This is a genomic window from Halalkalibacter oceani (genome assembly GCF_040544555.1).
Taxonomy (GTDB): domain Bacteria; phylum Bacillota; class Bacilli; order Bacillales; family Bacillaceae_D; genus Halalkalibacter; species Halalkalibacter oceani.
Map to the genome: position 1 here is coordinate 1 of NZ_JBEPKD010000028.1, position 53755 is coordinate 53755.

General features: G+C 48.1%; 51 protein-coding genes, 1 tRNA gene and 2 rRNA genes. 2 read left to right on the top strand and 52 right to left on the bottom strand.

The window, feature by feature from the left end; all coding sequences use genetic code 11:
- Positions 1 to 139 precede the first annotated feature (139 nt).
- The 40 genes from cysK to ABMB67_RS20255 form a co-directional block, all read right to left on the bottom strand.
- Complete coding sequence (gene cysK / locus ABMB67_RS20060) at positions 140 to 1066, bottom strand: cysteine synthase A (RefSeq protein ID WP_251225299.1); 927 nt, start codon at positions 1064 to 1066, stop codon at positions 140 to 142.
- A gap of 100 nt (positions 1067 to 1166) precedes the next feature.
- Positions 1167 to 2045, bottom strand: a complete 879-nt coding sequence (gene hslO / locus ABMB67_RS20065) for an Hsp33 family molecular chaperone HslO (protein WP_354573137.1) — start codon at positions 2043 to 2045, stop codon at positions 1167 to 1169.
- A gap of 28 nt (positions 2046 to 2073) precedes the next feature.
- Positions 2074 to 2838: a type III pantothenate kinase gene (locus ABMB67_RS20070; protein WP_251225297.1), complete on the bottom strand. Its 765-nt coding sequence runs from the start codon at positions 2836 to 2838 to the stop codon at positions 2074 to 2076.
- Positions 2839 to 3081: 243 nt separating this feature from the next.
- Positions 3082 to 5091, bottom strand: a complete 2010-nt coding sequence (ftsH, locus tag ABMB67_RS20075) for an ATP-dependent zinc metalloprotease FtsH (protein ID WP_354573138.1) — start codon at positions 5089 to 5091, stop codon at positions 3082 to 3084.
- 69 nt (positions 5092 to 5160) lie between these two features.
- Entirely contained in the window at positions 5161 to 5700 is a 540-nt protein-coding gene (gene hpt, locus ABMB67_RS20080; RefSeq protein ID WP_251195312.1) for a hypoxanthine phosphoribosyltransferase, read from the bottom strand.
- Positions 5701 to 5725: 25 nt separating this feature from the next.
- Positions 5726 to 7147: a tRNA lysidine(34) synthetase TilS gene (tilS, locus tag ABMB67_RS20085; RefSeq protein ID WP_354573139.1), complete on the bottom strand. Its 1422-nt coding sequence runs from the start codon at positions 7145 to 7147 to the stop codon at positions 5726 to 5728.
- Positions 7128 to 7577 carry a threonine/serine exporter family protein gene (locus ABMB67_RS20090; RefSeq protein WP_251224506.1) on the bottom strand — a complete coding sequence of 150 codons (450 nt, stop codon included), beginning with the start codon at positions 7575 to 7577 and terminating at the stop codon, positions 7128 to 7130. Before ABMB67_RS20090 ends, tilS begins: the two co-directional genes overlap by 20 nt.
- 21 nt (positions 7578 to 7598) lie before the next feature.
- Positions 7599 to 8351 (bottom strand): threonine/serine exporter family protein, encoded by a 753-nt coding sequence (locus tag ABMB67_RS20095; protein WP_251224505.1) that lies wholly within the window; start codon positions 8349 to 8351, stop codon positions 7599 to 7601.
- Between the two features lie 31 nt (positions 8352 to 8382).
- The gene (gene prkT, locus ABMB67_RS20100) at positions 8383 to 9357 is read right to left on the bottom strand and encodes a serine/threonine protein kinase PrkT (RefSeq protein ID WP_354573155.1); all 975 of its coding nucleotides are present in this window, start codon (positions 9355 to 9357) and stop codon (positions 8383 to 8385) included.
- Positions 9323 to 10063, bottom strand: a complete 741-nt coding sequence (locus tag ABMB67_RS20105; protein WP_251224504.1) for a VWA domain-containing protein — start codon at positions 10061 to 10063, stop codon at positions 9323 to 9325. The genes prkT and ABMB67_RS20105 overlap by 35 nt, the downstream gene beginning before the upstream one ends.
- An 88-nt stretch (positions 10064 to 10151) precedes the next feature.
- Positions 10152 to 12635: a stage II sporulation protein E gene (gene spoIIE / locus ABMB67_RS20110; protein WP_390188874.1), complete on the bottom strand. Its 2484-nt coding sequence runs from the start codon at positions 12633 to 12635 to the stop codon at positions 10152 to 10154.
- A gap of 336 nt (positions 12636 to 12971) precedes the next feature.
- Positions 12972 to 13048, bottom strand: a tRNA-Met gene (locus ABMB67_RS20115).
- Between the two features lie 141 nt (positions 13049 to 13189).
- Positions 13190 to 13666, bottom strand: coding sequence for a S1 domain-containing RNA-binding protein (locus tag ABMB67_RS20120; protein ID WP_251195275.1), 477 nt, complete (start codon positions 13664 to 13666; stop codon positions 13190 to 13192).
- Positions 13667 to 13739: 73 nt separating this feature from the next.
- Positions 13740 to 14120, bottom strand: coding sequence for an FtsB family cell division protein (locus ABMB67_RS20125; RefSeq protein ID WP_251224503.1), 381 nt, complete (start codon positions 14118 to 14120; stop codon positions 13740 to 13742).
- Between the two features lie 11 nt (positions 14121 to 14131).
- Positions 14132 to 14713: a spore cortex biosynthesis protein YabQ gene (yabQ, locus tag ABMB67_RS20130; protein ID WP_354573140.1), complete on the bottom strand. Its 582-nt coding sequence runs from the start codon at positions 14711 to 14713 to the stop codon at positions 14132 to 14134.
- Complete coding sequence (gene yabP, locus ABMB67_RS20135; RefSeq protein ID WP_251224501.1) at positions 14710 to 15021, bottom strand: sporulation protein YabP; 312 nt, start codon at positions 15019 to 15021, stop codon at positions 14710 to 14712. Before yabP ends, yabQ begins: the two co-directional genes overlap by 4 nt.
- 68 nt (positions 15022 to 15089) lie before the next feature.
- Complete coding sequence (locus ABMB67_RS20140; protein ID WP_251224500.1) at positions 15090 to 15353, bottom strand: RNA-binding S4 domain-containing protein; 264 nt, start codon at positions 15351 to 15353, stop codon at positions 15090 to 15092.
- Positions 15340 to 16824 carry a bifunctional methyltransferase/pyrophosphohydrolase YabN gene (gene yabN, locus ABMB67_RS20145; RefSeq protein WP_251224499.1) on the bottom strand — a complete coding sequence of 495 codons (1485 nt, stop codon included), beginning with the start codon at positions 16822 to 16824 and terminating at the stop codon, positions 15340 to 15342. Before yabN ends, ABMB67_RS20140 begins: the two co-directional genes overlap by 14 nt.
- 1 nt (position 16825) lies before the next feature.
- The gene (locus ABMB67_RS20150) at positions 16826 to 18409 is read right to left on the bottom strand and encodes a putative polysaccharide biosynthesis protein (protein WP_354573141.1); all 1584 of its coding nucleotides are present in this window, start codon (positions 18407 to 18409) and stop codon (positions 16826 to 16828) included.
- A 335-nt stretch (positions 18410 to 18744) separates the two neighbouring features.
- On the bottom strand, positions 18745 to 19284 hold the full coding sequence (gene spoVT, locus ABMB67_RS20155) for a stage V sporulation protein T (protein WP_251224497.1): 540 nt from the start codon (positions 19282 to 19284) through the stop codon (positions 18745 to 18747).
- 315 nt (positions 19285 to 19599) lie between these two features.
- On the bottom strand, positions 19600 to 23124 hold the full coding sequence (mfd, locus tag ABMB67_RS20160; protein WP_251224496.1) for a transcription-repair coupling factor: 3525 nt from the start codon (positions 23122 to 23124) through the stop codon (positions 19600 to 19602).
- Positions 23125 to 23361: 237 nt separating this feature from the next.
- Positions 23362 to 23589, bottom strand: coding sequence for an anti-sigma-F factor Fin (fin, locus tag ABMB67_RS20165; protein ID WP_251195315.1), 228 nt, complete (start codon positions 23587 to 23589; stop codon positions 23362 to 23364).
- 71 nt (positions 23590 to 23660) lie between these two features.
- A complete protein-coding gene (gene pth, locus ABMB67_RS20170) occupies positions 23661 to 24218 on the bottom strand; it encodes an aminoacyl-tRNA hydrolase (protein WP_251224495.1) in 558 nt (185 codons plus the stop codon).
- Positions 24219 to 24389: 171 nt separating this feature from the next.
- Positions 24390 to 25025 (bottom strand): 50S ribosomal protein L25/general stress protein Ctc, encoded by a 636-nt coding sequence (locus ABMB67_RS20175; protein ID WP_251224494.1) that lies wholly within the window; start codon positions 25023 to 25025, stop codon positions 24390 to 24392.
- Positions 25026 to 25164: 139 nt separating this feature from the next.
- Positions 25165 to 26115, bottom strand: coding sequence for a ribose-phosphate diphosphokinase (locus tag ABMB67_RS20180; protein ID WP_251224493.1), 951 nt, complete (start codon positions 26113 to 26115; stop codon positions 25165 to 25167).
- 43 nt (positions 26116 to 26158) lie between these two features.
- Positions 26159 to 27520, bottom strand: coding sequence for a bifunctional UDP-N-acetylglucosamine diphosphorylase/glucosamine-1-phosphate N-acetyltransferase GlmU (gene glmU, locus ABMB67_RS20185; RefSeq protein WP_251224492.1), 1362 nt, complete (start codon positions 27518 to 27520; stop codon positions 26159 to 26161).
- Positions 27521 to 27774: 254 nt separating this feature from the next.
- Positions 27775 to 28068: a septation regulator SpoVG gene (gene spoVG / locus ABMB67_RS20190; protein WP_251224491.1), complete on the bottom strand. Its 294-nt coding sequence runs from the start codon at positions 28066 to 28068 to the stop codon at positions 27775 to 27777.
- A 175-nt stretch (positions 28069 to 28243) separates the two neighbouring features.
- Positions 28244 to 28621 (bottom strand): RidA family protein, encoded by a 378-nt coding sequence (locus tag ABMB67_RS20195; RefSeq protein ID WP_251224490.1) that lies wholly within the window; start codon positions 28619 to 28621, stop codon positions 28244 to 28246.
- Between the two features lies 1 nt (position 28622).
- Entirely contained in the window at positions 28623 to 29474 is an 852-nt protein-coding gene (gene purR / locus ABMB67_RS20200; RefSeq protein ID WP_251224489.1) for a pur operon repressor, read from the bottom strand.
- 54 nt (positions 29475 to 29528) lie between these two features.
- Complete coding sequence (gene ispE, locus ABMB67_RS20205; protein WP_354573142.1) at positions 29529 to 30395, bottom strand: 4-(cytidine 5'-diphospho)-2-C-methyl-D-erythritol kinase; 867 nt, start codon at positions 30393 to 30395, stop codon at positions 29529 to 29531.
- A gap of 169 nt (positions 30396 to 30564) precedes the next feature.
- A complete protein-coding gene (locus tag ABMB67_RS20210) occupies positions 30565 to 30747 on the bottom strand; it encodes a small, acid-soluble spore protein, alpha/beta type (RefSeq protein ID WP_354573143.1) in 183 nt (60 codons plus the stop codon).
- A gap of 123 nt (positions 30748 to 30870) precedes the next feature.
- Positions 30871 to 31137 carry a biofilm formation stimulator Veg gene (gene veg / locus ABMB67_RS20215; RefSeq protein ID WP_251195293.1) on the bottom strand — a complete coding sequence of 89 codons (267 nt, stop codon included), beginning with the start codon at positions 31135 to 31137 and terminating at the stop codon, positions 30871 to 30873.
- A 249-nt stretch (positions 31138 to 31386) separates the two neighbouring features.
- The gene (yabG, locus tag ABMB67_RS20220; protein ID WP_251224487.1) at positions 31387 to 32247 is read right to left on the bottom strand and encodes a sporulation peptidase YabG; all 861 of its coding nucleotides are present in this window, start codon (positions 32245 to 32247) and stop codon (positions 31387 to 31389) included.
- Between the two features lie 50 nt (positions 32248 to 32297).
- Entirely contained in the window at positions 32298 to 33179 is an 882-nt protein-coding gene (gene rsmA, locus ABMB67_RS20225) for a 16S rRNA (adenine(1518)-N(6)/adenine(1519)-N(6))-dimethyltransferase RsmA (RefSeq protein WP_354573144.1), read from the bottom strand.
- A complete protein-coding gene (gene rnmV / locus ABMB67_RS20230) occupies positions 33176 to 33739 on the bottom strand; it encodes a ribonuclease M5 (protein WP_251224485.1) in 564 nt (187 codons plus the stop codon). The genes rsmA and rnmV overlap by 4 nt, the downstream gene beginning before the upstream one ends.
- A 215-nt stretch (positions 33740 to 33954) precedes the next feature.
- Positions 33955 to 35175 carry a resuscitation-promoting factor gene (locus tag ABMB67_RS20235; protein ID WP_251224484.1) on the bottom strand — a complete coding sequence of 407 codons (1221 nt, stop codon included), beginning with the start codon at positions 35173 to 35175 and terminating at the stop codon, positions 33955 to 33957.
- Positions 35176 to 35404: 229 nt separating this feature from the next.
- Positions 35405 to 36172 carry a TatD family hydrolase gene (locus ABMB67_RS20240; protein ID WP_251224483.1) on the bottom strand — a complete coding sequence of 256 codons (768 nt, stop codon included), beginning with the start codon at positions 36170 to 36172 and terminating at the stop codon, positions 35405 to 35407.
- Positions 36173 to 36372: 200 nt separating this feature from the next.
- Positions 36373 to 38436: a methionine--tRNA ligase gene (metG, locus tag ABMB67_RS20245; RefSeq protein WP_354573145.1), complete on the bottom strand. Its 2064-nt coding sequence runs from the start codon at positions 38434 to 38436 to the stop codon at positions 36373 to 36375.
- Positions 38437 to 38728: 292 nt separating this feature from the next.
- Positions 38729 to 40561: an ATP-binding protein gene (locus ABMB67_RS20250; RefSeq protein WP_354573146.1), complete on the bottom strand. Its 1833-nt coding sequence runs from the start codon at positions 40559 to 40561 to the stop codon at positions 38729 to 38731.
- A 24-nt stretch (positions 40562 to 40585) separates the two neighbouring features.
- Positions 40586 to 41554, bottom strand: coding sequence for a DNA double-strand break repair nuclease NurA (locus ABMB67_RS20255; RefSeq protein ID WP_354573147.1), 969 nt, complete (start codon positions 41552 to 41554; stop codon positions 40586 to 40588).
- A 185-nt stretch (positions 41555 to 41739) separates the two neighbouring features.
- Here ABMB67_RS20255 and abrB point away from each other — a divergent pair, with 185 nt between their 5' ends.
- Entirely contained in the window at positions 41740 to 42030 is a 291-nt protein-coding gene (gene abrB / locus ABMB67_RS20260) for a transition state genes transcriptional regulator AbrB (RefSeq protein ID WP_251224479.1), read from the top strand.
- 77 nt (positions 42031 to 42107) lie between these two features.
- Here the strand turns inward: abrB and rsmI are convergent, their stop codons facing one another.
- The 9 genes from rsmI to ABMB67_RS20305 form a co-directional block, all read right to left on the bottom strand.
- Positions 42108 to 42974: a 16S rRNA (cytidine(1402)-2'-O)-methyltransferase gene (rsmI, locus tag ABMB67_RS20265; protein WP_354573148.1), complete on the bottom strand. Its 867-nt coding sequence runs from the start codon at positions 42972 to 42974 to the stop codon at positions 42108 to 42110.
- A complete protein-coding gene (locus tag ABMB67_RS20270; RefSeq protein ID WP_354573149.1) occupies positions 42958 to 43746 on the bottom strand; it encodes a tRNA1(Val) (adenine(37)-N6)-methyltransferase in 789 nt (262 codons plus the stop codon). The genes rsmI and ABMB67_RS20270 overlap by 17 nt, the downstream gene beginning before the upstream one ends.
- 144 nt (positions 43747 to 43890) lie before the next feature.
- Positions 43891 to 44244 (bottom strand): DNA replication initiation control protein YabA, encoded by a 354-nt coding sequence (gene yabA / locus ABMB67_RS20275; protein WP_251224476.1) that lies wholly within the window; start codon positions 44242 to 44244, stop codon positions 43891 to 43893.
- Between the two features lie 15 nt (positions 44245 to 44259).
- Complete coding sequence (locus tag ABMB67_RS20280) at positions 44260 to 45087, bottom strand: PSP1 domain-containing protein (RefSeq protein ID WP_251224475.1); 828 nt, start codon at positions 45085 to 45087, stop codon at positions 44260 to 44262.
- A 4-nt stretch (positions 45088 to 45091) separates the two neighbouring features.
- Positions 45092 to 46081, bottom strand: a complete 990-nt coding sequence (gene holB / locus ABMB67_RS20285) for a DNA polymerase III subunit delta' (protein ID WP_354573150.1) — start codon at positions 46079 to 46081, stop codon at positions 45092 to 45094.
- A gap of 13 nt (positions 46082 to 46094) precedes the next feature.
- Complete coding sequence (gene darA, locus ABMB67_RS20290; RefSeq protein ID WP_251195306.1) at positions 46095 to 46424, bottom strand: cyclic di-AMP receptor DarA; 330 nt, start codon at positions 46422 to 46424, stop codon at positions 46095 to 46097.
- 28 nt (positions 46425 to 46452) lie between these two features.
- A complete protein-coding gene (gene tmk, locus ABMB67_RS20295) occupies positions 46453 to 47097 on the bottom strand; it encodes a dTMP kinase (protein WP_354573151.1) in 645 nt (214 codons plus the stop codon).
- Positions 47094 to 48539, bottom strand: coding sequence for an aminotransferase class I/II-fold pyridoxal phosphate-dependent enzyme (locus ABMB67_RS20300; protein WP_354573152.1), 1446 nt, complete (start codon positions 48537 to 48539; stop codon positions 47094 to 47096). The genes tmk and ABMB67_RS20300 overlap by 4 nt, the downstream gene beginning before the upstream one ends.
- A 76-nt stretch (positions 48540 to 48615) precedes the next feature.
- Positions 48616 to 48819, bottom strand: a complete 204-nt coding sequence (locus ABMB67_RS20305; protein ID WP_251224471.1) for a sigma factor G inhibitor Gin — start codon at positions 48817 to 48819, stop codon at positions 48616 to 48618.
- A gap of 164 nt (positions 48820 to 48983) precedes the next feature.
- Between ABMB67_RS20305 and ABMB67_RS20310 the strand changes: the two genes are divergently transcribed.
- Positions 48984 to 51032 carry a molybdopterin oxidoreductase family protein gene (locus tag ABMB67_RS20310; protein WP_354573153.1) on the top strand — a complete coding sequence of 683 codons (2049 nt, stop codon included), beginning with the start codon at positions 48984 to 48986 and terminating at the stop codon, positions 51030 to 51032.
- Positions 51033 to 51122: 90 nt separating this feature from the next.
- Here the strand turns inward: ABMB67_RS20310 and ABMB67_RS20315 are convergent, their stop codons facing one another.
- The 3 genes from ABMB67_RS20315 to ABMB67_RS20325 all read right to left on the bottom strand — a co-directional run.
- Complete coding sequence (locus tag ABMB67_RS20315; RefSeq protein WP_354573154.1) at positions 51123 to 52802, bottom strand: methyl-accepting chemotaxis protein; 1680 nt, start codon at positions 52800 to 52802, stop codon at positions 51123 to 51125.
- A gap of 521 nt (positions 52803 to 53323) precedes the next feature.
- A 5S ribosomal RNA gene (gene rrf, locus ABMB67_RS20320) occupies positions 53324 to 53439 on the bottom strand.
- A gap of 227 nt (positions 53440 to 53666) precedes the next feature.
- Positions 53667 to 53755: ribosomal RNA gene (locus ABMB67_RS20325) — 23S ribosomal RNA — on the bottom strand; the annotation flags it as partial.

Sequence of the window (53755 nt, forward strand, 5' to 3'; positions counted from 1 at the left end):
GACACCCTTGCTCTTGGCTAATGGTTGGCAACTGCCAGCCCCCATAGCGGACTTTCACCGCCTAGCTACGCGCCATGCGTGGCGCACTAAAAAAACCAGCCAGGCCGCCGCAAAGGCGTCCTGACTGGCAACAAGCAATTTACTGTTCTTCAAATTGATAAAGCGGAGTACTGAGGTAACGTTCACCGTTAGATGGAATAATGGCGACAACCTTCTTTCCGGCTCCGAGCTTTTCAGCGACTTGCAGGGCAGCGTAAATCGCGGCGCCTGAAGAAATCCCTCCGAGAATTCCTTCTTCACGGGCAGCGCGGCGTGCATATTCAAACGCCTGCTCCGTTGTCACTTGAATCACTTCATCATAAATTTCCGTTTTCAGGATTTTCGGCACAAAGCCCGCACCGATTCCCTGGATTTTATGCGGCCCAGGATTTCCACCGGATAAAATCGGAGAATCTGCCGGTTCAACAGCGGCAATATGGAGGTTCGGGAAATGCTCCTTTAAGAAGCCGCCCGCTCCCGTAATGGTTCCACCTGTACCGATTCCGGAAATAAAGCCGTCCAACTGGCCTTCAGCCTGCTCAAGCAGCTCCTTCCCTGTTGTCAGGCGGTGAACTTCAGGGTTTGCTTCATTCTCAAACTGCTGTGGCATGAAATAGCCATTCTCTTTCGCAAGCTCCGTCGCTTTGCGAATCGCCCCGCCCATTCCTTCAGGACCAGGGGTGAGAACAAGCTCAGCTCCATACGCCCGTAACAGGTTGCGACGCTCCATACTCATCGTTTCAGGCATCACGAGCTTCGCCTTATATCCTTTAGCGGCAGCGACCATCGCTAAACCGATCCCTGTATTTCCACTCGTTGGCTCGACAATCGTGTCCCCGGCCTTAAGCGTGCCGTCCTTTTCCGCCGCTTCGATCATGGCGAGGGCGATCCGGTCCTTTACACTGCTTCCCGGGTTCATAAATTCGAGCTTCAAATAAATATCGGCATGTTTGTCTGAGACTAAGCGATTTAATTTGACTAATGGCGTTTGACCTATTAATTCAGTAATAGATTGTGCAACTTTCATCGTGACGCCTCCTCAATACCAAGTATTTTTATTGGTTTTATTAAGATTATAGTAGCAGACGTTTTCTGATAAGTCAATTAAGTTATTTGTTTTTTTCCAACTATTTTGACTGCTCGTATAACGCTTCCAATTCTTCCTTGGAAATGTTGTATGTCTCGTTACAAAAATGACAGCGCGTCTCCGCTCCGCCATCTTCCTCAATCATCGCGCGGATTTCTTTTTTCCCTAAACTGATGATCGCATTCTCGACTCTTTCTTTCGAGCAGCGGCAGGCAAAGGTGATCGGCAATTTATCAAGCAGCTTCACATTATCGTCGCCGAGCAGGGCCTGAAGAATTTCTTCTGGCGGCATCCCTGCTTCTACAAGTTTGGAGATCGGCGGAATCGAGGAAAGACGCTTTTCAATTTGATCGACAATCGCATCATCCGCCCCTGGCATCAGCTGAATAATAAACCCCCCGGCCGCAAGAATGGAATTATCGGGATTGACTAGCACCCCTACGCCGACGGACGACGGCGTCTGTTCAGAGGAAGCGAAATAATAAGTGAAATCATCACCAATTTCCCCTGACACGAGCGGCACGCTTCCAGTAAAGTTCTCTTTTAAGCCCAGGTCTTTCACGACGGACAGATAGCCATCCGTCCCAACTGCTCTCGCGACATCCAGCTTTCCATGCTGATTGAGGTCGAAGTGGGTTTGCGGATTGCTTACATAGCCCCGCGTTTCGCCAGCTGTGTTGGCATCAACAATAATCGCCCCAATCGGCCCCTTTCCCTCAACTTTGATCGTCAGCTTCGAATCACCTTTAAGCATCATCGCCATCATCGTTCCTGCCATCATTGTACGTCCTAAAGCAGCCGAGGCAGTTGGCCATGTTCCCTGGCGACGTACCGCTTCATTGACCATGTTTGTCGCCACCAGCGAATATGCTCTTACTTTGCCATCGAATGCTGTTGCTTTAATTAAATAATCTTCCATATGATTGTCTATCCTTCCTTCTTCTTAATTAACTATTTCTTTCATAAATCATCTGCAGTCCTTTTAGCGTCAAAAAAGGCTCGACGACATCAATTGAAGTTGCTTCTGAGGCGATCAGTGTCGCCAGCCCTCCCGTCGCAATGACAGTAGGCTCCTGTTTTGCCTGGGCCTTCATCCGGTTGACGATGCCATCAACCTGACCGACATAGCCATAATAAATTCCCGCCTGCATCGCATGAACCGTATTGGTGCCGAGAACTTTGGCGGGCTTCGTTATTTCGATTCTCGGCAGCTTCGACGCGCGGGTGTACAGCGCCTCGGCTGAAATCGATATTCCCGGGGCAATAGCTCCCCCCATATAGTTCCGGTTCTCATCGATATAGCAATAAGTGGTCGCCGTGCCGAAATCCACAATGACAAGCGGGCTGCCATATAAATGGATCGCGGCGACGGCATTGACAATCCGGTCAGCTCCGACATCTTTCGGATTATCATACTTGATATTCAACCCTGTTTTGATGCCAGGTCCAATCACCATCGGCTTAAGCTGAAAATACTTCTTGCACATTTGCTCAAGCGTATACATTAACGGCGGGACGACTGAGGAAATAATAATTCCCTTGATGGAGTCAATCGAAACCTCTTCATGATCAAATAACGCCTTGATTGACATCGCCCATTCGTCCTCTGTTTTCTGGCGGCTTGTCGCCATTCGCCAATGATAACGAAGAGACCGTCCTTCGTACACGCCGAGTACAATATTTGTATTCCCTACATCAATCACTAATATCATGATCCATCACCGCCAGCCTTCTTATTACCACATCTTGGGCAAATTCCCCTCAATTATAAAACATTACCGTCATTTTTGCGAAATGTGGAGTCGCTACATCTTTTAACCCCCCAGAGAGGAGGAGACCACTGAAAAACTTCCTTTTTCGTCACGCGAAGAAAAGCGGCATCCCTTCTGTGTCCGTTCACAAAAAAGCGGGAAGCGAACCAAGTCGTCGCTTCCCACCCGCATAACGGTTGCTTTTTAATTATCTTCTCTTTTTGGTGGCACTTCTTCATCAGGAGACGTTTCGACTGCATCTTCAGCGGTTGGCTCAGACTCATCCTCGCTCTTGCGCATCTCGTCATCCTTTTTTGAATGGATATTCACCTTCACATCACTATCTTCAGAAGGCTTTTTGTTCGTGTGATGATTCTCAGGCAGCTTGCCTTCGTTGATGAGTGATTTAATTTGCTCGGCATCAAGCGTCTCCAGCTCAAGCAATGTTTCAGCAACAAGATCGAGGCTCGCTTTGTTCTCGACAAGGATTTCCCGGCAGCGTTCATAACACTCTTTAATAATACGCTGTGTTTCCATGTCAATTTCATGAGCAATCGCATCACTGTAATTCTGTTCATTCTGGATATCCCGGCCTAAAAATACCTGTCCGCCAGAATTGGAACCGAATTGCATTGGACCAATCTTCTCACTCATCCCGTACTCAGTTACCATTTTCCGGGCAATCGCGGTCGCGCGCTGGAAGTCGTTATGCGCGCCGGTACTAACCTCGCCAAACTGAACTTCCTCGGCCACCCGGCCTCCAAGCAACCCGACAATCTTATCAAGCAGCTCCGGCTTTGTCATGAAATAGCGGTCTTCCTTCGGCAGCATAACAGCATAGCCGCCCGCCATTCCCCGCGGAACGATCGTTACCTTATGAACCATATCGGCATTTTCAAGCTTCACACCGACAACGGTATGACCCGCTTCATGCCACGCGACGATATTCTTTTCCTTTTTCGAGATGACACGGCTCTTTTTCGCCGGCCCGGCAATGACCCGGTCAATCGCTTCTTCGACATGGATCATGCTGATTTTCGTCTGATCGTTTCGGGCAGCAATTAAAGCCGCTTCATTCAGAAGGTTTTCAAGATCGGCACCAGAAAAGCCCGGTGTCCGAGCAGCAATCGCATTCAAATTAACATCATCATTCAACGGCTTATTGCGGGCGTGAACTTTAAGCACCGCTTCACGGCCGACAACATCAGGACGGTTGACCATAATTTGACGGTCAAAACGGCCTGGACGCAACAAGGCAGGATCAAGGATATCAGCACGGTTCGTCGCGGCAATAATGATGATTCCTTCATTGGCGCTGAAACCGTCCATTTCAACAAGCAGCTGGTTCAACGTCTGCTCACGCTCATCGTGTCCCCCGCCGAGACCAGCACCACGCTGACGTCCAACAGCGTCGATCTCATCGATAAAGATAATACATGGCGCATTCTTTTTCGCATTCTCGAACAAATCACGGACACGGGATGCCCCGACCCCGACAAACATCTCAACAAAGTCAGAACCACTGATCGAGAAGAACGGTACACCCGCTTCCCCTGCAACAGCACGCGCCAGCAACGTTTTCCCCGTTCCTGGAGGCCCCACGAGCAGGACACCTTTTGGAATCCGTGCGCCGATGGCCGAGAATTTGCGCGGATCTTTTAGAAATTCAACAACTTCGATAAGCTCCTGTTTCTCTTCATCGGCACCGGCCACATCCTTGAACTTCGCTTTTTTCTTATCATCACTAACGATTTTCGCCTTACTCTTACCGAAGTTCATGACGCGGCTGCCGCCACCTTGAGCCTGGCTTAGTAAGAAGAAAAAGAGAATGAAAATAATGATAAACGGAATGATCCCTGTAAAAAAGGTCACCCAACCGCTCGTTTCATCCGCCGGCTGGAAATCTAATTCAAACGTACCGCCCGTAGCTGACTGGGCATTCATCAGCAGCTCGGCCGTTTGCTCGCTTTGCAAAGCATACGTCTCAAAGAACTCTCCTTCACCATGATCCGTAAATTGACCACGTACAAGGTATACCTGACGAACAGGCTTCACTTCAAGGTCACGCACCTCACCCTGTTCGAGTCTCTCTGTGAATGTTGTAAACGTAACCTTTTCTGTATCTGTCTGATCAGAACTAAATACATTTACGATCCCGACGATAACGAGAAAGATAAGTAAATAAAAAATGGTGTTACGAAATATACGATTCATCCTTGACCTCCTCCCACAAGCAATATAGCTTTGTTTATCGTATCACAAATGATCTTTTGTCCACAAACGTTAACTCTCATAGATCTCAGGCTTCAGGATACCGATGTAGGGAAGATTACGATAACGCTCGGCATAATCAAGCCCGTATCCCACAACAAATTCATCAGGTACGATAAACCCAGCCATATCTGGCACTAAATCGACCTTACGTCCTTCCGGCTTGTCTAAGAGGGTCACAACCTTTACTGTTTTCGCTTTGCGATAATGAAACAGTTGAACAAGATAGCTTAACGTCAAGCCACTGTCGATAATGTCCTCTAAAATCAGCACGTCGCGTCCTTCCACGGAAGTATCGAGGTCCTTTATTATTTTGACCTCTCCTGATGAAACCATACTTTTTCCGTAGCTTGACACATCCATAAAATCCATTTCAAGATGAGTGTCAATTCGTTTCGTCAAGTCGCTCATAAAAGGCATCGCGCCTTTAAGAACGCCGACAACAAGGGGAAAACGCCCGCTGTATTCTTCTGTAATTTGCCTTCCCAGCTCGCGGCATTTTTCCTGAATTTGTTCTTCTGTAATTAATATTTCTTGAATTTCGTCCCTAATCAATGGCCAACAAACCTCCTGTTATTCAATCGGAACTACTGGTGAAGTCCGCTTTCTTTTTTCCTTGACGGCAGCAAGCAACTACGAGTCTGCAGGAGCTGTCATCCTCTGCCTGTGCCACTCTTGTACGATGCAGATAAGGAACCCAAAGGACTTCCCCGTTTCCATCCACAAGGATTGGCCAGTTCTCACGTTCTTGCTTGGGAATCTTACGGTCAATAAATAAGCGCCCCACTTTTTTTGTACCTTCCATACCTCTGCAGGCAATCCGGTCGCTCGGCTGTCGCTTCCTGATCAAAAGCGGCTCAGCAAGAGCTTTCTTATCCAGGACAATCTCATTTTCTGCTTCAGTGAAAGCGGCATCCTCTGTTATGTATGCCTCAAGCACCCAGTCTGCAAATTCAATGCGGCCCGGAACAGAGAGAATATGCTCCTGCTCTTCCAACGTATTCTCCTGAGCACCTGAAAAATGACAAAAATCGTACTCACGGCGAACGATAAATGAGCGGGATAAATGATAGTCCCAGGATGGGTTATCCTGATTCATCAACTCGAGGACCTGCTCAATATGTATCGAGGTAATCGATGGAGAATTTTTCCCGTAAAGATAATTTAATATTAGATGAATCAACCTTCTTTGTAAAGGGAGTGCTACGCTCAGAAGGGCCGCACAGGAAATTGTAACGTTTCGTTCACTTTTTTCAATAATAATAGACGATAAACTTTCCTCCGCTTGCTGTTGCAGCCACTGTTGATCATCATTCATCCATTCCTGCCATCTCTGCATATGCGTATGAACCTGCTGATTTTCCCGTTTCAAAACAGGCAGCACGTCCTGCCTGATCCGGTTCCGCGTGTAGGTCCGGGCACGATTGCTCGAATCATAGCGCGCGCTTAAACCGTGCTGTTTACAATAATGCTCAATCATTTCCTTTGTTATTCCTAAAAAAGGACGAATCACCACTCCGTCTCCAAGCTTTCGCACAGCCGGAATGCCATAAGCGCGTATAGGCAGACCGCCTCTGATCATTTGCATCAGCATCGTTTCCGTCTGGTCATCTCCGTGGTGGCCTGTCGCCAGCTTACTGTTTGGCATTTCAGAAAGCAGCTCGCTAAACCATTCGTAGCGCAGCTTGCGGGCCGCCACCTGCGTTCCGTCTCCGCTGGCCATTGCATACTTCTTTACGTCAACCCGCTTGCTGTACAGCGGAATCCGGCGTTTCTGACAGAACTGTCGAATATACGCCTCATCCTCATCAGCCTCTACGTCGCGCAGCTGGTGATGAACGTGACATGCGCGGACGTCGATCGAATAGCGCGTCCGCTCCTTCCATAAAAAGTCAAGCAGAGCGATAGAATCCGGTCCTCCGGATACCGCGACAATAATTGTGTCGCCCGCTTCAATCAACCGATGCTTTCGAATGAACTTATGAACGTCGTGCTTCATAACGTTGGCCGATCCCTCCTTTTCCAAGTGAGAAAACGGAAAGAGCAAACACGAGCCCAGCGGCGATCGCTCCTGCCTGAAGCATCGTTTCAATTCCTATTTGCAGCCCGTTTAAATAATCTCCGTCAACGAAGGCCAGCATCGTAAAGTACGCCTTACTTCCAGGTACGAGCGGAATGATTCCGGGAATACTGAACGTCGTGACCGGCACGCGGTACAGCTTCGCCATCAAATGCGAGCACGTCGCACTTGCCAGCGATGCCACGGCGGTGGCGAATATGACGGTAATGCCGAAGGCCGGTAAAGTCGAGTACAACAACCACGCTATTGCGCCGATCACCCCGCCAACCCACAGTACCCGCTTCGGAACATTGAAAATCACGCCAAAAGCGACGGTCGCAATAAAACAAAAAAGCAATTCAACCCACATTCGCATCTCCCCTTACTAGGCTTACAAAAACAACGCGATCGCCAAAGCAATTCCTGTCGCAATCGAGAGCGCCGTAATAACCGCCTCCGCTCCCCTGCTCACTCCGGCAATAAGATCCCCCGACATCAAATCACGAACCGCATTTGTTAACGGAATACCCGGAACAAGAGGCATCAGTGTTCCGATAATAACCTGGTCAAGATTTTCGCCCAGCCCGAACCAGACAAGTCCAATCGCCAGCATTCCACTTAAAAAAGCTGACATAAATTCCGCGAAAAACTTTACCTTTGTATATTCCTGCAACGTGACAATACTCCAGCTTGCGGCAAAGCCTGCAATAAAAGCCGGAAGCGTATCGGAGACATCTCCGCCAAATAAATAGGAAAAAGCCCCGCCTGCCACACCGGAAGATAGATGCAAGAGCAGGCCGGGATAATGGCTCGGTGCACGCGCAATTTCATTCAACTGGCGCAGCGCCTCATCAGCGTCGATCTGTCCGTTGACAAGCTCCCTTGAAACCTGGTTAACAAGCGTAACTTTATTCAAGTCCTGGTTGCGATCATCGACGCGGATCATCTGCATAAAATCCCCGCGACCTTTTTCTTCAAATGAAAGAAAAATTCCCGTCGTAGTTACGAAGCTGTGCACATTATCAAAGTGAGCCGACTTCGCCATCCGTTCAAGGGTTTCTTCGACGCGATAGGTTTCCGCTCCGTAGGTAAGCATGATTTCGCCCGCTAACATGCAAATATCCATCATTCGATCTGCATTCATGCTAACGCCTCCACTCCTTCTCGCCCGATCCCTACATCATTTGTCCAAATAAGTATAGGATATATGCCAGTAGAAGAAAAGAGGTTAACAAGAAGATTTCAACAAAGTAGGAAGGTTTTCTGTCCTTCCTTTTTGCCGCCTTCCGCTTCGCAGGCTTATTTTTCTTCACCTTCGCGCCCCGCTGGGTCTGCGCGGCATTTTTAGAAAGAGCTTCAAGCAGACCCGCTCTCATCGCCGAGGCATCCTCGTACTTCCCTTGCAGGGCGCGCATCAGTACATCACGGTACCGGTTTAACGACGGATGACTTTCGATCCGCTCCTTTAACAACGCAAGCGATTTTTCACCCCGTTTTTCAAAACGGTTCGGATACGCGCAGTTAATCATAATCATCGCCACCGCAAAAAGGTCGTAGCCCGGTTCCGCTTTCCGCGAGCCAAGACCCCAGTAACCACGATCAAAAAACTCAGTATATTCCTTGATTGAGCGACCGAGCAATGTCGTCCCTCCGACATCAAGCCAGCGAATTCTCGGTGGTGGACCGACGACGAGAATATTGTCAGGCTTTAAATCGCCAAATACCCAGCCGGCGGCATGCAGCCGTTCCAAATCACCAAGCAGCTGGACCATCAACAGCCCAAGCCATTCGGCACCGCGGTTTTGCATATAATGAATCAGACCCGGTCCTTTTAAGTATTCCATGACATAGAACGGATATGTGCCATTGGTCGTCACGAGGTCATCAACATCAAGCAAAGAAGGTCCAAGGACTTGCCCTTGGACCTTTGAAAAATGTTTTAGCACATTCACTTCGGACGTGATTGACATATTATTAATGCCAACTTTCAGGGCAACAAGTCCGCTGGCTGATTCCGCTAAGTAAACCGTTCCGTTCGCCCCCGCCCCAAGCGTCCTGACGATATGATAGGGATTCCGGTGCCATTTCCCGACGATTTTTGTACCGGCTACTAGCTTACATTCCTGACTCGTTGAGTAGCTGTTCTTCATCACCAGCAATCAAACTCCTTCTTGAGCCTGACGTTGAAAACTTCGAGAGTGCTTCTCGCAAAGCCGGCCCAGTCGGTGTCACACCACCAGAAGACAATTTTTGGAAAATTCCGGTCAGTGCCGTCAATTGAGGTGTCCAATCAAGCAGCTTGTCGACATCCTTTCGTTTCCCGGGAAAGGAATAGAGAGAGAAGCGGTTTGATCCCATCCGCGATGTGAGGCTGATTGATAAATCAACCAATGACTCCTGCACCATCGGCAGTTTATTGTTCATACTGGCACTCGTATCTACGAGGATTAACACTTCAAGACTCATCGTTTCACCGAGCTCATCCACAACTTCCATCACTTGGCCGCGTTTTTCCGGAGGAAGGTCCTCCATTTCCTGATCGGCCCCGAGAATCTGTTGCAGCTCTTTGTTGACGACACCGTGAATCGTCTGTGTCATCGCCTTTCGCGTTACCATTTGCACCGTTTTCGCCAGCTGTTTCGCGTAGACAATTTGGCTCACCCCTCCGCCCGAGAGCGCGATTGCTTCGATTTCCTCAATTCCCTGCTCATTTAAGTGATTTTCATCGACGATGCCAATGACATTTACCGTAATGCCCTGCTCTTTTGCCAAGGCAGCAATTGCCACTGGATCTTCCCCTTGATTTGAATGACCGTCAGTAAGTAACAAAATTTGCTTCAGCGTTCCTTTACTCATGATTTTCCCCCCAAGTCATTTGAATGTTATCATCATTCACTAGCTTGCGAGGTTTTATACATCTATCGAGTAAGGAGTTGCTTCTTGTTTAAGAGAAAGAAGCAGCCCTCTGCGCTTTTTTCCGCGTGAAGGAAGGCGCTTTGTACAACGGGATGGCCGCCCACTTCGGCGTATTCCGCTTCACCTTGGCGACGATCACCGTCATGTCATCATTGATCGACCCTTGCTCGGAGCGGATGATCTTCTCCAGCAGCAGGTCGGCCACCTCCTGCGGATCATCCGTTTTCAGCTCGTTAATCACCCGCTTCATCCACATTTCCTTATTCTCAACATGCTTCGGCGCATCATAAATTCCATCGCTCATCATGATCAGCAGATCGCCCGCCTTTAGCTGCTCACTGACGACATCGACATCAAACTCCTGAAGCATCCCGATCGGCAAATTATTCGCTTCCACTTTCGTGACGTTGCTCCCTCTTTTAATAAAGCTTGGAATTGATCCAATTTTCAAAAATTTTGTTGTGGCATCCTGTAAGTCAATCATCGCCAAATCGAGAGTTGAAAAGATTTCGTCCGTCGAGCGCAATGACAGCACAGAATTGACCGACTTGATTGCAATCGTTTCTTCAATACCTGACTGCAAAATCTTTTGCAGCAGCTGTAGCGTTTCATTGCTTTCAAGATGGGCTCGCTCGCCATTCCCCATTCCATCGCTGATCGCGATCGCGTACTTCCCCGACCCGAGCTCAATTGTCGAATAGCAATCACCGGATACCCATGCTCCTCCCTTGGCGACATGAGCGACTCCCGTCTCGACGACAAACTGTTTTATCGAGTTGAACGAAACGTGGCTGTATCCATTTGGATAAAAATCCGGTTCCTCCTGTTTGACGACAACGGTTTCATTTACAATGTCGGACAGCAGCGGGGCGATCACTTTTTCACTTTGACCATGACCGTTATCAGCGGAAATACTCATTTCAATTTCAATATTCCCTTTCTCGAGACTATAGATATCAATATGGCCGATTTCCAGCCCTACACTGCGCAAGGCGTCCAGCATCTGTTCTTCCTGATAATGATGGGCCTGTTTTTCCTTCTGTATTTCCTTCGCGAAGTCACCCATTACGCGTGAAACCCCTAATAGTTGGTCGGCAACAAGCTTGCGGCTTTCCAGCACCTGCCGCTTCAGCTTCTGATTCACCTGATAATACTCATGTTCACTCGCAATCGTCTGAATGACCTTTTCCGGTTTAATGCACAGCTTTTTCCATTCTGAAAGCAGCATTTGATTTTTGATTTCTCCATGCTCCTCTGTTTCTGTCATAATCTTTTGCATCGAATCATATGTTTTAGAAAAGTTCTGCACCCAGCAACGTTCTTTTTTAAAGCAGGTCTGGCATGTTTTTTCTGTAACATTGCTCAGGAAATAATCGGTCTCTCTTTCGTCCTCTTCTTCATTCGCTGTTTGAGGAAACGCTTGAAAGCTGCTGGATAGCGTCTGAAATAAAGTAGAGAACTGTTCAACTCGACCCGCTGTCAGATCACGTATTTTTCTTACATATTGCTGCTGCTCCTTCGAGTGCTCCACGGTTCCGGGAATAAAGCGGGCCAGCCGCGTAATCAAATCTTTAGGCGTTAAGAAGAAGATCAGGATCGCCGCCATTGATTCCATTAATGTGACGGATACTTCAGCAGAACCTTCACTATAGAGCCCGATCAACAGCGTCCCGACTAGAAGGCCGAGAGCTACCCCGGTTCGCTTTCCTTCTTTTAATAAACCGCCTAGCAGCCCGGCAAAGGCGAGCAGACTCATTTGATATAAACTGGCGACACTCGCCAGACTGAGGATCAGCCCGGTCACGACTCCGACCGTTGAACCGATCGCCGCTCCGCCAACGAATGCAAATAGAAGAACGAGATAGCGCGCCAAAATATGTTCAATCGTCATATCATACATCATCCAGCCAATTGTTCCGGTCATAACGGAAGCAAGCAAAATAATTAAGCAGACAATTTCTTCATTTTTTAACGGCTGCTGAATTTTCTTCGCTGTAATCAGCGGCACACTCTGCATAAAAATCATCGTTAAAATAAAGCTTAGTCCGGCTTCGACTGTCGCCATCATCAGCGCGTAATTCGTCACCAGCCCTTCCGTGACATAGACGAGCCCCAGCCTCGTCATCATGCTGGCGATAAAGACGGTATAGGGGAGAAAGCTCGTCCGCTTCGTGATAAATTTCGTCACGACCTTTTGAACGAGAACAAAGGTGATAATCGCGGCAAGGACAAAAACAATTTGTCCATGATAGCTCAAGAGCGCGCCAGCCACAAGAGAGAGCGCTGCGATTCCGGCCCGTTCACGCTTGAGCAGGTAGACGGCAGCTAAATAAGGAAGAACAAACGGTGTTAACTCGGATAAAATCATCGCTCGTCCTAACAAAAAACCAATGATCGCTACCAACAGTCCATATTGATAAAAAATGGTATTTGCCATCGCTGAAGCTTTTTTCCCAACGTTTCCGATCATCGACCAGTCCGTCCATTTTGCTTTTGCTACCTTCCACATCATTTCATCCACCACCCTAATCAAATTGTTGTCCTCATTATAAACAGAGGATGCTTTCATTTTTTGTCAAAACAGCCAACGTAAACTAAAAAAACGTTCGACTTGTTTCGTCCTAAATAGGTAGCGATAGCTATAGTATTCAAAAAAAGCCGGCGCCTCCTCACTCTTTATGGGAGATAATCGGAGTCTGTAGGGAATGCTGAGGAACAAAAAAGGATTGATTTTCTTAGAACCCGCACTTTCCCCCTTGCGAATTACTTTTAAAGCTGCGCCTCTTTCTTTCCTAGAACGCAAAAAAACAGCTGATCATAGCGATCACCTGTTTATCATGAATATGTATGGTAGCGGCGGAGGGAATCGAACCCCCGACCTCACGGGTATGAACCGTACGCTCTAGCCAGCTGAGCTACACCGCCATTTCACTTATTTGCGACAAGTATTAATATACTTGTTTTGCCTTCATAAGTCAAGCACTACTTTTACATTTTCTTATCCGATTAAAAAAGCCGCCTCACTCTCGTAAGACAGCTCCATTCTATTCCAAAGATAGCAGCAAATTATCCTCGACGGGCTCCTCGACCTCCACGCTTCGCTTCTGTTTGACGCTTCAATGTTGAAATACGTTCTTCGCTGTCCTTTAAAAACCGGCTCATCTTGTCTTCAAAGGAAATACTGGCACGAGCTTGATTTGGTCTCGGGCTTCGTCCCCCACCTTGAGGACGAGAGTTGTAAGGGCGACTCGGTCTGGCTGGACGCTCAGCACCTTCTGGTCTCGGAGGACGAGCAGGTCGTTCAGGACGGTCTTGGGCTTTGCGAATCGAAAGGCCGATTTTCCCATCCGCTTCCACGTTAACGACTTTTACCAAAACCTCGTCTCCAACTTTCAAGAATTCATTAATATCCTTGACATAATTGTCAGCTACTTCACTGATGTGTACAAGGCCAGTAACCCCACTCGGCAGCTCTACAAATGCACCAAAATGAGTGATTCCCGTAACCTTCCCCTGTAACTTGCTGCCTACTTCGATTGACATGTAAAAATAGATCCTCCTTAAGAAATCTTAAAAATGTTCACTAATATATTATACCCGAATGCAAAAAAGAGTGTCAATCTGACGAGTGTTCCGGTAATTTAAATAATGTTTCGCCCGGCTTGGACAGGTAATAATCACGTCGCGCAACCTCAGCAATATAATCCATGTTGTTGTAATTCTCAATTTCCTGTTCGAGTCGCTGCTCCTCGGCCTGAAGCTGCCGAAGCTGCTCTTCCAGCGCCACTTTTTCTTGTCTTTTCTCCTCAAGCGAACCTGTTTGGGCATAAATCGTCGCCACACCAACGCATCCAAGGATAACGGCAAGAATGGCCAGTGCACTTAATCGTCTGATTAAGCCTCTGCGCTTTTTCGACTGGAATTGGATCTCCTGTTCACGCTGCTCGGTATATGCTTTATCCAATGTTCGGACCCTTGTTGCTCGATTTGCGGACATATTATCACCCCTTACTCTTTCTTCTTCCTCATCGACTTGATAAATTCCTTTATTTTAGCAAATATCGGCTCGGATTTCTTTACATACGTTAACAGACCTGTCCATTTTAACAGCAAGAGGGCCAGCCCTCTAAGCGGCACGAGAACAAGACGAAGCAAAAACAAGATAACCGCGGTACAGCCTGTCACTATCATCATACATAAGGAATAGAGCAGTTTCAATATGAAGGTGACCGGTTTCATGACAAGATAGCGAAAAAGCGTGACAATCCCTTTATAAATCGAAACCGTCAGCATAATGCACCGCTCCAGTAAACCTCGGTAAAATGGACGGAGCATCGCCTGGTAGGCCGCATAACCGCAAATAAGGGCTAAAAAGACGTAAAAACGGATTTCTCCATGATTCGTTTGCAGCAGAACATAAAACACGACAAGCGCCTGCATCAGCCAAAACATCACATCATTACAAGCGACAAACCAATGATAGGAGCTCCTGCGTTTTGAAAACCGGTGATACGTATCAATTGCCGCGCCAATGTAGCTGCCCATCGCAATCATGGACAGCATCGTATAAAGTTGGACGCTCAGGCTCACTTGAATAACTTCCCGAAGAAGCCTTTCGATTTATCCTGATGGCCTTGATCAAGATAAACGAGGTCAAAGATCTTCCCTTCAATGGAGACATTCCCAAGCTCCACGTTCAGGTTTTTCATATGCAGGTTTTGACCGCGTACCGACAAGAAGCCCATCACCGTTTCGAGCAGGAACTCTTCATTATCGAAGCTTTCCACCTGCTTCACTCCTGTTATATCAAGCTGTCTCCGCCCTTTTAATGTAATATCGTGGTCATTATTTTGCCGCTCTCGCCCCATCGGTGTACCGAATTCATACGAATGATCCATCCCATGACCCTCCTCTTTTTATACTCTCACCGCATTATATGAAAGGAGGAGGGAAAATAGAACAAGCCCTAGTCAGCGGCGTTCGACGTTTCACTGACAATCGTATACATCGTGCCGGCTTCTTCCTTGCGCACGATATCACGGATCGCTTCGACCTTGACGGTAACCGTCTTCTGGCCGAATTTAATGACAAGCTCATCACCCGCTTTCACCGTCGAGCCCGCTTTCGCCACCTGGCCATTAATTTGAATTCTGCCTTTGTCACATACTTCCTTCGCCAACGTTCTTCGTTTAATCAAACGTGAAACCTTCAAAAATTTATCTAAACGCATCGTGTTCATTCTCCTCTCGTTCCAGTTGCTTCGCTTGCTCCCATCGTTCGTCAAGCTCGTCCAAAGACAGCTCGGTCAGCGCCTTGCCTTCCGCACCGACCGACTCTTCAATGTAACGGAAGCGTCGCTTAAACTTGCGATTTGTTTGCAGCAAAGCCTCTTCTGGATCAATTTTATAATATCTTGCTAAATTGGCAAGCACGAACAGAATATCTCCAAATTCCTTTGTCATCTCCTCCTCGGCTCCCGCTTTCAATTCGACCATAAACTCACTGATTTCCTCCTGCAGCTTCATCCAGATCGGCGCCGCCTCGTCCCAGTCAAAGCCGCCCTTTGCGGCTTGCTTTTGCAGCTGTTCCGCCTCCATTAACGCCGGCAGACTTTTCGGTATATTGGCCAGCAAGGAGCTGTTTTCTTCTTTCCCCTTTTCCTGTTTTTTAATAGCATCCCAATTCACAAGAACTTCCTCTGCGTCAGCCACAGTCGTTTCACCAAAAACATGGGGGTGACGCCGGATCATTTTTTCCGTTATCGCATAGATAACATCCTCAATCGAAAAATAGCCTTCGTCCTCGCCGATTTGCGCATGTAGCAAAACTTGAAGCAGAACATCGCCCAGCTCTTCGACAAGATGCTCATCGTCCTGCTCATCAATCGCCTCAAGCACTTCATATGTCTCTTCCAGTAAATACTTTTTCAGTGATTGATGAGTCTGCTTCTGATCCCACGGGCAGCCGCCCGGACCACGCAAAGCGGCGATCACCTTTCTTAGCTTTGTGAATTCACGGTAAAGAAGCTCCTCTTTATGTACCGGGGGCACGTAGACCGCGGTTACATTATTCAACGTCGTCCGCCGGTCGAGATCGTAAAGCGGTACCCGGATCAGCTCTTCTTCACTTGAGCCGGCAGCAGTGACGATCGTCACCTCATAATCATCCGGCAAACGCTCCATTAATGTCAGCTTGACCTCAGAAGCAATCATCGCATCATAAACCTGGACAATAATCATATGCTCCGTCAACACGAGCTGATCGCGCTGCAACGCCGTTCCATCAACAATTTGACAGCCTTCAATCGGATCGATCCGCAAAGCGGTATACATCGCATCCAAAAAGCTTTGCCCGCCCAAAATGTTCAGCTTGATCGTCCCCTTCGCTTCTTCTGCGACAAGCAGCTGAACGGTGCGCTCCGCTACAAAAGGATGTCCGGGGACGGCGTAAACGACCTGTTCTTCCGCGCTCTCCACTAGCTCATCGACAATCGCCTGATAGACCGCTTCAAATTCCTCATGCTGCTCGTACAAGTCATCAAACGCCTTACAAGCAACCCCTTCCTCCTTTAATGCCTGAACAGCCGGATGCTCAGCCGTCCGCACATAAACGACCTCCTGCTTCAGTAAATAACGGTATATTCCGAACGGCATTTGCTCAATCTCTCCGGCCCCTAAGCCAATAATCGTTATTTCTTTCATCTTATCCGCTCCTTTTGACTAATCTTCTGATCCGCTTTACCTTAGGAATCGTCCGCCATTCCTGCTCTGAAAAAATCGGGAAGTAGATAACACCTGCCGCAACGACAAGCGCGCCAAATCCGGCCGTACTGAGGGCGACGACTGCATCACCGAGCCTGCTGTCAGGAATGAGCAAACCCGCCGCCTCTCTCCACGCGAGAGTGAGCATCCCCATGGCCAGCAATACGCCCCCTATCCAAAAATAGACTTTGCCTCTTCCGAAAAAGAAAAGCTGGTGCCGCCGCAGCACGCCCACCGCATAAATGACCATGACGGTCAGCGCGGCAACGGTCGACCAGGCAGCGCCAAAGGTACCAAAGGCCGGAATGAGGACGATGTTGCCGATTGTTTTTATAGCAAGTCCGATTCCAACGGCCAGTGCGGCATAATGCTCGAGATGATACCCTTGCAAAATCCCGGCCAGCGTTGAAAATAAGGAGCCGGCGACAATCGCCAAAGCGACCACTCGTAACACTTCGGAGCCGGTACGGTCTGTAAACAGCATATGGTTCGTCGGTTCGATGATTACGAGTAAGCCAACGGTCGCCGCTCCTCCTACTAAAAGCGCCAGACGATAACAGAGATATTGATACATTGCGGCCCGCTTCCCGCGCTTTTTGGCAACCATGTTTGCAACTAAAGGGACAATTGCCAGACTCAGCACGGTTGCCAGCACCACGCCAAGCTGAAGCAACGGCTGGCCGCGGTCATAAACCCCTTTGGCGGCATAGGCCGCCTGCTCCTGAAGCCCGTTTCCCGCCAGCAGTCGAATCACGGTTAACGCATCGACAAGCTGAAAGAGGATAAAGACAAGCGCGCTCATGCTGATCAACAGCGCCTGGCTCCATAAAGCCGTCAGTTGCTTTCGCAGGCGCCGCCACGGAAGCTGCTGCGGCAAAATAAGCTGCCGCAGCCACGCCCCCTTGTTCAACAGCTGGAGCACGAGGAAGCCCGTCAACACCCCGAGAATCGAGCCAAGCGCCGCCCCGGTCCCGATCTCGTACACGTCTGCCCCTGAATGGAGGAGCCATATCGTTATCGCTAAAATACTGCCGACGCGCACGAGCTGCTCAATCATATGAGAAGCCGCTGTTGAGCCAAGCTCGCCCCTCCCTTGATCATAGCCCCGGCTCGTACATAAAGCCGGCAATAGCAAAATCAGAAAGCTGATTGCCCGAATCGGCCCCGTCAGCCCGCGGTCGCCCATCAGCGCAGCAAGCGGTTCCGCCAGGCTAAAGAGCGCAATCCAGCCAAGCAAGGCGCCAAACAGCTGACTGTAAAAAAAGATGCTGACAACCTCTCTCGCCTGTTGCCGATCAGCTTGCTTGAGTCCGGCGAGCTGCTTTGACAGCACGACCGGAAAGCCGTACATCGCCAAAACCGCCATAATGCCGTACAACGGATATGTTTGCTGATACACATAAAAGCCCACATCTCCGACCATATTTTGAAAAGGAATTCTGTAGATCGCACTTAGCAGCTTTGCCAAAACCGCTGCTCCTGATACTAATAAAAAGCCATACCAAAAAGAAGGCCTGTTCTTCATTTGAACGTCCAATCACCTGTCGCCTCACTTTATTATCCAATGCTCCTCTATCATACTAGAATAAGAGGAGTATCGCCAAGCAGATCCGTTACAAGAGGGGCTGAGCGAAAGGTTGTTTTTACTTTTCATTCAGTCGAATCAAAGGCCACCAAACGATCCCGTTATTGTCCTGTCATTATAAAAAACCTGCCAGCATCCCGGTTCCGGGACATGCCGACAGGCTAAGCTGCTTTTAAACTCTCCCTTCCACATCCTGCTTTCGTCTTCTCTCATTTCCACCTCTTCAAACAGAAAAGCCGTGACAAAAAGGATTACCCCTCCTTGTCACAGCCACTTTACTGCTCCATTTGCCGGGCGAGGAAGCTTGCCGCTGTTTCAGCGAGCTTCTGTTCAATCGTTCCGGATAGGTCCTGCTCCTTGCTGAATAAAACGACGGCGCCAATCGGGTCGCCATTTGCAATGATCGGAGCGATGACAAAGCCTTTCAGATCATCAAGATGGTCACCGACAAGATTATACTCTCCACTCTTAACCTCAACCCTCGTTTGCCGCTCATTCATCACCTTCTCAACGATCTCACCAACACTTTTGTTTGTATATTCCTTTTTTGGTGCTCCTGCTACAGCAATAAATGTGTCGCGATCAGCAATTAAGACGTAATGATTTAAGCTATCATATAAGGCCTCTGCATATTCCTTAGCGAAGTCGCCAAGCTCTGAAATAGGGGAATACTTCTTGAGGATGACTTCTCCATCGCGATCGACAAAGATTTCTAACGGATCTCCTTCTCGAATTCGTAATGTTCTTCTGATTTCTTTCGGTATGACCACACGTCCTAAATCATCAATGCGACGTACGATTCCTGTTGCTTTCATATTGACTAGCCTCCCTTTCTAATGGTGTGTGTACTTGGTGAAGTGGAATTATCTATAGTATCTTTCTTAGAAAAAGAACTATTCACCAATACATGAATTTCTTTGGCTGCTTACAACATCAATCCATAAGAAAAACGTGCAGCGGCTTTTCTTTGAAGCAACGCGCGAAGCTGACGCCCCTCCTCGAATTACCCGGAAAAATTTTAAAAAAACGCGCAGCGGCTTTTTTTAAAGCGGCTGCGCGGAGTCGTGACTAGAGGTTGACGTTTTCCCCGAATTCACCTCTGTGAGTTGTATACGTCCTTAGTCTTTTATTTAATTCTTTTTCGCGTCTTCAATTCCGCCGATAATTGTCTCGATCATCGTCAGGAGCTGTTCATCGCTTAATGTCTTCGTTTTAATCGAAAATTTGATTTTGTCTCCGGCCGTCCCGAGGGCGACCTCGCGCCCAAGCTGATGAGCGACTTCAAACAGCTTTGCCCCATCAAGGCTCTGCGTAGCCTCAGCCGATGCAATAATCGCCACATGATCCTTGCCTTCGACAATCTGCTCGATTTTTTCCCGATTGGCTTTCAGCTTTATCGCTGTTAAGCGCAACAGAAAGTCCACCTGCTTCGGATATTCGCCAAAGCGGTCGAACATCTCATCCTGCAAATCCTTTATATCCTCAACCGTCTCGGCACCTTTAAACCGTTTGTACATTTCAATCTTTTGCTTTGCATCATTGATATATGCTTCCGGAATGTAAGCATCGACCTTAACGTCAATCTCTGATTGGAAACGTTCTTTTTTCGGTTTGTCGCCTTTTCGTTCCTCAATTGCTTCTTTCAGCATTTGTGAATAGAGGTCAAACCCGACCGATTCAATAAAGCCGTGCTGCTGGGAGCCAAGCAGGTTTCCGGCACCGCGGATCGTCAAATCGCGCATTGCAATCTTAAATCCTGATCCAAGCTCTGTAAATTCCTTTATCGCCTGCAAACGCTTCTCCGCCACTTCCGATAACACTTTATCGCGCTGATATGTGAAATAAGCGTAGGCGACCCGATTTGAACGTCCGACACGTCCACGGATTTGGTAAAGCTGGGAGAGCCCCATTTTATCGGCGTCATAAATAATAAGCGTATTCACATTTGGAATGTCGACCCCTGTTTCGATAATCGTCGTCGTTACCAATACATCGCTGTTGCCTTCCAGGAAGTCGAGCATGATCGTCTCTAATTCCCGCTCATTCATTTGCCCGTGGGCATAGCTGATGCGGGCATCCGGAACGAGCATCGACAGTTGCTCCGTCATCCGCTCGATATCTTCGACGCGGTTATAGAGAAAATACACCTGACCTCCGCGGGTCAGCTCCCGTTCAATCGCCTCCCGTACAAGAGCGGCATTGTATTCCACAACGTAGGTCTGGACAGGAAAACGGTTTTCCGGCGGAGTTTCAATAACGGACAGATCACGAACACCGAGCATCGACATATGCAGCGTCCGCGGTATCGGGGTCGCTGTAAGCGTTAAAACATCAATATTTGCTTTTAACTGTTTAATTTTTTCTTTATGCGTCACGCCAAATCGCTGCTCTTCATCGACGATGAGCAGACCGAGATCGTGAAAAACAACATCCTTCGATAAAAGACGGTGCGTACCGACAATCAAATCAACCGTACCTGCCTTCAAGCCTTTAAGCGTTTCTGTTTGTTCCTTTTTTGAGCGAAAACGGCTCAGGACACCGATTTTGATCGGGTGCTCGGAAAAGCGCTCTTTGATCGTCTCATAATGCTGCTGGGCAAGGATCGTCGTCGGCACAAGGATCGCGACCTGCTTGCCATCCATGATCGCTTTAAAGGCGGCGCGAATGGCCACTTCTGTTTTCCCGTAGCCGACATCGCCGCATAATAAGCGGTCCATTGGCCGCGGCCGTTCCATATCCTTTTTAATTTCCAGGATCGCTCTTTTTTGATCCTCTGTATCCTGATAGGGGAAGGAAGCTTCAAATTCCGCCTGTTCAGGCCCATCAGCGGAGAAGGCAAACCCTTTGCTCGCTTCACGCTCAGCATAGAGCTTGATTAAATCATCGGCAATATCCTCGACCGATGATTGTACCTTCTTTTTCACCTTCTTCCAATCACTTCCACCCAACGCATAAATTTTCGGATCTTTTTCTTCCGATCCGACATACTTTTGCACCTGATCGATCTGCTCGACCGGCACATATAGCTTATCATTTCCTTTATAGCGTAAGTGGAGATAATCCTTATGGAGACCATTGATTTCCAGCGTTTCTACGCCAAGGTATTTTCCGATACCGTGATTCGTATGAACGACGAGATCGCCAACTTTTAGCTCAGAGTAGCTTTTAATCCGTTCGGCATTCGATAATGTTTGCTTGCGCTGTGGCCGCTTCGCCCTTTTCTTGGCGAACACTTCCTCTTCCGTAATCACAACTAACCTGCTCGAGGGCAGTTCAAAGCCGCTTTGCAGGTTTCCAACCATAATATATGTGTGACCTTCGCGTAACTCTGTGGAGCGTTCCACAATTGCCGCTTCGATTTGCTCCGTCTCAAGGTTTAAGGAAAGTCGTTGAGCCCGTTCCTTTGAGGCGGCAATGAATACGACAGCCTGCCCCGCCTTTTTCCAGCGTGCAACCTCCGACTGAAGCAGCTGCATTTGACCGTGAAATTGCTGCATCGATTTGCATGTGATGCTGATCACATTTTCCGGGTTAGTCTGGGCAACATGCTTCAAAAATAGCGATAAATAAATAATCGGATAATGAGAATGCTTTAATTGCTCAAAAACGGCTACCGACATCGAAACATCATGAATGATTTCTCCCTGCTCAAGCAAGGCGATGCTCCACTCGGCCTCTTCCTTATCGAGGCTTTCCGCCATTTCCTTTACCCTTGCCAATTCATCAATAACCAGTATCGAATTCGCGGGAAGAAATGACAGCAGCGAATGCTCGCCTTCATAATAAAGCGACATATACTTATACATTCCCTGGAAGGTCGAACCTTGCTTCAATTGCCCGATTTCATAGGAAATATTTTGCGAAAGCTTCTCCTTCGTCTCTTTCGCCCGAACTTCCTTTAACGTCTTCGCCAAACCTTCCGCCAAAGCAGCCGCCGCTTGTTCATAATGTGTCTTCTCAAGCAGCACTTCCTGGGCCGGACCAATCCGGACGGCCTTCTTCTCTTCTTTTGAGCGTTGATTTTCCACGGAGAAAGTCCGAATCGAATCAACCTCCGTGTCAAACAGCTCGATTCGAATCGGATCCGGTTCCGTCAACGGGTACAAGTCAATGATTCCGCCACGGACACTGAATTCACCGGGTGAGGCGATCATATCGACACGCTGGAAGCCCATTGCCACCAGCTTATTCATCAATTGGTCAATATCGCCGATATCCGTTCCAATCTCGACATCAATCTGGTGATGCTTCCAAACGCTTACCGGGGGCAACTGGCGTCTGATTCCGGCAAGCGGTGCGATGACCACCCCTTTGAATCCATAAATCAGCTTATTTAACACGTCAATACGTTGCGCCTTCATCTCCGGACTCGCTATTGCAATTTCTGCTGAAATAAGCTCATTGACTGGATACAAAAGAATCTGGTCTTCCCCTAATAAATCAACCAAATCATCATACAGCTTCTGGGCCTGATACAAATTATGCGTAACAAGCAATGTCGGCCGTTGTGCCTCACGGAAGACAGTCGAAATAAACAACGTGCGTGCCGATCCGGTTAAACCCGATATAAGCTGCTCTTTCATATTCGCTTCAAGACTTGTTGAAACCGCTTTTATCTCATCATTATTTTGATAATATTGCTGCAATCCTAACATGCTGTTCCCCCTGTTATTCCAGTAACGCCATGGTTAGTGTTCAATTTATATTTATTCTGTTAATCTCATAAAAGCACTATTTACTGTTTATTCTTGCTAGAACCCTAGAATCCTGCTTTATTCTAATTAGAGACAGCTTCGCTCATGGTGTAAAGGCTCTTTTCTGCTTGATTTCATTGCTTAAAGAGGTTGTCCCAAAGCGTGGCTTTTGGGACAACCCCTTTTTTGCTGCTCATTCTATTGTATCATTCTGTCCAGCTCGTGTAAGCCGGGATTTCGCATAAGAGCCTCGTGACAGTCCTCACATATAACATTCACATGTATATCACCATTCGGCTCATATGTCAACATATCGGTTCGTTCCGTACTGGTCAGACTATCAAAGCCAAGCGCTTCAGCCCGCAGCTCCTCATCAATCGCTCCAAGCTCGACCTGGCAATGACGGCATTTGTAATGAATCGCCACCGTATCTAGCTCCTTTCCCGCTACTCGTAACTTTAGTATGAACAAGGCGGGAAAACTCTATACGACGGCGGTCAATTAAATTGATTCATCACTTCAAGAAACGGCTTCGTTGTCCACGCTTCAACGGCCTTGGCCACCAGCTCAACCGACTCTCCAACCGCATCTCTTTCCTCAGGATAATAGTTCCCCAATACATAGTTAACAATCGTTTCCCCGTTGCGCGGCCGGTCAATTCCGACGCGAATCCGGTTGAACTCCTGTGTACCTAAGTGGGCAATTAGCGATTTAATACCGTTATGGCCGCCAGCGCTTCCTTTTTGCCGCAGCCGGATTTTTCCTGTCGGTAAATCCAGGTCATCATAGATGACAACGATATCCTCAATCGGGATTTGATAATAATCCATCAACGGACGAACGGATTCTCCTGACAAGTTCATATAGGTCAACGGCTTCAACAGAAAAACGGTTTCCCCGTTGACGACGCCCTTACCAAATACCCCTTTAAATTTACTCTGGTTAAGTTCAATTCCCCACTCTTTTGCACAACGATCAACGCAATCAAAGCCAATATTATGACGCGTACCATCATACTTGCTTCCTGGGTTGCCCAGTCCGATAATTAATTTCAACCTTCACCCGCTCCCAACTTTACTTCATCTCGCTCCATCAAAAAAGAGAACCTCTTACTATAAAAGAGGCGCTGCATCTTTTAAAAGCCTAGAAAGGAGTGGGATTCTCCTCTCTAGGCGGGTGCAGCGCAGCCTTGCCTCACATGAGCCAGACTTTCTGTTATGTGGATATTATTCTTCTGTTTCTTCCTGCCCAGTCTCTCCAATCACTTCCGGCTCTTTCGCCTCAGCCTCTGTTCCTTCAGGCTCGACTTCTGCTGCCGGCGGCTGGACTGTCACAATGGTTTCTTCATCATCGCTCGTGATCTCGACCTGAACAGTTGACCGAATATCAGCTACTTGAATCGAGTCACCAATTGCCAGCCCGGAAATATCAACGCTGATCTCCTCCGGAATATCTGACGGCAAACATTTTACGCTGATTTCGTACATCAAGTGAGAAACGATGCCGCCTTCCTTCTCACCCGGTGCTTCTCCTGTTAACCGGACCGGTACCGCCGCATCAATTTCCGAAGTCATATCGACTTCAAAGAAATCAATGTGGAGGTATTCGTTTTTCAGCGGATCGATTTGCAGATCATGGATCATAACCTGATGTTTATTCTTCCCGGACACCTCCAAAGAGAATAACCCGTTTTTCCCAACCTCTCTAACCGTTTTCAGAAAATCTACTCCTTCAACGGATACTGGCTGGCTTTCAATTTTGTTCCCGTATAATACAGCCGGCACATAACCGTCTTTACGCAATTGTCTCGTTGCTGAACCTTTCAAATCTTCTCTGGGGCTTGCTTTTAAAATCGTAGCCATCTCGCCTCACCTCAAATTTGTTTTCAAGTCTCTATCACTTGTATTCCCTAAATGAGTCAATTTAAACCACTTACTTACGTTTTCGCAGTAGCCCATTATTACATCTTGAGGTTCGTTCACCAATTACGCCAGTGGCCTATTAATCAAACAACGTGCTGACAGACGCGTGCTCATGGACGCGTATAATCGCTTCGGCCATCAGTGGCGCTACAGAAAGCTCAGTGATCTTCTCACTTTTCTTATTCTCATCAAGCTCAATCGTATTCGTGACAACAAGCTCTTTAATTTTTGAATTGTCAATCCGCTCCATCGCCGGTCCTGACAGCACCGGATGCGTACAGCATGCGTACACTTCCTTCGCCCCATGCTCCACTAAAGCATTCGCTGCCAACGTAATCGTTCCGGCTGTATCAATAATATCATCAATAATAATCGCCGTTTTTCCTTCAATATTCCCGACGATATTCATCACCTCGGCCACGTTCGGGCGCGGACGGCGTTTATCAATAATCGCAATCGGAGCTTTTAAGCGGTCAGCCATTTTTCTGGCGCGGACCACTCCGCCATGGTCCGGGGAAACGATGACAATATCTTCTAATTGTTTTCCTGAGAAATAATCGGCTAAAATCGGTACACCCATCAGCTGGTCAACCGGAATGTCGAAGAATCCTTGGATTTGTGTTGCATGAAGATCAATCGACAATACGCGTGTCGCCCCTGCTGTTTCAATCAGATTCGCTACGAGCTTCGCCGTAATCGGTTCACGGGCCCGTGCTTTCCGGTCTTGACGCGCATAGCCGTAATAAGGGATGACGACATTAATCGTTCTGGCCGATGCACGCTTCATCGCATCAATCATGATTAACAGCTCCATAATATGTTCGTTTGCAGGAGCGGAAGTCGATTGAATCAAATACACATCGCAACCACGAATGCTTTCTTCAATGTTGATCTGCACTTCTCCATCGCTAAAGCGCGTAACCGAGCTTTGACCCATCGTGACACCAATATGCTCTGTAATTTCATGAGCAAGACCTTTATTTGAATTTAATGTAAAAACCTTTAAACTTGGATCACCGTATTTAGCCATTTTTATGTTTTCCCTCCAAAAATTCACTTCACCTTAGTGGTTGTTATTTGCCTTTTTGATAATCTTCTTTATTCGTCTGTCTTGCTCGCGCGATGGACAATGCTTCACTCGGCACATCATCGGTAATCGTAGAGCCTGCAGCAACTAAAGCGTTCCTTCCAATTGTAACCGGAGCGATTAAATTCGCATTACAGCCGATAAAAGCCCCATCTTCAATTTTTGTTTTGAACTTGTTCTTGCCATCATAGTTGACGGTCACAGCCCCGCAGCTGAAATTTACCCCCTCGCCTATTTCACTGTCACCGATGTAGCTTAAGTGGGAGGCTTTGCTGCCATTTCCGATTGTCGATTTTTTGATTTCGACAAAGTTTCCGATCCGCACGTCATCGCCGATATTCGATTGCGGACGAATATGGGCAAACGGGCCAATTCGTACGGCCTTGCCGATCTCGCTATCATGAATCACCGACTGTGAGATCACCGTTCCATTATCGACGACACTATCTTTGATTTCGGTGTGCGGGCCAATGTCGCAGTTCTCTCCGATTACCGTTTTCCCGTGGATGATTGTCCCGGGACGGAGTACGGTATCCTGACCGATTGTCGCTTCACTTGAAATATACGTTTGCGCCGGGTCAATCATTGTCACTCCCTGACGCATCCAATAATGATTGATCCTTCTTTTCATACTATTCTCTGCCTCTGAAAGCGCTATCCGGTCATTGACCCCTATCGTTTCCTCGAAATGCGGTGTTTGATAAGCAGCGACCTTCTCTCCGGCATTTTTTAATAATTCAATCACATCCGGAAGGTAGTACTCTCCTTGGACATTGTCATTGCCGACCTGCTTCAGCATCGCAAACAGGCTCGCGTTATCAAAGCAATATGTCCCAGTATTAATTTCACATACGTTCCGTTCTTGTTCGGAGGCATCCTTATGCTCAACAATTCGTTCAACAAGCCCTTTTTCATCGCGGATAATCCGCCCGTATCCAGTAGGATCTTCCGCAATCGCGGTTAGGACGGTTGCCTTTGCTCCTTCTTTTTCATGACAGTCAAGCAATTTTTCAATCGTCTCAGCTGTCAGCAAAGGCGTGTCTCCGCACAGCACCACCGTCGTACCTTGCTCTCCCTTTAACAGGCTTTCCGCCTGCATGACGGCATGGCCTGTGCCAAGCTGTTCCTTTTGCACGGCATAGGAGACCTGATCTCCCAGCTGCTGCTTGACAACTTCAGCGCCGAACCCAACAACCGCCACCTTTTTTTCAAATCCTAACGCTGTGACTTGATCAACGACATGTTGAACCATCGGTTTTTCACATACTGGATGAAGCACTTTATAAAGACTGGACTTCATCCTCGTTCCCTGTCCAGCTGCTAATATGACCGCAAAACGACTGCTCATGGTTTCCCCCCAGGTGTTCCTTTTTCCCTTACGAATATATCCTAAAACCAGGGGTATTTCAAGGAGATGTCGCAAAAGGGTATTTTTAATCTTTTGTGACAAAGCCAAGTTGAAAAGCGTCCATCAGCACGAGACGAAAAGAAAGTAATCGCTTTCCTTTTTGGGTTCAAATGAACGGGAATCGTTTGAGCCTTGTAAAGACTGTCCGCCCAAAGAAAAGAGCTCCACGCTTAGTAGTGGAACCCTCATTGTGATTAAGAAGCACCCGCTTCTTCATATTCAACTTCTTCATATTCGCCTGCTTTGTCGTATTCCGTCAGCACAGCCGTTTGAATCTTTTCTCTTGTTTGAGACGAGATCGGATGGGCAATGTCGCGGAATTCTCCATCAGGCGTCCGCTTGCTCGGCATAGCTACAAATAGGCCGTTATTACCATCGATTACTCGAATATCATGCACCACAAATTCATGGTCAATCGTAATGGAGGCAATAGCACGCATTCTGCCTTCTGTATTGACTCGACGCAATCTGACATCTGTCACCTGCATGTTGGTCACCACCTCTAGAATGTTATTCTTGCTATAAGAATTCTCTAAAAAGATGGCAATTCCTTCTTCTAAATCAAAAAATTAAAAAACATTTTATGAGTAAGAGTACATTCGTCTCACATAAGTTCCAGAAACCGTTTATTCCCCTTATTGTTAATAGGACTGACCCGGTCTTTTACGCTTTGACAAGAGCGATGACTTCAATTTCAATCAAAACATCCTTTGGCAGACGGGCAACCTCAACGCACGAGCGGGCAGGCTTGTGCTCCCCAAAATACTCGCCGTAGATGTCATTGATAGCTGGAAAGTCATTCATGTCCTTAATAAAAACGGTCGCTTTGACGACGGTGTCGAGAGACGCACCAGCCTCAGCCAATACCGCTTTTACATTTTTGAAAACCTGATGAGTCTGTTCTTCCACCGTCCCGTTGACTAGCTCTCCTTCAGCCGTAAGCGGGATTTGACCGGAACTGTAAAACATATTATTGACAATAATCCCTTGAGAATATGGTCCGATTGCAGCTGGCGCACTGTTTGTATGTACGATTTTCATTTTATTTTTCCTCCTCCAATGTGATTGTTTTTAATAAGTCTAAAACGTTCCCAGGCTCGACCGTAATCTTTCGCTCCTTGACATTAACTTCCGAGAGCCTCGTGATCGACATGTATTCATCGACAAGCCGTTCTTCGACCCCGACCGACTCAACAAGGACACCAATCCCAACAAGCTCTGCCTGAAATTCATCAAGCAAATCCATCATCCCGCGAATCGTTCCACCGGCCTTCATAAAATCATCGACGATAAAGACGCGGGAATTGGGCGCAAGGCTGCGGCGGGCAAGGGTCATCGTCTGAATGCGCTTTGACGAGCCGGAGACATAGTTGATACTGACCATGGAGCCTTCCGTAACAAGATGATCGCGCCGGACAATGCTGACAGGGACATCTAAGTACTGAGCCACCGCATACGCAAGTGGAATCCCCTTTGTCGCTACTGTCATGACCGCGTCAATACGTTTATTCGCCAGCACCGAAGCAAACACCTGCCCGACCTGCTGAATAAATCGTGGACTGCCAAGCAGATCCATCATGTACAAATAACCGCCCGGCAAAATCCGTTCCGGTACAGCAAGCTGATCAATCAACTCGCGCATAAACACTTCAGCCTGAGCATAATCAATCCGCGGTATGAACTTCACCCCGCCGCTTGCTCCTGAAATGGTCAGCAAAGTGCCGTAGCCTTCATCTTCGAAAATTTCTTTAATAATAACCAAGTCTTCGCTGATCGAAGACTTTGCCGATTGATACCGTTCTGAGAAATGAGTTAGTGAAATGACCTCATGTGGATGCTGGAGCAAATAATAGGTCATATCGACAAGACGACCGCTTCGTTTAAGCTTTTTCATGCTACCTCCACAAAACCGAATATTTTCCTTTAACATAACACTTTTATCCGGTTTCTAGCAAGTATCTGTTGAGCGAATGAGCCGAACGGCGTACACATCCTGACAAAAACCCCGCAACCCGTTGTAAATCCGGTGAAGTCTCGATTCATGCTCGACCAGTCCGAATACCGTCGGCCCGCTGCCGCTCATCAGGACACCATTTGCTCCAAAGCGGAGCATCTGCTCTTTAATATGGCGCACCTCCGGATACATATCCAATGTCACCGATTCCAAGACGTTATGAAGGTTGGCGCAAATCCCGGTGAAATCCTGCTGTCTGATCGCTTCGATCATCCGGTCTGTCGGCGCATGCTCAATGTTTTGCAGAGTGAGCCGCTTATAGATATCAGCTGTCGATACCCCGATCGGCGGCTTCGCCAAAATCACCCAGCACGAGGGAGGAGCCGGAATCGCCTCGATCACTTCCCCTCTGCCTGTCGCCAACGCGGTTCCGCCATAAACGCAAAAGGCGACATCCGAACCGATCTCCTTGCCGATCTCCGCCAGCTCGTCCACTGAAAGGCCCAACTTCCACAGTTTATTCAGCCCTTTCAATGTCGCAGCGGCGTCACTGCTTCCGCCTGCCAGTCCCGCCGCCACCGGAATCCGCTTTGTAATATAAATCGAAACCCCCTTTTGCACGTTCATCCGCTTTTGTAATAATTCCGCTGCCTGATAGGCCAGGTTCCGCTGGTCGCTCGGGACAAATCCCTCGGAAACATCGATGATAATCTTTCCGTTGTCCGTTAACGTTAAATCAATCCGGTCAGCTAAATCGACCGTCGTCATAATCATTTCCACTTCATGATAGCCGTCCGGCCGTTTATGAAGAACATCCAATGTTAAATTAATTTTTGCCGGGGCCTTTACTGAATATCTCACGTTTGTCACCTTCTACTCATTCCATTTGCTTACGCTATTTTATCACTTGTTTGCTGAACATACCACTCAAGAAGTATTCCTTTGCTTTTCTCCAGAAAAACAAAGGATGCCTAACAGGCCAGTTTCGACCTGCCAGACATCCTGTATACATAAGAGAATGTCTCTTCTCCTATGAATTGTCACGGTTTGCTAATTGGTTTTCTGCTATTTCAATGGCTCGTTTTACCATATTCCCAGCATCTCTCGCTTTAATACCGCCCCAGCCTTCTTTTTGGACCGTTTCGTAGAAGCCAAGCTCTTTGGCCAGCTCTTCCTTAAAGCGTTCTGACATGACTCCCCTGCGTCTGCTCATGTCTTAACCACTCCTTTTTGTAAGTTAGCAATAGCGTGACATTAGTAGTGTGAGCAACTACAACACAAATATGCCTCCCTGAAATTAACAGGGAGGCATATCCGGTTGTGTATCAATCGACGCTTACGCTTTGGAAACTGTTGAATCAACGTTATCTTCACAAAGCATGAGTTCGACCGTTTCTGTAAGGATATCAGCATAGCTGTATGAAACTCGCTCGAAAGCATTTTCTTGTTCATCTAATTTCACAATGAAAACAGACGGGTATGTTTCTTCGAGTAGACCAGTACGCTCTGACGTTTTACGACGACCACCATTTGCTTTAATTGTAATCCTCTTACCAACATTAGCATCCAAGGCACGCTTAATGTCTATTAACGTTTTTGCCATAACTACACCCACCTCACTCTTTATTCAGTATAGCACAGCTTGCATAATTCGTCAAATAAATTTTAAATTATAACAAGCAAACAAGAATATTGTCAACAGATTTCTCTTCAAACAACGGTTTTTTTTACGTTCCTGTCGTTCATTGTTCGTTAGTATGTCTCATTCGCCATGCAATATGTATGGAAAAAAATCCGAAGACACCAAAAAAGGACATGCACCCCGTGCCGGTTCTGCACATCCTTCAGCCATTCAATGATCGATTTTCAGCGGCATCCCCCGCCTCATGACACCTTTTGTTTCAATCCCGCCGAGACCCTTCTCCCCTGTAATCGTATTTCGCAGCACATCCGTTAACCGGATCGAATCCATAAACGATGTAAGGCTGATACGGGCGGCAATATAGACTGGATCAAGGGCGTGAATGTTGACGCGGTCCGGCGAGCTGGCAAAATTCGCTCCCGCTTTAATTAATGTCTCAAAGTGAGATTGGCACGCCCCGGCAAAGATGATCAGTTCATCACGGTGCCAGGTTTGCTTCCGCGCCACCCGGACACATTCGGCAAAGTATTTTGTATGGCGATATGCCCGCAAATCCCGCTCGTCGCCTTTTGTTTTTAAATAGGCATCATGACCGGTAATGACGACAATATCTGGTTGTACCATTTGCAAAAGCGACTCTATTTGTTCAGGCATTTCCTTTTCATGTAAGTGAACGCCATAGACCGGCACCCCGAGCTTTTCATACAGATCGGTACACTTCCGCAAATATAAACTATCACCGTCGATATGAAGCACCCGTCCTCTCAGCTCAAAGTAGTTCGGACTCGTCGCATATTCCGACGTGACCTCGTACTCGCTCCGCTGCTTCATCAGCTTCGCATCCTGCCTAAACAGGCGATAGGAGTTCTCTTCAAGGGCTTTGGCTTCTTTTTGGTAGGCCGTTCGTTCTTCTTCCGAAATGAGAACGAGGTCATCTGCCGGAGCATCTGCGAGCAGGCGCATATCTTCCCCGGCTAATTCGACTGTATCGCCCCGGATGGAAACAACCCGAAATAATAAATCGCATTCGTATGAAAGGCGGGCAACGATATCTCCTTTTTTCAGTTTCATCGGCACGGCCTCCTCTCCCCTTAGGCTATGTCAGAAGAGGAGGGAGTGTGCTAGGCCTTCGGCAACCTTTTATATAAGCTATCGCTCAAGCGGGCAAACTCTTCAAGTGAGAGCGTTTCGCCCCGACGCTGAGGATCGATCCCAGCCTCCTCCAACGCCGCAAGCACAGCCGGCTTCTGCTCCTTCGTGCTGTGATTATGAATCAAATTGTTTAAAATCGTTTTGCGGCGATTCGCAAAACTGGCATGAAAGACGCGGAAGAAATAAGCTTCATCTTCAACTTGAACAGCGGGCTTATCACGGAGCGTCAACCGTAACACAGCAGAATCAACCCGCGGCTGCGGCACAAAAACCGTCGCCGGGACCGTCATCACTTTCTCAGCTACAGCATAATACTGAGCGGCTATCGAGAGCGCGCCATAATCCTTCGATCCAGGGGCTGCGGCGATCCGGGCCGCCACCTCAGCCTGAATCATCACGACAATTCCGCGAATCGGCAGCTTTTCCTCAAGCAGCTTCATCAGGATCGGCGTTGTCACATAATACGGCAGGTTCGCGACGACCATCACATCGGACACGTCTGCGAGCTCAGTCGCCAACGTCGCCTGAAGGTCAGCCTTTAGCACATCAGAATGGACAATCGTCACATTATCATAGGGAGACAGCGTTTCTTCCAGGACAGGCAACAGCCTCTGGTCAATTTCAAACGAGACCACTTTCTTAGCCCGTTTTGCCAGCTGCTCCGTCAGCGCGCCGATTCCGGGGCCGATCTCCACCGCGCCGGAATCGGGGGTGAGCTGGGCCGCTTCTACTATTTTGTGAAGTATATTTGTGTCGATCAGGAAATTTTGTCCGAGGCTTTTTTTTAAGCTGAAGCCAAATTTATCGAGTATTTCTTTCGTTCGCATTGGTGTCGCAATATCTTTTGTCATTCGTTGTTTTCCTCCTCAAACAGCTGATGAACAGCCCGGGCAAATTCCTCTGCTGTAATTCGAAACTTCTGCAAGCGTTTATGAAACTGTTTTCCATTCGCATATCCGATGTTCAGAATAATGCCAAGCCGCTCCCGGCGTTGCTTCGCTTTCGGTCCGGCAATTAATCCTGCGTCAAGGAGGTCTTGCCGGTCAATAAGCTCTACTTTCAGCTCTTCCTCTTCCTTTTTGGCGTGTCTGAGGGCATAGCGGATTGCCTCCGGCGAAGCGTTCTCGACACCTAAATCATTTTTCGTCCTTGAAAGAGCCTCGCGCTTCGGCAGAAACGCATGCTTGCAGGCAGGAATACGTTCACTGATGATCCGTCTAATCCTCTCTCCCGGATAATCGGGATCGGTTAAAATAATCACGCCCCTCCGCTGCTGGGCCAGCTCAATTTGCGCAAGCACTCTTTCGTTTACAGCCGAACCATTTGTTTCAATCGTATCGGCATCAACAGCCCGCTTAATCGCGACTGTATCGTCTTTTCCTTCTACGACAATCATTTCTTTAATCTTCATCATTATTCTCCTATCGGCATTGCTTATTCCATTGTAGCCTGTCTTAACGCTAACAGCAAAAAGAGCTTAAGACAAAAGGTCGGCTTTTTTACCTTTTGTCTTAAGCTCGAAGCAGTGTCCGAAGTCTGCGCCTCGTTGTATACGTCCATACCAAAGCAGGGTTCTTCGATATGGACGTCACGCAGTACAAAGCCACTGCTGCCTCTAAACACGTATTAGTTCAGAATTGTGATTTTCACTTGCTTTCTTCCCCACCGTTGTGCATCTGCCTGTGTCGGCACATGAACATCGATTTTATTCCCTTGAATCGCCCCTCCAGTGTCAGCAGCCACGGCTGTACCATAGCCTTCGACATGAACACGGGAGCCTAACGGGATCACATTAGGGTCGACCGCAATCACCTTCGCACTGCGGTTGTTCTTTAAATTGATTCCTGTTGCGGTTACTCCACTGCAGCCGCTGCATTGAGCCGTATATGCGGTAGCTGTTACCGTCAGCGTGCGGCCTTCCCCGCCCTGGCTGGCAGAAGCTGTTGATGGAGCTTGACTTCTTGAAACGGTCGGCGCTGCCGGACGCGTTCCGACTGCGACAATTTTGTCCGTACTTTCCTGCACCGTTTCTGTCTTCACAAGCTCGCGGGAAACCTCTTTGCCATCTTCAAGCACAACTTCATAGTGCTTTTTCACCCGTCCTTCTTCGCCTTCCTGAACGACTGTTTCTTTGCCGCTCTCCAAACTACTATCCTTCCGGGTTACCGTCCCGAATTCGACGGCCTCTTCCACCACATCGGTGACTTTTTCTACACGTATCACTTTAATGTCTGTTTTCTCGTCTATCCGTTCTTCCAACGCTGGTTCGACGCGATCAAGTTCACCTAATGAAACATTCTCTTTCTCTAAAAAGTCAGCGACAGTCGTCGAAGTTGTCCAAAAATCCTTTTGTTCACCGTCACTTGAAAGCACTACCTGAAAGGCAGATTCATAGACTAGGCTCATTTCGTCTGCAATTTCGGCTTCGAGCGAGGGCTTAAGTAAATCGTGCTCTTTGTAGTCAATATTTAGTTCATGTATAAGTTGTTCGACATTATCTGCTGTAGTCCATACCGACTCTTCTTGTCCGTCAATGGTGACAAAGACCTCCTTGGCCCTATCCCATGTGAGTGCCATATTGCCTGATATCTTTGTATCTAATCCAGGTTCAATATGGTCATACTCCTGGACATTCCAATCCTGCTCTCTCATCAATTCGGCAACTGTAGATGCGTGCGTTTGCACCGTAAGATTCTCACCATCAATCGAGATCGTTACCGTAGCCTTCGTCGTCTCATAAACTGCGTAAATCATTCCGCATACGAATAAAATAAGACTGATGACGGAGAGTACCACATTTCTCCAAAAGTGGTTGACTGGAAGAATTCGGAGCTTATTGGCTTCCATGTCATGCATTCCTCCTTCTCAACGTCCGAATTATATACACTCAGCCTCCCTTTGTCAACTTTTTGATTTTGTTTCTTCGCCGCATCGACCTTATTATCTATGAATCGGCCGGTAAAGAAAACAAAAACTTATCGACACGTCCACTGTATGCATGTCATCTCTTGTGTAGAACTTCTTCGAACGAGTGAGTCGTTAGACAAGCTTCGTCAACAGGCGTCAGAACCGGCTATCAAGAAATGCCAAAAAGTTTTTTTGCATTTTCTCTTGTTACCGCACTCAGCTGTTCATAACTCATCTCTCTCAGGCTGGCAATCTGCTCGGCAACGAGCTTCACATAAGCCGGTTCGTTGCGCTTTCCACGATTTGGATGAGGCGCCAAATACGGACAGTCGGTTTCAATCAGCAGACGATCAAGCGGAACAGCCTGAGCGACTTCCTTAGGCCGTCTCGCATTTTTAAACGTTACCGGTCCTCCCAAAGAAATATAAAAATTCATATCAAGACACTGCTTGGCGATTTCCACGCTGCCGCCAAAGCAATGCATAATCCCGCCAACCTCGCTTGCTCCTTCCTCCTTCAACAAGTCAACGATATCCTGATCAGCCTCCCGGTTGTGAATGATGATCGGCAGCTTCACTTTTTTTGCGAGGCGAATTTGCTTACGGAACACTTCTTTTTGCACATCCTTCGGCGACTTGTCCCAATGATAATCGAGACCCATTTCCCCGAGAGCGACCACCTTCGGGTGAGCAGACAGCTCCTCCAGCCAGGCAAGATGCTCATCGGTCATATCCACAGCATCAACGGGATGCCAGCCGACCGCCGCATAAAGCTCCTCATAACGTTCAACGAGCTCAAGGGCTCGTTTGATCGTTTTTTCATCAAAGCCGACGACAACCATATTCGTCACGCCGGCTTCCCGGGCGCGCGTCAGCACGTCGTCCAGGTCATCCTCGAACTGATCGGCATTCAAATGCACATGAGTATCAAATAACATAACGATCTCCTTTTTATTATGATAGGAAAGTTTTTAGTTGAAGAAATATGACGCGATTGATTAGGAAGAGGTCGTCCAACAGAGAAAAAAACTCCTCGATAGACGACCTTTCAGCCAGACCTTCGACTTTCTCCCCGCAAGGACCTTTTTCACAGATCTTGGTCAAACGAAATTATTTTAGCATCATGACATCTCTTCCTTTATTTTACTTTCGCTCCATTTGGCAAATTTCCATCAATCGTAGCAAGTTGCAATTTTTTCCCTTTTGTTCCGGCAAGAATCATGCCTTGCGACAGCTCGCCTCTCAGCTTGACCGGCTTCAAATTTGTGACACAGATGACTTTTTTTCCAACGAGGTCGCCCGGCGTGTAATACTTCGCGATCCCGGATACAACCTGGCGCTTTTCGTAACCGAGATCGAGCTGAATTTTCAACAGGCGATCCGCCCCTTCAACAGGCTCGGCAGCCAGTACTTCAGCAACCTTTAATTCGACCTTTGAGAAATCGTCGATCGTAATCTCGTCGACTTCAGGAACATCGCTGTCGTCTTTCTTGTTTTCATCAGCTTGCTTCACCGTACCACCCATTTGCGTGACGATATAGGCCACTTCCTCTTCCATATCGAGGCGCGGAAAAATCGGCTCACCTTTTTGTACGGCTGTTTTAGCCGGAAGCCGACCGAACGACTGAATCGATTCCCAGCTCGTGTGCTCATCCGTGACGCCGAGCTGTTCCCAGATTTTCTTCGGCGTGCTAGTCATAAATGGCTGCAGCATCACTGAAATATGGCGGAGCGATTCAGCGAGATGGTACATGACCGATCCGAGTTCCTCTTTTTTCGCTTCTTCCTTTGCCAGCATCCACGGTTGAGTTTCATCTATATATTTGTTCGTCCGGCTGACAAGCTGGCCAATCGCTGTTAATGCGACGGAAAATTCCATTTCCTCCATCGCCGACTCGACCTTTGTCACCGTTGCACTGACAAGCTCAACAAGCTCTCCGTCAAACGGCGTCGCATCCTTCACGTAAGCCGGAATCTCGCCGTCAAAGTATTTATGAATCATCGCGACCGTACGGTTTAACAGATTGCCGAGGTCATTGGCAAGATCATAATTGACCCGTTCCACAAACGCTTCCGGCGTGAACACGCCGTCCGAGCCAAATGGCACTTCACGCAGCAAGTAGTAGCGCAGCGCATCCAGCCCGTAACGATCAATCAACGGCACCGGGTCGACGACATTTCCTTTTGATTTCGACATTTTTCCATCTTTCATCAGCAGCCAGCCGTGCCCGAACACTTTTTTCGGCAATGGTAAATCAAGCGCCATCAGCATGATCGGCCAGTAAATCGTATGGAAACGGACGATTTCCTTTCCGACAAGGTGGACATCAGCCGGCCAATACTTACGGTAAAGCTCCTCATTTTCAGAGCCGTAGCCAAGCGCCGTTATATAGTTGGACAAGGCATCAATCCATACATAGACGACGTGCTTCGGGTTGCTTGGCACTTTCACTCCCCACGTAAAAGAAGTCCGCGAAACAGCCAGATCCTCAAGCCCCGGCTTAATGAAGTTATTAATCATTTCATTTTTGCGCGACTCCGGCTGTATAAAGGAAGGGTTTTCCTCATAAAACTTCAGCAGCCTGTCGGCATATTTGCTCATTTTGAAGAAATACGATTGCTCCCGGACCTTTTCGACCGGATGACCGCTGTCAGGGCTTTTCCCGCCAATGATTTTTCCATCCTCATCCTTGACCGGATCAACAAGCTGCCGTTCCGTGTAGAAAGTTTCATCAGGAATTGAGTACCAGCCTTCATACTCATCTAAGTAAATATCGCCCTGTTCAAGCAGCTGCTCAAAAATTTTGGCAACGATCTTTTTATGGCGTTCCTCTGTCGTCCGGATAAAATCATCATAGGAAATATCGAGCTTCTTCCAAAGCTCTTGAATGCCGGCGACAATCTCGTCGGTAAACTGCTGCGGCGTCTGCCCTTTCGCTGCTGCCTTTTGCTCAATCTTCTGCCCGTGCTCGTCCGTCCCGGTCAAATAGCGCACATCATAGCCGCGCAGGCGCTTGTAGCGCGCCATCGCGTCCCCGGCCACCGTCGTATAGGCGTGTCCGATATGGAGCTTGTCACTCGGATAATAAATTGGTGTCGTTAAATAAAACGTCTTTTTTTCTGTCACGTTCATATCCTCCTTTTTTGCATAGAAAAAGCCCTCATCCGCATCGGGACGAGAGCGACTCTCACGTGGTACCACCCAGCTTCCCCTTCACTTCGCAGCAAAGGGCTCATGAAGTCTTCGACGACTTCCTCTGTTAACGCCAGCTACGTCATCCCCTTATGGCACAGCCACTCGAAGATGAACTCCTCCCGGGACCATTTTCCGACCATCCTCTATACCGGTTTCCAGCTCCCCCGGCTCTCTGCATAGCACACTGGCTACTTATAGACGACTCTGCCGTACTTATCCCTTCATCGGATCAACGCTTTTCTTTTTTCTCCATTATGTCTGGATTATACCCAAAATATACCGAAATCAGGCGATCCCGTCAAGGCTCGGTATACAGCGTCGCAAACGGTGTCTTTTCTTTTTTCAGCAGACCGTCGCGGCTAAGCCGGTCAAGCTCCTTCTTCCACTGCTGCACATCCCAGCTTCTTTTTGCCGCTTCATTTAATGCCGTCAGCTGACTCATAATGCTTGTTTCCGCAAGCGGAAGCTGGGGCTTGAGCGCTTCAAGCAGCTGGCTGCTGTCCTGCTGCTTCATCTCCCGCAGCTCGTCGAACGGGTTTAACGTATGCGGACTGGACGAATGCGCCATCCGGATTCGAACAGCCATCGTCCGGCCCATGATCGCTGAAGAAACAAAGACGTCGCCGGAGCGAAGATAAGGCAGCCGCTTGCCTTCCTCATGCGTCAAATCGGTTTCTTCTTTAATCGTTTGGATATCGGTGCCGCGCACGGTACGAAAAACGAACTTCGAATTGAGCTGGGCTGTTATCGTTTCATCAAGCAACGTCGGACGCTGCGTCGCAAAAATGAGAAAGACTCCGTACTTCCGACCCTCCTGGGCAATTTCCTTGAGCACCGACTTCGCCGGTGCGTCAAAGCCTTTCGGCGCAAAATTATGAGCCTCATCGGTCACGATGACAAAAGGCGGGAAAAACTCCCCTTGCAGCTGCTGCAGCTTTGCATCCTTATAAGAGCGGCGCTTGCCGTATAGTGCGCCGACGACGTAGCTTGAAAACACTTGCAGCAGCCATACTGGTCCCTGAACGACGACAAGCTGGCCACTATGGATTCCTTCTTCAATTGAGCGGATATTTTGCTGGAACAGCCCGGCCTGATTAAGCCGGTTTACCCGCCATTGAATCCCTTTCACCGAAGCGAGCGGCAGACTGCCGAATTGGTCAAGCAGCTTGCGATATGTATCAAAGCGATCCAGCTCATCCCGCGTCATCCCGCCGTCGTGCAGCATCGCTTCCACTTTCTGCTTCCCTAATTCCAGAGCGGCGGCAAGGTTGGCAATCCGGTCGCTGAAAGACTGGTAGCTGTCCTTGCGCTTATGCGTCGACTGAATGACGTTGATCATCGACTCGGTTAATGAGCCGGCAGCCGACAGCAGCCGTTCCACATCACGAACGGACAAAGCCGAAAAATCGACGCCGACATCTCTTCCGATTTGGACGACAAGATAGCGTTCCTGATAATCGATTGAATCGGTCACCCCTTCAGCCTTGGCAGAAAAATTCATCTCAAAATGAGGGTCAAAGACGAGCGTCGGAATGCGCAGCTTCATCAGTTCCTCCAGCATTACCCGCAAGCCAAATGACTTTCCTGAGCCCGAACCGCCGAAAACGCCAATATGCGGGTATTGCTGCATCGCCCGAATATCGAAAATGAAGGGAACACCGTTTTGCGGACGAACGCCCTCATGATCCTGAATCGAAAGCAGCCCTTTCAGAGAAGCCGGAATCGTCTCGCTAATAAAGTCAGTCGACTTTACTTCTCCAAGAACGAGCCCTTCCTCCGGAGCAGCCTTAACCAGCAAGGACGAAATTTCGTCAAAATGCGGATGGCGAACCTCGGCCCCGGTCTGGATCGGCTGGACCGCCTCCTCAAACAGCCTTACCTTCGCTAAATGAATATCATCCGCTCCGATGTCATAGCCGATATGCTCAAGTGTTTTTAGCACTTGATCATCGGCCAGCCCTTTATCAAAGCCCATCGGAATATAGCGGTTATAGGAAAAGGTTTCAACCACCTCTCCTTTCGGCTGGTACAGGTCTCCATCCTCAATGACGACCATTTCATTCATGCGAAATTTGTGAACCTTTGACGCGACATACACTTCATGCTGCGTCGTTACCCCTACAACTTGCATCAGCCATCTTCCTTCCTTTTTCTCCTAATACGGACGGTAGTTTCTCTTCTTGGCAAAAAAACGATGTTGCAGCTCCGGATCAATATATTGCTCGACAAGCGCTTCGACCAATTTATCAGTGACGCGCACCTCCCTGTCGATGTAATCAAGCCAGAGTGGAATGCCGCGTCCATCCTTCGGCGTTAACGTCGCGAGCAAATTGCCAACCTCTTCTTTCAGATGAGCCTGTTCCTCCAGCATATCGAATCCGGTAATCGCCGGATCGGCACTCGGACGCATCCAGACGGACTGCAAGCCGGCCTTATGCTGGATTGTTTCAACATAAACAAGCTCATCACGCTCCAATACGCCGAACAACAAGTCGCGGTCAAACGCCTGCGGCCGATTGCGGTACATATGAAACGCTTCAAGCTTCATTAAGTTTTCCGTCGTAATTTCTTCCGACACGCCGATTAAGACGACTTCTTTTTCAAGCGCCTTCTGCCGCAGTTTTTCCCATTCTTCCTGGGCGTCAATCCGATAATGATAAAGCGCCCCATCCATCAACAGCAGCCCGACATCCCTTTCTTCAAGCAACTGAAAAGCGGCCTCCAGCTCAAGCTTGGCTAAAATATGGGCCCGCCAATTTTTCCCTTGATCTTCTTCATCGTTTTTTTCCAATATAGGCGCGTACACATCCGAGGTTAAGCATTGATGACCAGTTGTCGTTTTGGCGAGCGCCTGGAAAACATAAAGCACATGTGGCGCCTCTCCCTTTGTCTGATTGACAGAGCCGTCAACTCCCGCCACCTCTCGTCCATCCAGCCACTTTGAAATGGTTTCTGTCGAATATCGACACATTTGTCGAAATTCCGCCCCTGATTTAAGGAGATTTTGTCGAATGATCTTTTTATCCTCTTGATTGTGTTGATATGTCGATTTTATTTTTCCATTAATTCCCTTGATCTTTTCTACTAATAAAGAGGATATTTCCAACAATTCTCTTCCCTCCATTCTGAAAAATCCTTACATACTCCCGTTTTCTTATCATTTTTTTGAAATTTCACGAATTTTTACATAGTTAGTCAAAAAAAGAATTGACTCGTTTTGGAAACACTGGTATTCTTAGTTCAGATAGAAATATGTCGAATAATGACACATCATTATAAAATATATATTGTTGAGAGGGGAAATGGATAATGAAATCTACTGGGATTGTTCGTAAAGTTGATGAATTAGGACGAGTTGTTATTCCAATTGAACTTCGTCGTACACTTGACATCGCTGAAAAGGATGCACTCGAAATCTATGTTGACAATGACCGCATTATTTTGAAGAAGTACAAGCCTAACATGACTTGTCAACTTACTGGTGAAGTGTCTGATGACAACCTTTCCATTGCCAATGGAAAAATCATTTTGAGCCCACAAGGTGCCGAAGAAGTGTTGAAAGACCTTCAGGAATACCTTGCGCGCACATCAAAAGCTTAATAGGTGAAAACTCCACAGATGTCTCAAAGGTGTAAAAGCCTTTGCAGACATTTTTTTTTGCGAAATATCGCGGCTCGTCAGTCAAGCTGATGGAAAGCCGCATAAACCTCCCTTTTCGGAAGAGCGCGATCCTTCGCTGTTTGCTTAATCGCTTCCTTCTGGTTCATGTCTAATCCGATATAATGCTGAACGTGTTGTACAATGCTCAGCTTTTCCCACCAAGCATCAGCTTCTGCCTGACCATCCGTCCCTTCAACAACGAGACAAAATTCACCTTTAATTGTTCCTTCCTCACACCAGTGTACTGCTTCTTCAATCGTACCTCGCTGATATTCTTCAAACTTCTTCGTCAGTTCCCGGCAAATGACGATCCGCCGATTTCCGAGCACCGCCAGCAATGCGTTCAGCGTCTCCTTAATCCGGTGAGGCGCTTCATAAAAAAGCAGTGTCGATTCATGCTGCTTCACCTGTTCCAGCACAGCCTGCCGCTGTTTGTTCTGCCTTGGCAAAAAGCCGATAAATTGAAAGCGGGTAGCGGGAAGGCCTGATGCGACAAGACTCGTCAACGCCGCATTCGCCCCGGGCAGCGCCACGACAGGGAGCTCTGCCGCAATCGCCTGCTGGACAAGCTCTTCGCCAGGATCGGAAATAGCCGGCATTCCGGCGTCGCTGACAAGCGCGATCCATTTTCCTTCCTGCATCTGTCGAATCAGACTCTCCCCGGCCTTATGCTTATTATGCTCATGATAGCTGACGAGCGTATTTTCAATCTCATAATGACGTAGAAGCTTTATCGTCTGTCTCGTATCCTCGGCAGCGATCAGATCTGCCTCCCGAAGAGTGCGGACGGCCCGATAGGTCATATCCTCTAAATTTCCGATCGGTGTCGGCACGAGATAAAGTCCACCTTCGTTCCTTTCGGCAAAGCTATTTTGCTGCTGCATCGCAATTATCCTTTCTCACTGATTGCTGTTGGTCGGCGCTGTTTTCATAAACGGCCCGAAACGCCGTGCTGTATTCCCCTTTTTCATTATAAACGGTTAACGGCGGCAAGCAGTTCATCCCAGCCCGCCCATCCTTAATTCCTTCTAGTAATACCATATTCGCTTCTTTACCCACTTTCGGATAAATCAATTGCATCCGCTTCGGCTCAATTCGATAGGCGCGCATCAGCGTGATCAGATCACCCAGCCGCTCGGGCCGGTGGACAAGGGCAACCTTGCCTTTTTGCCTCACGCATTCACTGCAGGCACGGATCACATCCTCAAGCGTGCAGTGGATCTCATGCCGGGCAATAGCGAGATGCGGATTAAGATTCCGCTCGGCGATTGTCGCTGTTTGAAAATAGGGAGGATTGCATGTCACGACATCGAACGAGCCACGCCTGACGTCCTGCGGCAGCTGCTTAATATCCGCTTCCACAATGTCGACCCGGCCGCTGAATTGATTCGCCTCCACCGTCCGCCTTGCCATATCGGCAAGCCGCGCTTGCAGCTCGACGCCAATGATTTCCGCCTTTGAGCGAGTCGCCATCACTAAAGGAATGACTCCATTGCCCGTGCATAAGTCAAGAATGCGGCCTTTCTGAATCGGCACGTTCACAAATCTGCCGAGCAGAATCGCGTCGATGGAAAACGAAAACACATCCGGGCTTTGGATCACACGCAGCTCAGTCCCGGCAATGTAATCCCAGCGTTCACCTTGTAATAAATCCACTGCTTGTCGTCATCTCCTTTTCTTAGAAGCACTGCAATGATCTTTGTTCTCAGCCAGTGCCTTCCTCGAACCTCCACTTTCTCTAAAGAAAAGGTTGCCCCCAAGCCGACATTTCGGCCTGCACGGGACAACCTCGTATATTGCTTATTTCTGATGCAAAAAGGACAGGCAGAATAAGCAATCATCTCCATCTGAACGAATGCTTCCATAGTGTGTATTACAAATATGAAAGCCCTCTTGATATAATCTTGCTAAATTATCATAACCTTCGCCGACAAGAGGCTTCTTTTGATTTGGTTGTTTCTTCGGATCAGCCTTCGCTTCGCTTTCCTGCTGCCCTTCCAGACGTTCGCGCAGCTTTTCATTTTCAATGCGGAGTGAATGGTTTTCTTCTATTAAAAAAGCGAGCTGTTCTTTTAGGCCGCGCACATCTTGATGAAAGGAACCGACTCTTTCTTCAAGCTGACTCATTTGCTTAAATATTGCCTTTTTGTCCACTCTGCTCCCACCTCATTATTCTGTGGCTTCTGTTGGCACAAATTCTTTGTTGAATAACTCATCCATCGTGAATTCGAGAATCCGCTCTCCATCAGCCAGCTCCACCTGAATTAAACGTTCAAGGAGATTAAGCCCAATCACCTTTCCCTTCCCATGAGGTGTTTTAATGCGCTTTCCGACATCAGGAAGCTGCTGTTTCGCTGATTCATACATGTCATTCTCATATTTGAGACAGCACATCAGCCGTCCGCACAGCCCTGATATTTTGGCCGGGTTCAGCGAAAGATTCTGATCCTTCGCCATTTTGATCGAAACCGGCTCGAAATCACCGAGAAACGAGGAACAGCAGAGCACTCTTCCGCAAGGACCGATACCGCCGAGCATTTTCGCCTCGTCCCGTACGCCGATTTGCCGCAATTCAATTCTCGTCCGGAAAATCGCCGCCAGATCCTTCACCAGCTCACGAAAATCAATTCGCCCATCTGCCGTAAAATAAAACAGCACCTTATTTCGATCAAATGTATATTCCACATCAACAAGCTTCATATCGAGCTCATGGGCCGTTATTTTCTCTGCACATACATCGAAGGCTTTCTTTGCCGCTTCGAGATTTTCCTGCACCGTTAATTTGTCTTTCTGTGTGGCAATTCGGATTACCTGCTTTAACGGCAGGACGACATCATTTTCACCGACTGTTTTCGTTCCGATGACAACCCGTCCGTATTCAATGCCTCTTGACGTTTCAACAATGACGGATTCTCCTTCCTCCAACTGAAACGTACCAGGGGAGAAATAATAGATTTTGCCCGCTTTTTTAAAACGGACGCCCACAACTTGATGCAATCTTCTATCCCTCCTGTATTGTAAGCAACAGCTTCTCCATCAGGAGCTGCAGATTCGCATTGGCCTGAAGCTGCCTTTTTGCCTCTTCGACAAATGACATCTTTTCGCTGACGCGATCATGCGAGCTTGAGAACGCCTGTTGTTCGATTTGTTTCTGCTGATCAATGTAGGTCAGACCGTCCTGCTTTCCGACTTTCGTATACATCACATCTCTCAGCCATAAGAGCATCATATCAAGGCCTTTTTCCTGCTGCCAGCGCTCCTTACATAAAGGAAGCCACTTTTCCTGCAACGTAAATAAAACTTGATTTGGCCGTTGATAAAGCTCTTCCATCAATTGTATCACTACGCTTCGTGCTTTCGCAATCCAATCTCCCTCTAATAGAGTGATTGCCTCATTGTAATTTGTTGTTAATCCAGCCAATAAAACCGCATTTCCGCTGGAAATTCCTTCTGCTTCAAGCTTGTCTACAAACAACTGCCGCGGCAAGGGAGCGAAGCTGAGCTGCTGACTGCGCGACTGAATCGTCGGCAGGATTTTCTGACGCCGCTCCGTCATCAGCACCGCCAACGTGTCCGCTGTCGGCTCTTCTAAAAATTTCAGCATGCTGTTTGCCGCACTGGCCGTCATGAGATCAGCATCATTGATGAGATAAACTTTCTTTCCCGACTCGACGCCTCTATATGTAAATTCCTTTTGCAAGTATTCAACCTGATGCTTCTTGATCGACTGCCCGTCCGGCTCGATAAAATGAACATCGGGATGATTGCCGTGTTCAATCCGGCGGCAATCACGGCACGTTTGGCACGGCTCGGCCCCCGTCCTGTTCCGGCAAAAGAAGCTCTTCGCTAACTGAAGAGCCACCTGCTGTTTTCCTGTCCCGCTGCTGCCATCGAACAAATAGGCATGCGCCAGGCGGTTCCTTTCAATTACTTTCGTCAGCATGAGCACCACTCTCGGCTGCATGACGCTTAATTGCTCCCATGATTGCATGGCTCTTTCCACCTCAAAATTGCTCAAATTGCTCGACTGGCAAAACAAATACGGTTGCTCCTCCGACCTGCACCTCTACCGGATACGGGACATAGGAATCTGCATTGCCACCCATCGGCGAAATGGGAGCGACGAGCTGATCACGGCTTTGGCAATTTTCTTTAATGATCGCCATCACGTCATCGACATGCTCATCCTCTGTTCCGATCAGAAACGTCGTATTACCGGCCTTCAAAAATCCTCCCGTACTTGCCAGCTTCGTCGCCCGATAATCAGCCTTCACAAGCGCATCTGACAAACGATTGCTATCCTTGTCCTGCACAACAGCCATGATTAGTCTCATCTTTTTTCAGCTCCTTTTCATAATCGTGCTACTTTATCATTTGAGCATCTAAAAATGCTTTCACCTGACGAAGCGCCTCTTCCTGTACATGCTCGATCGCCCGATTGGCGTCAATGCGCCTGATTCGCTCGGGAAATTGGTCAAGCACGAGCTGGTAACCCGCGCGCACCTCCTGATGAAAGCGGAGGTTCTCCTGATCAAGCCGGTTCAGCTCACGGTTGCGGTCAGCTTCAATTCTGGCGAGTCCCACCTCGGGCTCCACGTCAAAATAGAGCGTGATGTCCGGCATGTACCCTTCAATCGCAAACTCATTTATCGCTTTTACTGCTTTAAAACCAATCCCTCTTGCATAACCTTGATACACAAGGCTGCTGTCAATAAAGCGGTCACACAACACAATCGTGCCTGCCTGTAATGCCGGAATGACCTTTTCGACGAGGTGCTGACGGCGGGCGGCAGCGTATAACAGCGCTTCGGTGCGGGCATCCATTTTTGTATGGGCGACATCGAGTATCACCGCTCTGATTTTCTCGGATATATCAATGCCACCAGGCTCTCTTGTGCGCATCACCTTATGCCCTTCCTGCCGCAAACGAGCTTCAATGTAGTGCAACACGCTCGTTTTGCCAGCTCCTTCTCCGCCTTCTACGGTAATAAAAAGCCCTTCCTTCATTGTCTTTCCTCCAACTCTGTCACTAAAACCGATTCAAGCTCCGGCTGACTTCCCTGAAATGTCGCCCCGGCCCGCTGCAGCCGGCGAATGCTTTCCACTGCACGCTCCGTGATCATTTCCCCTTTAAGCACAAGCGGAATCCCCGGAGGGTACGGAATGATCGTTTCAGCGGCAATCCTGCCGCTCGCTTCCTGTAAGCCGACACGTTGCTTCGGCATATGAGCCAGCTCTCCAGCAAAGGCATGAAGCCTTGTCACCCGGCTGATGTCAATTGGAAGCTGCTTAACCTCAGGCACCAATTCATGCGGACTTAACAGCTCTTGTAATTGATCGATCGCCCGCTGCGGTACCGCTCCCCTGCCAAGGCCGAGCGTTAACAGCACATGACATTCATCGGCCATTTCCGGATAAAGCCCTATCTGATAAAAAAGCTCCTGAAGCTGATAGCCTGTTAGATTTGTATTTGATTTAATTGTAACTTTTAACGGATCGAAATGATACCTTTCTTCCGGCCAATTTATGATTTTTATTTGCTCAATTTTAGCGAGCCGTTGCTTCAGCTGATCCACCTCATCCAGGATCGAACGAATGTCATTCGCGTCCAGCTCTTCAAGATACGCCCTCGCCCCGTCAAGCGACGCAAGCAGCAAATAAGACGGGCTGCTCGACTGGAACATCGCCAGCGCCTCCTTCACGTTGCCGCACTGCGCTTGAGTCAGCGTGCCGTTCAAATGAAGATACGAGCTCATCGTCAAGGCCGGCAGCATTTTATGCGCTGATTGAACGACGGCATCCGCTCCTGCTGTTAAGGCCGACGGCGGAAACGGCTCCCCTAAGCAAAAATGAGCCCCGTGAGCCTCGTCGACGACGACAAGCAGACCCGCCTTCTTCGCCACCTCCAGTACCGGCTCGATCGCCAGACTGACGCCAAAATAATTCGGATAGGTCAACACAAGCCCTTTTCCTTCGGGATAGCGTGCGAGTGCAGCCTCAAGTGCAGCCGCGGTAAGGCCGACTGCATGCCCGGTGCCCTCATCATATTCCGGCCCGATCAGAACCGGCTGCACGCCGGCGATCTCGGCTGCATGGAAGACCGACTTGTGGCTGTTGCGCTGAATAAATACCGTATCGCCGCGTGAAAACAAAGCATATAATGTCGCTAAGTTTCCAACTGTCGTCCCCCCGACAAGAAAGAAGCTTTCGCGGGCGCCGTACAGCCTGGCCGCGGCATCCTGCGCCTCCTTGATCGGTCCCTCCGGCGCATGCAGGTCATCGAGACCGATCAGCTCTGTGACGTCATAGCCGAGCGCTCCTTGAAAATCAGCTTTCAGGCTCGAATGAAAAAAGCGGCCATTTTTATGACCCGGAACATGATAGGAATAAGGCTGCTTCCGGCGATGATCCTGCAAAGCTTGAATTAATGGAATACGTGCTTTCCCCACGAAGGAGAACCCCCTTACGAAAACGCTACTTAATTTCTTCTATTATATAGGAAGGGCGCCCGCTTGCAAAAATTCTTTATAAAAAACGCTCAAGTGAAAGCTGCCGCAGCTTCTCCACGTAAAGAGGATACGTTTGATCATCGACATTCACATCAACAAGCTTCCGTTCACATTCTTCACATACATGAACCTCGCACAGATGAATTCCGTCTTCCATCTGCTGCTTACATAAGACACAAGTGTCGCCAAGACGAATGATCATCGACTTTTTTACTGGCATTTCAATCACCTCTGCCATCATTATCGGCGCTGCGACGCCGTTTCATACGTTTTCACTATCATATTCATTACAGCAGATCAACGTGCGTGTACCCCCCTCCCTTTTCTACGATTCCATTAAATGATATAATCTAGTAACTTTATTTTTCGAGGGGATTAGATGATATGCATGCAAACCTATTGAAAAAAGACGGAATTTTTCCATCTGTATGTTCACTTGATTGTCCAGATCAGTGCGGCCTTCTCGTGCATAAAGAAAACGGGAAAATCGTTAAAATCGAAGGAGATCCCGATCATCCGGTCACGAAAGGAAACATTTGCAACAAAGTCCGCCATATGACGGATCGACTCTACGATCCGAAAAGACTGACCACTCCCTTAAAACGAACGGGGAAAAAAGGAGACGGTAGCTTTACGCCGATTACATGGGACGAGGCGATTGAAACGATTGTCTCAAACTGGAAGCGTTTCATAAAGGAACATGGACCAGAGTCCATTCTTCCTTACAGCTTTTACGGCAATATGGGAAATAGTAACGCCGAAGGAATGGATCGCCGCTTTTTTTACCGGCTCGGAGCGAGTCAGCTCGAGCGGGCAATCTGCTCTGTCGCCGGCTCAACCGGCTATAAGTATACGATGGGCGGCAGCGTCGGAACAGACCCTGAGGAAACGACGGAAACGAAGCTGTTCATCATGTGGGGCATCAATGCCGTCAGCACGAATATGCATCAAATGACGATTGCCCAGAAAGCCCGGAAAAACGGCGCTAAAATTGTCGTAATCGATGTCCATAAAAACCAGACAGGACGGATGGCCGACTGGTTCATTCCGATCCGTCCCGGCACCGATAGCGCACTGGCGCTCGGAATGATGCATATCCTCTTTGCTGAAAAGATGGTCGATCGCGACTTTATGAAGGAATTCACCGTCGGCTATGCGGAGCTGGAGGAGCATGTCCAACAGTACGATCCACAAACGGTTTCCGAGATTACCGGCGTGCCTGTCGATGATATTTACGCGCTGACACGGATGTACGGAACAACGTCACCATCGTTTATCCGGATCGGCAACGGACTCCAGCACCATGATAATGGCGGAATGATTGTCCGCACCATCGCCTGTCTCCCGGCTCTCACCGGGGCCTGGCAAGTAAAAGGAGGGGGGGCAATTAAGTCTAATAAAAGCTTTTTGCGCCATAATAGCGCAGCGCTCCAGCGTCCGGACTTACTTGAGAACAAGCAGACGAGAACGTTTAATATGAATCAGCTCGGCAAGGTGCTGCTTGAAGCCGATCCTCCGGTTTATTCATTATTTGTTTACAATGCCAATCCGGCTGTTGTCACACCGGAGAGCAATAAAGTCCGAAAAGGATTAAGCCGCGACGACTTGTTCACCGTCGTGCACGATCTCTTTTTAACAGAAACGGCCAAGTACGCCGATATCGTCCTACCGGCGACCTCGGCCTTTGAACAAACCGACTTTTATGCCTCTTACTGGCATCACTATATGCAACTGCAGCAGCCTGTTGTCGAGCCATATGGCGAAAGCAAATCGAATATGGAGGTATCCCGTCTGTTGGCAGCGGCAATGGGCTATGACGACGAGGCTCTCCAAGCTTCCGATGAAGAGCTGATTCAAGAGACGCTTGCCCAGTCGAACAACCCTTTTATCAAGCATATCCGCTACGAGGATTTGGTCAAAAACCACTACGTCAAAGCTGATCGGAGTTCATTTTCATTGAAGAAGCTCGATACGCCGAGCGGAAAAATTGAGTTGTATTCCGAGCTGATGGCCAAGGATGGTCATCCTCCTCTCCCGACATATACGCCGCTTGTCGAAGAAGAGGAGTTTCCATTTTTATTCGTACCGGGTCCAAATCATAATTTCCTGAACTCAACCTTTTCCAACAACGAAAAGCATATTAAACTGGAAAAGACAGCGAAGATTCATATGAACAAAAAAGATGCGGAAACTTTAAATATCGAGGATGGCGAGCTTGTCCGCCTCTGGAATGCGCGCGGTGAATGCGAGCTGACGGCCGCTGTCGGAGATAACGTCCTTCCCGGCGTTGTCGTCAGCCAGGGACTCTGGGCTGATATGCCGGGAAAAAAGCAAACGGTCAATGCCCTCACCCCAGATCGATTGGCAGATATGGGCGGCGGAGCTACCTTTTTCTCCGGCCGTGTCAATGTCGAAAAGATCAGTTTAGACTAAAGGTTTCGTGAGCAGGGAAAGCATCTGTCTTTCTCTGCTCACTTTTCGCTGCCAACTTCTCAGTCTTTTGAAACTATCTTTAATCCTCGCCTATAGCGTAAACTTGCCGACAGCACCTTGCAGCTCTACCGACAGTTGACTTAATGCTTCTGCCGAACTGGCGATTTCCTCCATCGATGCCAGCTGCTCCTCGGCACTGGCGGCAACGGCTTGAGCAGATTCTGCATTTTGAACAGAGACATATTCCATCGAAGTGAGAGCCTCATTGAGCTGGCCTGTATGCTGCAAGATTTGCTTTGTCGCTGCCGAGACATGACTCATTTCTCCTGTCACGCGCTCAATTGCCGCGGCGATACTTGTAAACGACTCACCAACTTTGTGAACGGCTTTTGTACCCGCTTCCACTTCCGCTGTACCTTTGCTCATTTCATCGACCACCTGCACTGTGCCCTTTTGAATCAACTCAAGCATCCCAGCTATTTTCTGAGCTGACTGGCGGGATTCTTCTGCCAGCTTCCGCACTTCATCAGCGACAACGGCAAAGCCTTTACCATGCTCACCTGCCCGCGCTGCTTCGATCGCCGCATTTAACGCTAACAAATTCGTCTGCTCAGCAATTGTTGTAATAAGGGTCACGACTTGATCAATTTCTTTAGACTGCTCGCCTAATTGGTGAATAAGCGCCGCCGCCTGCGTAACCGTTTGTTGAATTGTATTTATTTGTTCGGCAGCCTGTTCTATTGCCTCTTCTCCTTCCAGAGCCTGACGCGAAGCCTCGTCTGCCAGCTGCTCCACTCCATTTGCCGCCTCGGTAATTTTGTGAATCCCGTCATTTACATGCCCGGCCGAGATACTGCTTTCTTTCGCTTGACGTACCCCTTGTTCGGAAGCTGTAGAAACCGTTTGAATCGCCCCGGCTATCTGATTTGTTGCTGCAGCCGTTTCTTGTGAACTCGCTGACAGCTGCTCTGCTGTCGCCGCTACTTGATCCGACATGCCCAATGTCTTTTTCAACAGACTTCTTAAACTTCCTGTCATGTCATTAAAAGCCTCCGACAGTTGGCCTACCTCGTCCTTTGTCCGTATCGAAATTTGATCCATTGATAAATCGCCGGTCGCCACAATTTTCACTCTTTGCAACAGCATCTTTAACGGCTTTACAATAAGATTCGCCATAAATAAGGCAATCATGATACTGAGAACGAACACGCTCCCCGCTATGATAGCGGTTACATTTAGAAGCTGAATGCTTCCTCTCGCCATCTCATCCAGCTGGAGAGAAAGCTCTTGCTCCTCCCTCTCGGCTCCCTCTTTATGACCTTCCATAAGCCGGTTCGCCAAAGGGGTCACCTGGGAGGAAAGCATCCGGATCGCCTGATCGTTATCTTCCGTATCGGAGCGTACAAAAATTTCTGTTTCTAACAAGGTGGCCCACACATCACTTTGAATGATTAATTCATTTATTTCATCATCATTCGTATTTTCAGCTAGCCAATTTTCCAGCGCCTTGCTCTCTGTCGTTAATTCCTCGAATTGCTGCAAGGTCTCATCTCTCCCGGCTAACACATAATTATTGGACAAAGCAAGCCTTTCTGCAATATTAAGTGCTAATCTTTCTCTCATTATCACAACGGGAACTTTTTCTGATCGGAGCTGTTCAATCGATTCTGTCGTTTGCCGAATGCTATAAATACTGTAAGCAGAAAATGATAATAGAATACAAATAATGATTGAAAAACCAAGTACTATTTTTGACTTAATGCTTTTCATCCTATCCCCCACTTTCTTACTAGGTCATTGCTAACATTCTATATCATAATATAAAAATTTGAATGTTCATACTATTTTTAATACTTATTCCTCAACTATTTATGAAGCAGCCAAAGAGGGAACTTGACATTTTGCTTCGTTGCTTCATTACACCGTACCCTTGGCTTTCTCATGAAAAGTCCCTTGTTCTCTCAAACCAGTGTCTTTTACTTTCAAACATACAAAAAAAGCACAATCCGCTTGGATTGTACTTTATCGCCCGGCAACGTCCTGGCTCGCCATTTGTCTTCTACGGGGATGATGCTCTTGTCGCTTTCCTATGTCCCTTTTTCATGAACTCCTACGAAGACAAACGGTTCGTCTCACAGGGGGACAGGTTGCTTTGCTTCGCTGTTTTCTCACGCAGTACCCATCGGCTTTTTCACAGAAGCTGCTCGTTCTTCCGAACGAGTGCTCTTCGCGCCTTGTGCGTTATCCTTTGTGCAATAAAAAAGCACAATCCGCTTGGATTGTACTTTATCGCCCGGCAACGTCCTACTCTTGCAGGAGGAAGCCTCCAACTACCATTGGCGCTGAAGAGCTTAACGACCGTGTTCGGCATGGGAACGGGTGTGACCTCTTCGCTATCGCCACCGGACTTTTGATCGAGAGATTACCTTGTTAGGTTCTCTTTGATCAATCTATATCGGGGAAGTCGCAATGGCTCCGTACGCTACTCGTCTAGAGTGGAGAACCCCACTCCTCTCTAGACTTTGAAAAACTTGTAGCGACTCCGCACATTGCTTCGCCCAGTCCCCAAAAACAGGGGACATGGACTTGATTCTTTCAAAACTAGATCATGATTGTGCAAATATCAAGAATTGCTTGGATAAGTCCTCGACCGATTAGTATCTGTCAGCTCCACGTGTCGCCACGCTTCCACACCAGACCTATCAACCTCATCATCTCTAAGG

What these genes read in the sequence shown, in the direction of transcription:
- ABMB67_RS20305 (WP_251224471.1), bottom strand. Translation starts at nt 48,819, where the DNA reads ATGCCAGTAAAAAAGTCGATGATCATTCGTCTTGGCGACACTTGTGTC.
- rsmI (WP_354573148.1), bottom strand. Translation starts at nt 42,974, where the DNA reads ATGCAGCAGCAAAATAGCTTTGCCGAAAGGAACGAAGGTGGACTTTAT.
- ABMB67_RS20180 (WP_251224493.1), bottom strand. Translation starts at nt 26,115, where the DNA reads ATGGCTAAATACGGTGATCCAAGTTTAAAGGTTTTTACATTAAATTCA.
- ABMB67_RS20195 (WP_251224490.1), bottom strand. Translation starts at nt 28,621, where the DNA reads ATGAAAATCGTACATACAAACAGTGCGCCAGCTGCAATCGGACCATAT.
- ABMB67_RS20105 (WP_251224504.1), bottom strand. Translation starts at nt 10,063, where the DNA reads ATGAGTAAAGGAACGCTGAAGCAAATTTTGTTACTTACTGACGGTCAT.
- tmk (WP_354573151.1), bottom strand. Translation starts at nt 47,097, where the DNA reads ATGAAGGAAGGGCTTTTTATTACCGTAGAAGGCGGAGAAGGAGCTGGC.
- ABMB67_RS20095 (WP_251224505.1), bottom strand. Translation starts at nt 8,351, where the DNA reads ATGAATGCAGATCGAATGATGGATATTTGCATGTTAGCGGGCGAAATC.
- prkT (WP_354573155.1), bottom strand. Translation starts at nt 9,357, where the DNA reads ATGAAGAACAGCTACTCAACGAGTCAGGAATGTAAGCTAGTAGCCGGT.
- veg (WP_251195293.1), bottom strand. Translation starts at nt 31,137, where the DNA reads ATGGCAAAAACGTTAATAGACATTAAGCGTGCCTTGGATGCTAATGTT.
- holB (WP_354573150.1), bottom strand. Translation starts at nt 46,081, where the DNA reads ATGCAATCATGGGAGCAATTAAGCGTCATGCAGCCGAGAGTGGTGCTC.
- ABMB67_RS20090 (WP_251224506.1), bottom strand. Translation starts at nt 7,577, where the DNA reads ATGTGGGTTGAATTGCTTTTTTGTTTTATTGCGACCGTCGCTTTTGGC.
- ABMB67_RS20235 (WP_251224484.1), bottom strand. Translation starts at nt 35,175, where the DNA reads ATGGAAGCCAATAAGCTCCGAATTCTTCCAGTCAACCACTTTTGGAGA.
- purR (WP_251224489.1), bottom strand. Translation starts at nt 29,474, where the DNA reads ATGAAAAAGCTTAAACGAAGCGGTCGTCTTGTCGATATGACCTATTAT.
- mfd (WP_251224496.1), bottom strand. Translation starts at nt 23,124, where the DNA reads ATGTTAGGATTGCAGCAATATTATCAAAATAATGATGAGATAAAAGCG.
- ABMB67_RS20210 (WP_354573143.1), bottom strand. Translation starts at nt 30,747, where the DNA reads ATGAGCAGACGCAGGGGAGTCATGTCAGAACGCTTTAAGGAAGAGCTG.
- rnmV (WP_251224485.1), bottom strand. Translation starts at nt 33,739, where the DNA reads ATGAAGATTAAAGAAATGATTGTCGTAGAAGGAAAAGACGATACAGTC.
- ABMB67_RS20240 (WP_251224483.1), bottom strand. Translation starts at nt 36,172, where the DNA reads ATGTTATTTGATACTCATGTGCATTTGAATGCCGATCAGTTCGAGGAT.
- ABMB67_RS20255 (WP_354573147.1), bottom strand. Translation starts at nt 41,554, where the DNA reads ATGGAGGGAAGAGAATTGTTGGAAATATCCTCTTTATTAGTAGAAAAG.
- cysK (WP_251225299.1), bottom strand. Translation starts at nt 1,066, where the DNA reads ATGAAAGTTGCACAATCTATTACTGAATTAATAGGTCAAACGCCATTA.
- glmU (WP_251224492.1), bottom strand. Translation starts at nt 27,520, where the DNA reads ATGAGCAGTCGTTTTGCGGTCATATTAGCAGCTGGACAGGGAACGAGG.
- ABMB67_RS20250 (WP_354573146.1), bottom strand. Translation starts at nt 40,561, where the DNA reads ATGCAAGTTGTAGGGGTAACGACGCAGCATGAAGTGTATGTCGCGTCA.
- spoVT (WP_251224497.1), bottom strand. Translation starts at nt 19,284, where the DNA reads ATGAAAGCAACAGGAATCGTACGTCGCATTGATGATTTAGGACGTGTG.
- rsmA (WP_354573144.1), bottom strand. Translation starts at nt 33,179, where the DNA reads ATGACAAAAGATATTGCGACACCAATGCGAACGAAAGAAATACTCGAT.
- yabP (WP_251224501.1), bottom strand. Translation starts at nt 15,021, where the DNA reads ATGGATCATTCGTATGAATTCGGTACACCGATGGGGCGAGAGCGGCAA.
- ABMB67_RS20120 (WP_251195275.1), bottom strand. Translation starts at nt 13,666, where the DNA reads ATGTCAATCGAAGTAGGCAGCAAGTTACAGGGGAAGGTTACGGGAATC.
- ABMB67_RS20315 (WP_354573154.1), bottom strand. Translation starts at nt 52,802, where the DNA reads ATGAAAAGCATTAAGTCAAAAATAGTACTTGGTTTTTCAATCATTATT.
- spoVG (WP_251224491.1), bottom strand. Translation starts at nt 28,068, where the DNA reads ATGCAGGTGACAGATGTCAGATTGCGTCGAGTCAATACAGAAGGCAGA.
- ABMB67_RS20310 (WP_354573153.1), top strand. Translation starts at nt 48,984, where the DNA reads ATGCATGCAAACCTATTGAAAAAAGACGGAATTTTTCCATCTGTATGT.
- ABMB67_RS20175 (WP_251224494.1), bottom strand. Translation starts at nt 25,025, where the DNA reads ATGGCTACGATTTTAAAAGCAAGCCCCAGAGAAGATTTGAAAGGTTCA.
- abrB (WP_251224479.1), top strand. Translation starts at nt 41,740, where the DNA reads ATGAAATCTACTGGGATTGTTCGTAAAGTTGATGAATTAGGACGAGTT.
- ABMB67_RS20070 (WP_251225297.1), bottom strand. Translation starts at nt 2,838, where the DNA reads ATGATATTAGTGATTGATGTAGGGAATACAAATATTGTACTCGGCGTG.
- spoIIE (WP_390188874.1), bottom strand. Translation starts at nt 12,635, where the DNA reads ATGATGTGGAAGGTAGCAAAAGCAAAATGGACGGACTGGTCGATGATC.
- ABMB67_RS20150 (WP_354573141.1), bottom strand. Translation starts at nt 18,409, where the DNA reads ATGAAGAACAGGCCTTCTTTTTGGTATGGCTTTTTATTAGTATCAGGA.
- ftsH (WP_354573138.1), bottom strand. Translation starts at nt 5,091, where the DNA reads ATGAATCGTATATTTCGTAACACCATTTTTTATTTACTTATCTTTCTC.
- yabG (WP_251224487.1), bottom strand. Translation starts at nt 32,247, where the DNA reads ATGAAACTGAAAAAAGGAGATATCGTTGCCCGCCTTTCATACGAATGC.
- ABMB67_RS20125 (WP_251224503.1), bottom strand. Translation starts at nt 14,120, where the DNA reads ATGTCCGCAAATCGAGCAACAAGGGTCCGAACATTGGATAAAGCATAT.
- darA (WP_251195306.1), bottom strand. Translation starts at nt 46,424, where the DNA reads ATGAGACTAATCATGGCTGTTGTGCAGGACAAGGATAGCAATCGTTTG.
- ABMB67_RS20140 (WP_251224500.1), bottom strand. Translation starts at nt 15,353, where the DNA reads ATGCGTTTAGATAAATTTTTGAAGGTTTCACGTTTGATTAAACGAAGA.
- yabN (WP_251224499.1), bottom strand. Translation starts at nt 16,824, where the DNA reads ATGAAAGAAATAACGATTATTGGCTTAGGGGCCGGAGAGATTGAGCAA.
- hslO (WP_354573137.1), bottom strand. Translation starts at nt 2,045, where the DNA reads ATGGAAGATTATTTAATTAAAGCAACAGCATTCGATGGCAAAGTAAGA.
- tilS (WP_354573139.1), bottom strand. Translation starts at nt 7,147, where the DNA reads ATGAAGCACGACGTTCATAAGTTCATTCGAAAGCATCGGTTGATTGAA.